The sequence below is a fragment of the Marinomonas aquiplantarum genome (assembly GCF_003314975.1).
Classification (GTDB): Bacteria; Pseudomonadota; Gammaproteobacteria; order Pseudomonadales; family Marinomonadaceae; genus Marinomonas; species Marinomonas aquiplantarum.
On sequence record NZ_QNRF01000002.1, the window covers coordinates 461372 to 518188 of the forward strand.

General features: G+C 44.8%; 61 protein-coding genes (2 of these 61 only partly in view). 42 read left to right on the forward strand and 19 right to left on the reverse strand.

Annotation, left to right across the window (positions count from 1 at the left end; all coding sequences use genetic code 11):
- The 4 genes in view from adk to DFP76_RS05495 are tightly spaced (at most 36 nt apart) and all read left to right on the forward strand, a layout consistent with a single transcriptional unit that may run on beyond the window.
- Positions 1-145: the end of an adenylate kinase gene (gene adk, locus DFP76_RS05480; protein WP_113873642.1), read on the forward strand. 512 nt of this gene lie to the left of the window's left edge; 145 of the gene's 657 nt are visible here — the last part of the coding sequence; its start codon lies beyond the left edge, outside the window; the stop codon is at positions 143-145.
- A 7-nt stretch (positions 146-152) separates the two neighbouring features.
- A complete protein-coding gene (gene tsaB, locus DFP76_RS05485; RefSeq protein ID WP_113873643.1) occupies positions 153-860 on the forward strand; it encodes a tRNA (adenosine(37)-N6)-threonylcarbamoyltransferase complex dimerization subunit type 1 TsaB in 708 nt (235 codons plus the stop codon).
- Position 861: 1 nt separating this feature from the next.
- A complete protein-coding gene (locus DFP76_RS05490) occupies positions 862-1662 on the forward strand; it encodes an undecaprenyl-diphosphate phosphatase (protein WP_113873644.1) in 801 nt (266 codons plus the stop codon).
- A 36-nt stretch (positions 1663-1698) separates the two neighbouring features.
- Complete coding sequence (locus DFP76_RS05495; protein WP_113873645.1) at positions 1699-2487, forward strand: class I SAM-dependent methyltransferase; 789 nt, start codon at positions 1699-1701, stop codon at positions 2485-2487.
- Positions 2488-2503: 16 nt separating this feature from the next.
- Here DFP76_RS05495 and DFP76_RS05500 read toward each other — a convergent pair whose 3' ends face one another.
- Positions 2504-2716 carry a SlyX family protein gene (locus DFP76_RS05500; RefSeq protein WP_113873646.1) on the reverse strand — a complete coding sequence of 71 codons (213 nt, stop codon included), beginning with the start codon at positions 2714-2716 and terminating at the stop codon, positions 2504-2506.
- Between the two features lie 287 nt (positions 2717-3003).
- Between DFP76_RS05500 and DFP76_RS18330 the strand changes: the two genes are divergently transcribed.
- Complete coding sequence (locus DFP76_RS18330) at positions 3004-3462, forward strand: cold-shock protein (protein ID WP_113873647.1); 459 nt, start codon at positions 3004-3006, stop codon at positions 3460-3462.
- Positions 3463-3491: 29 nt separating this feature from the next.
- Positions 3492-3986, forward strand: a complete 495-nt coding sequence (gene tpx, locus DFP76_RS05510) for a thiol peroxidase (RefSeq protein WP_113873648.1) — start codon at positions 3492-3494, stop codon at positions 3984-3986.
- A gap of 79 nt (positions 3987-4065) precedes the next feature.
- Here tpx and panD read toward each other — a convergent pair whose 3' ends face one another.
- From panD to dapE, 4 genes are read right to left on the reverse strand one after another with little or no spacing between them, the layout of a single operon-like run.
- Complete coding sequence (gene panD, locus DFP76_RS05515) at positions 4066-4446, reverse strand: aspartate 1-decarboxylase (protein WP_063333895.1); 381 nt, start codon at positions 4444-4446, stop codon at positions 4066-4068.
- A gap of 58 nt (positions 4447-4504) precedes the next feature.
- Positions 4505-4879 (reverse strand): hypothetical protein, encoded by a 375-nt coding sequence (locus DFP76_RS05520; RefSeq protein ID WP_113873649.1) that lies wholly within the window; start codon positions 4877-4879, stop codon positions 4505-4507.
- Entirely contained in the window at positions 4869-5150 is a 282-nt protein-coding gene (locus DFP76_RS05525) for a hypothetical protein (protein WP_113873650.1), read from the reverse strand. The genes DFP76_RS05520 and DFP76_RS05525 overlap by 11 nt, the downstream gene beginning before the upstream one ends.
- Positions 5151-5160: 10 nt before the next feature.
- On the reverse strand, positions 5161-6306 hold the full coding sequence (gene dapE, locus DFP76_RS05530; RefSeq protein ID WP_113873651.1) for a succinyl-diaminopimelate desuccinylase: 1146 nt from the start codon (positions 6304-6306) through the stop codon (positions 5161-5163).
- A gap of 79 nt (positions 6307-6385) precedes the next feature.
- Between dapE and DFP76_RS05535 the strand changes: the two genes are divergently transcribed.
- Positions 6386-6583, forward strand: coding sequence for a hypothetical protein (locus DFP76_RS05535; protein WP_113873652.1), 198 nt, complete (start codon positions 6386-6388; stop codon positions 6581-6583).
- On the opposite strand, the gene DFP76_RS05540 is transcribed toward DFP76_RS05535, so the two are convergent.
- From DFP76_RS05540 to map, 5 genes are all read right to left on the reverse strand, one after another.
- Positions 6580-6924 carry an ArsC family reductase gene (locus DFP76_RS05540; protein WP_113873653.1) on the reverse strand — a complete coding sequence of 115 codons (345 nt, stop codon included), beginning with the start codon at positions 6922-6924 and terminating at the stop codon, positions 6580-6582. The two genes, DFP76_RS05535 and DFP76_RS05540, sit on opposite strands and share 4 nt — an antisense overlap.
- An 80-nt stretch (positions 6925-7004) precedes the next feature.
- A complete protein-coding gene (dapD, locus tag DFP76_RS05545) occupies positions 7005-8042 on the reverse strand; it encodes a 2,3,4,5-tetrahydropyridine-2,6-dicarboxylate N-succinyltransferase (protein ID WP_113873654.1) in 1038 nt (345 codons plus the stop codon).
- 35 nt (positions 8043-8077) lie between these two features.
- Complete coding sequence (gene dapC, locus DFP76_RS05550; RefSeq protein WP_113873655.1) at positions 8078-9265, reverse strand: succinyldiaminopimelate transaminase; 1188 nt, start codon at positions 9263-9265, stop codon at positions 8078-8080.
- A 7-nt stretch (positions 9266-9272) separates the two neighbouring features.
- The gene (gene glnD / locus DFP76_RS05555) at positions 9273-11966 is read right to left on the reverse strand and encodes a [protein-PII] uridylyltransferase (RefSeq protein ID WP_113873656.1); all 2694 of its coding nucleotides are present in this window, start codon (positions 11964-11966) and stop codon (positions 9273-9275) included.
- A gap of 61 nt (positions 11967-12027) precedes the next feature.
- Complete coding sequence (gene map / locus DFP76_RS05560; RefSeq protein WP_181799793.1) at positions 12028-12885, reverse strand: type I methionyl aminopeptidase; 858 nt, start codon at positions 12883-12885, stop codon at positions 12028-12030.
- Positions 12886-13203: 318 nt separating this feature from the next.
- On the opposite strand from map, the gene rpsB reads away from it, so the two are divergent.
- From rpsB to tilS, 18 genes are all read left to right on the forward strand, one after another.
- Positions 13204-13938, forward strand: coding sequence for a 30S ribosomal protein S2 (gene rpsB / locus DFP76_RS05565; RefSeq protein WP_063333904.1), 735 nt, complete (start codon positions 13204-13206; stop codon positions 13936-13938).
- Between the two features lie 89 nt (positions 13939-14027).
- The gene (tsf, locus tag DFP76_RS05570) at positions 14028-14888 is read left to right on the forward strand and encodes a translation elongation factor Ts (RefSeq protein WP_113873657.1); all 861 of its coding nucleotides are present in this window, start codon (positions 14028-14030) and stop codon (positions 14886-14888) included.
- Between the two features lie 128 nt (positions 14889-15016).
- A complete protein-coding gene (pyrH, locus tag DFP76_RS05575) occupies positions 15017-15739 on the forward strand; it encodes a UMP kinase (protein ID WP_013797131.1) in 723 nt (240 codons plus the stop codon).
- A 7-nt stretch (positions 15740-15746) separates the two neighbouring features.
- Complete coding sequence (frr, locus tag DFP76_RS05580; protein ID WP_113873731.1) at positions 15747-16304, forward strand: ribosome recycling factor; 558 nt, start codon at positions 15747-15749, stop codon at positions 16302-16304.
- 48 nt (positions 16305-16352) lie between these two features.
- Positions 16353-17084, forward strand: coding sequence for a polyprenyl diphosphate synthase (gene uppS / locus DFP76_RS05585; protein ID WP_113873658.1), 732 nt, complete (start codon positions 16353-16355; stop codon positions 17082-17084).
- A 2-nt stretch (positions 17085-17086) separates the two neighbouring features.
- Entirely contained in the window at positions 17087-17890 is an 804-nt protein-coding gene (locus DFP76_RS05590) for a phosphatidate cytidylyltransferase (RefSeq protein WP_113873659.1), read from the forward strand.
- Positions 17891-19063: a 1-deoxy-D-xylulose-5-phosphate reductoisomerase gene (gene ispC, locus DFP76_RS05595; protein WP_113873660.1), complete on the forward strand. Its 1173-nt coding sequence runs from the start codon at positions 17891-17893 to the stop codon at positions 19061-19063. It begins immediately after the preceding gene.
- A complete protein-coding gene (gene rseP, locus DFP76_RS05600; RefSeq protein WP_113873661.1) occupies positions 19063-20412 on the forward strand; it encodes an RIP metalloprotease RseP in 1350 nt (449 codons plus the stop codon). Before ispC ends, rseP begins: the two co-directional genes overlap by 1 nt.
- A gap of 10 nt (positions 20413-20422) precedes the next feature.
- Positions 20423-22735 carry an outer membrane protein assembly factor BamA gene (bamA, locus tag DFP76_RS05605; RefSeq protein ID WP_245931877.1) on the forward strand — a complete coding sequence of 771 codons (2313 nt, stop codon included), beginning with the start codon at positions 20423-20425 and terminating at the stop codon, positions 22733-22735.
- Between the two features lie 33 nt (positions 22736-22768).
- Positions 22769-23263: an OmpH/Skp family outer membrane protein gene (locus tag DFP76_RS05610; protein WP_113873663.1), complete on the forward strand. Its 495-nt coding sequence runs from the start codon at positions 22769-22771 to the stop codon at positions 23261-23263.
- Between the two features lie 3 nt (positions 23264-23266).
- Positions 23267-24304, forward strand: a complete 1038-nt coding sequence (gene lpxD, locus DFP76_RS05615) for a UDP-3-O-(3-hydroxymyristoyl)glucosamine N-acyltransferase (protein WP_113873664.1) — start codon at positions 23267-23269, stop codon at positions 24302-24304.
- Positions 24304-24741 carry a 3-hydroxyacyl-ACP dehydratase FabZ gene (gene fabZ / locus DFP76_RS05620; RefSeq protein WP_013797122.1) on the forward strand — a complete coding sequence of 146 codons (438 nt, stop codon included), beginning with the start codon at positions 24304-24306 and terminating at the stop codon, positions 24739-24741. Before lpxD ends, fabZ begins: the two co-directional genes overlap by 1 nt.
- Positions 24741-25517, forward strand: a complete 777-nt coding sequence (lpxA, locus tag DFP76_RS05625) for an acyl-ACP--UDP-N-acetylglucosamine O-acyltransferase (RefSeq protein WP_113873665.1) — start codon at positions 24741-24743, stop codon at positions 25515-25517. Before fabZ ends, lpxA begins: the two co-directional genes overlap by 1 nt.
- Positions 25518-25582: 65 nt before the next feature.
- Positions 25583-26740 carry a lipid-A-disaccharide synthase gene (gene lpxB, locus DFP76_RS05630; RefSeq protein ID WP_113873666.1) on the forward strand — a complete coding sequence of 386 codons (1158 nt, stop codon included), beginning with the start codon at positions 25583-25585 and terminating at the stop codon, positions 26738-26740.
- Positions 26740-27339, forward strand: a complete 600-nt coding sequence (gene rnhB / locus DFP76_RS05635) for a ribonuclease HII (protein ID WP_113873667.1) — start codon at positions 26740-26742, stop codon at positions 27337-27339. The genes lpxB and rnhB overlap by 1 nt, the downstream gene beginning before the upstream one ends.
- 3 nt (positions 27340-27342) lie before the next feature.
- The gene (dnaE, locus tag DFP76_RS05640; protein ID WP_113873668.1) at positions 27343-30822 is read left to right on the forward strand and encodes a DNA polymerase III subunit alpha; all 3480 of its coding nucleotides are present in this window, start codon (positions 27343-27345) and stop codon (positions 30820-30822) included.
- A 121-nt stretch (positions 30823-30943) separates the two neighbouring features.
- The gene (gene accA, locus DFP76_RS05645) at positions 30944-31891 is read left to right on the forward strand and encodes an acetyl-CoA carboxylase carboxyl transferase subunit alpha (protein ID WP_113873669.1); all 948 of its coding nucleotides are present in this window, start codon (positions 30944-30946) and stop codon (positions 31889-31891) included.
- 80 nt (positions 31892-31971) lie between these two features.
- A complete protein-coding gene (tilS, locus tag DFP76_RS05650) occupies positions 31972-33282 on the forward strand; it encodes a tRNA lysidine(34) synthetase TilS (protein WP_113873670.1) in 1311 nt (436 codons plus the stop codon).
- Here tilS and DFP76_RS05655 read toward each other — a convergent pair.
- Positions 33279-33956 (reverse strand): AAA family ATPase, encoded by a 678-nt coding sequence (locus DFP76_RS05655; protein ID WP_113873671.1) that lies wholly within the window; start codon positions 33954-33956, stop codon positions 33279-33281. The two genes, tilS and DFP76_RS05655, sit on opposite strands and share 4 nt — an antisense overlap.
- A gap of 148 nt (positions 33957-34104) precedes the next feature.
- On the opposite strand from DFP76_RS05655, the gene DFP76_RS05660 reads away from it, so the two are divergent.
- On the forward strand, positions 34105-34404 hold the full coding sequence (locus DFP76_RS05660; RefSeq protein ID WP_113873672.1) for a DUF6482 family protein: 300 nt from the start codon (positions 34105-34107) through the stop codon (positions 34402-34404).
- 11 nt (positions 34405-34415) lie between these two features.
- Here DFP76_RS05660 and DFP76_RS05665 read toward each other — a convergent pair whose 3' ends face one another.
- Positions 34416-35123 carry a GntR family transcriptional regulator gene (locus DFP76_RS05665; RefSeq protein WP_113873673.1) on the reverse strand — a complete coding sequence of 236 codons (708 nt, stop codon included), beginning with the start codon at positions 35121-35123 and terminating at the stop codon, positions 34416-34418.
- Positions 35124-35340: 217 nt separating this feature from the next.
- Between DFP76_RS05665 and DFP76_RS05670 the strand changes: the two genes are divergently transcribed.
- The 13 genes from DFP76_RS05670 (at position 35341) to rpoS (ending at position 47513) form a co-directional block, all read left to right on the forward strand.
- Positions 35341-36435: an aromatic ring-hydroxylating dioxygenase subunit alpha gene (locus DFP76_RS05670; protein ID WP_113873674.1), complete on the forward strand. Its 1095-nt coding sequence runs from the start codon at positions 35341-35343 to the stop codon at positions 36433-36435.
- Between the two features lie 25 nt (positions 36436-36460).
- A complete protein-coding gene (locus DFP76_RS05675; protein WP_113873675.1) occupies positions 36461-37417 on the forward strand; it encodes a PDR/VanB family oxidoreductase in 957 nt (318 codons plus the stop codon).
- Between the two features lie 169 nt (positions 37418-37586).
- Positions 37587-39221 carry a CTP synthase gene (locus DFP76_RS05680; RefSeq protein WP_113873676.1) on the forward strand — a complete coding sequence of 545 codons (1635 nt, stop codon included), beginning with the start codon at positions 37587-37589 and terminating at the stop codon, positions 39219-39221.
- A gap of 93 nt (positions 39222-39314) precedes the next feature.
- Positions 39315-40610 carry a phosphopyruvate hydratase gene (gene eno / locus DFP76_RS05685; protein WP_113873677.1) on the forward strand — a complete coding sequence of 432 codons (1296 nt, stop codon included), beginning with the start codon at positions 39315-39317 and terminating at the stop codon, positions 40608-40610.
- 108 nt (positions 40611-40718) lie between these two features.
- Positions 40719-40997: an FtsB family cell division protein gene (locus DFP76_RS05690; RefSeq protein ID WP_013797108.1), complete on the forward strand. Its 279-nt coding sequence runs from the start codon at positions 40719-40721 to the stop codon at positions 40995-40997.
- Positions 40994-41719, forward strand: coding sequence for a 2-C-methyl-D-erythritol 4-phosphate cytidylyltransferase (gene ispD, locus DFP76_RS05695; RefSeq protein ID WP_113873678.1), 726 nt, complete (start codon positions 40994-40996; stop codon positions 41717-41719). The genes DFP76_RS05690 and ispD overlap by 4 nt, the downstream gene beginning before the upstream one ends.
- Before the next feature lie 15 nt (positions 41720-41734).
- A complete protein-coding gene (gene ispF / locus DFP76_RS05700) occupies positions 41735-42226 on the forward strand; it encodes a 2-C-methyl-D-erythritol 2,4-cyclodiphosphate synthase (RefSeq protein WP_113873679.1) in 492 nt (163 codons plus the stop codon).
- The gene (truD, locus tag DFP76_RS05705) at positions 42223-43317 is read left to right on the forward strand and encodes a tRNA pseudouridine(13) synthase TruD (RefSeq protein ID WP_113873680.1); all 1095 of its coding nucleotides are present in this window, start codon (positions 42223-42225) and stop codon (positions 43315-43317) included. Before ispF ends, truD begins: the two co-directional genes overlap by 4 nt.
- Positions 43295-44041: a 5'/3'-nucleotidase SurE gene (gene surE / locus DFP76_RS05710; RefSeq protein ID WP_113873681.1), complete on the forward strand. Its 747-nt coding sequence runs from the start codon at positions 43295-43297 to the stop codon at positions 44039-44041. Before truD ends, surE begins: the two co-directional genes overlap by 23 nt.
- Complete coding sequence (locus DFP76_RS05715; protein WP_113873682.1) at positions 44038-44703, forward strand: protein-L-isoaspartate(D-aspartate) O-methyltransferase; 666 nt, start codon at positions 44038-44040, stop codon at positions 44701-44703. Before surE ends, DFP76_RS05715 begins: the two co-directional genes overlap by 4 nt.
- Positions 44696-45619, forward strand: coding sequence for a DUF368 domain-containing protein (locus tag DFP76_RS05720; protein WP_113873683.1), 924 nt, complete (start codon positions 44696-44698; stop codon positions 45617-45619). Before DFP76_RS05715 ends, DFP76_RS05720 begins: the two co-directional genes overlap by 8 nt.
- Positions 45620-45705: 86 nt before the next feature.
- The gene (locus DFP76_RS05725; protein ID WP_113873732.1) at positions 45706-46488 is read left to right on the forward strand and encodes a peptidoglycan DD-metalloendopeptidase family protein; all 783 of its coding nucleotides are present in this window, start codon (positions 45706-45708) and stop codon (positions 46486-46488) included.
- A 29-nt stretch (positions 46489-46517) separates the two neighbouring features.
- Positions 46518-47513, forward strand: a complete 996-nt coding sequence (gene rpoS, locus DFP76_RS05730) for an RNA polymerase sigma factor RpoS (RefSeq protein ID WP_113873684.1) — start codon at positions 46518-46520, stop codon at positions 47511-47513.
- A 104-nt stretch (positions 47514-47617) separates the two neighbouring features.
- Here rpoS and DFP76_RS05735 read toward each other — a convergent pair whose 3' ends face one another.
- Positions 47618-49069 (reverse strand): YtjB family periplasmic protein, encoded by a 1452-nt coding sequence (locus DFP76_RS05735; protein ID WP_113873685.1) that lies wholly within the window; start codon positions 49067-49069, stop codon positions 47618-47620.
- 230 nt (positions 49070-49299) lie between these two features.
- Between DFP76_RS05735 and serB the strand changes: the two genes are divergently transcribed.
- Positions 49300-50211 (forward strand): phosphoserine phosphatase SerB, encoded by a 912-nt coding sequence (gene serB / locus DFP76_RS05740; RefSeq protein WP_113873686.1) that lies wholly within the window; start codon positions 49300-49302, stop codon positions 50209-50211.
- A 123-nt stretch (positions 50212-50334) separates the two neighbouring features.
- A complete protein-coding gene (locus DFP76_RS05745) occupies positions 50335-51261 on the forward strand; it encodes a LysR family transcriptional regulator (RefSeq protein WP_113873687.1) in 927 nt (308 codons plus the stop codon).
- Between the two features lie 16 nt (positions 51262-51277).
- Here the strand turns inward: DFP76_RS05745 and DFP76_RS05750 are convergent, their stop codons facing one another.
- From DFP76_RS05750 to moaA, 4 genes are all read right to left on the reverse strand, one after another.
- Entirely contained in the window at positions 51278-51706 is a 429-nt protein-coding gene (locus tag DFP76_RS05750) for a HepT-like ribonuclease domain-containing protein (RefSeq protein ID WP_113873688.1), read from the reverse strand.
- A 92-nt stretch (positions 51707-51798) separates the two neighbouring features.
- Positions 51799-52989, reverse strand: a complete 1191-nt coding sequence (locus tag DFP76_RS05755; protein WP_113873689.1) for a molybdopterin molybdotransferase MoeA — start codon at positions 52987-52989, stop codon at positions 51799-51801.
- Positions 52989-53537 carry a molybdenum cofactor biosynthesis protein B gene (gene moaB, locus DFP76_RS05760; RefSeq protein ID WP_113873690.1) on the reverse strand — a complete coding sequence of 183 codons (549 nt, stop codon included), beginning with the start codon at positions 53535-53537 and terminating at the stop codon, positions 52989-52991. The genes DFP76_RS05755 and moaB overlap by 1 nt, the downstream gene beginning before the upstream one ends.
- Before the next feature lie 11 nt (positions 53538-53548).
- Positions 53549-54544, reverse strand: a complete 996-nt coding sequence (gene moaA, locus DFP76_RS05765; protein WP_113873691.1) for a GTP 3',8-cyclase MoaA — start codon at positions 54542-54544, stop codon at positions 53549-53551.
- Positions 54545-54722: 178 nt separating this feature from the next.
- Here moaA and DFP76_RS05770 point away from each other — a divergent pair, with 178 nt between their 5' ends.
- Positions 54723-55586 carry an acyl-CoA thioesterase gene (locus DFP76_RS05770; RefSeq protein WP_113873692.1) on the forward strand — a complete coding sequence of 288 codons (864 nt, stop codon included), beginning with the start codon at positions 54723-54725 and terminating at the stop codon, positions 55584-55586.
- A gap of 30 nt (positions 55587-55616) precedes the next feature.
- Here DFP76_RS05770 and queG read toward each other — a convergent pair whose 3' ends face one another.
- Entirely contained in the window at positions 55617-56693 is a 1077-nt protein-coding gene (queG, locus tag DFP76_RS05775; protein WP_113873693.1) for a tRNA epoxyqueuosine(34) reductase QueG, read from the reverse strand.
- A 60-nt stretch (positions 56694-56753) separates the two neighbouring features.
- Positions 56754-56817 carry the 3' end of a hypothetical protein gene (locus tag DFP76_RS05780; RefSeq protein ID WP_113873694.1) on the reverse strand. It continues 197 nt past the right edge of the window, so the window shows 64 of its 261 coding nt (coding positions 198-261); its start codon lies beyond the right edge, outside the window — the gene reads right to left on this strand; it ends in the stop codon at positions 56754-56756.

Genomic DNA, 56817 nt, shown 5'->3' on the forward strand with positions numbered 1-56817 from the left:
CCATGAGCAGACAGCTCCACTGATTGGTTACTACCAAGATTGGCTAAAAGCCGATGGTGTAAACGCGCCTAAATTCGTTAAAGTGAACGGTGTTGGTGATCTGAATGAGATTAAACAAAACCTATTAACTGCGTTACAGGCTTAATGTTTCAATGACCGCCATTTTAGCATTGGATACGTCAACGCCAGCATGTTCTGTGGCGTTGAATATTGATGGTGTTGTGTTAGAAGACTTTCGCATGGCACCGCGTCTGCATAACGATTTGATCTTACCTATGGTGGATCAACTTCTTCAACAAGCTGAACTTACCTTGTCTGATTTAGACGCTATTGCGTTTGGGCGTGGTCCTGGATCCTTTACTGGGCTCCGTATTAGTGCGGGTGTGGTTCAAGGGCTTGCTTTTGGTGCGGACTTACCGGTTGTTCCTGTGTCGACATTGGAGGCTTTGGCGTTAGAAGGCTTTCAAAAAACTAGCCAAGCACATTGGTTAGCGGCACTGGATGCTCGCATGGGAGAAGTGTACATAGCGGGTTATCGAGTCGATAAAAATGCTCAAGGTTATCAAGTTGAATGTTTGTTTCCAGAAAGCGTATCAAAACCGGATCAACTGCCGGAATTTGAGCATGCTTTTAACGGGGTTGGTTCAGGTTGGTGCTATCAAGAGACATTAGCGTCTTTATTGCCTGACATGCCATCGCATGTGCTTGATGATCTTGCACCAAGAGCGGCTTGTATTGCTGAATTGGCTGCCATCAAGTTAGCAAAAGGGGAAGTGGTTTCTGCGTACGATGCGATTCCAACTTATTTAAGGGATGAAATCACCTGGGAAAAACAGGCGCCTCGTATAGGAAAGCGTTAACATGTTGTGGTACCACATTGTATTTCTGGCCTTAATTCAAGGTCTGACGGAATTTTTGCCCATTTCCAGCTCGGCTCACCTCATTCTTCCTGCTCAACTGCTGAATTGGCCTGATCAAGGCTTAGCCTTTGATGTAGCGGTGCATGTTGGCACTCTAGCGGCCATAGTTTGGTATTTCCGAGCCGATTTATGGAAGATTATTTGTGCTTGGGTGGGCTCAGTTTCTGGCAAAGGTGGTAGTAACGATAGCAAGTTGGCTTGGTGGATTGTCTTGGCGACGATTCCTGCTTGTGTTGCGGGCATGGTGTTTGATGATTTTATCAGCACTCACTTGCGATCTATCGAGGTGATAGCCTATACCACCATTGGTTTTGGTGTATTGCTTTGGCTTGCTGACCGGTTTGGACGTTCCTATAAAACACAGCAAGATCTTGCCTTCAAAAATGTGCTGGCGATAGGGCTGGCTCAGGCTTTGGCTTTGATTCCAGGAACGTCTCGATCAGGTATTACCATGACCGCCGCTCGTAGTCTGGGCTTTACTCGTGAAACCTCCGCACGTTTTTCATTTCTACTTTCCATCCCTCTTATTACTGCTGCTGGCAGTTTAAAGTTGATTGAGCTGATGTCTTCGGCAATTGTGGTGGATTGGTCTAGTCTTATCATGGGTGTGATTTTATCCGCCATCAGTGCCTATTTATGTATTTACCTGTTTTTAAAATGGTTAAATACCATAGGTTTTTTCCCATTCTTTATTTATCGCCTCGTTTTGGGTGTGATTCTCTTATTTATGGTTTACGCCTAATTGTATTAGGTTTTTTTGTTTCATTAGGGTGGGGTTATGCCAAGTTCTATTGCCGTTTCGACAAATGAATCCTCATTCGCTAATGAGGTAAAAGCCTTATCACAACAGCTGCAATTACCGTATTTTTTTCTGAAGAAAGAGCTTAAATTCGCGACTGAGTATGATTATCTGTTATTGAAAAATACTCAGGGCGTGGCGATTGCTAAAACAGGCAAAGGCGCGCCTAAGCCGGTTTTTGTTGATTTTACTTCTGGTGCGGCCGATCACAGGCGGCGTTTTGGTGGCGGGAAAGGTCAAGATATCGCTAAGGCGGTAGGGCTAAATAAACGTAATCAGTTATCCGTTTTAGACGCAACGGCTGGCTTGGGGCGCGACGCCTTTGTATTGGCTTGTTTAGGTTGTGACGTTAGCTTGTGCGAACGTGTCGGCTTTGTGCGTCAGATGCTGGAAGATGGGTTGTATCGCGCATCGATGCACGCAGAGGTGGCTGAGATTGCCGCCAAGATGACGTTACAAATGGGAGATCTCGCTGAGATGGATGAAGAGGCCACATTCGATGTGGTTTACCTTGATCCCATGTATCCACATACTGAAAAATCATCAGCGGCGGCTAAGAAAGAGATGGCTTTTTTTCGTGATTTAATTGGTAAAGACGAAGATGCCGATCGCTTATTAGCCGAGGCGAAACAGCGAGCTGAATATCGAGTAGTTGTAAAACGACCAAAAGGCGCACCTTACCTTAATGGTGAGGAACCAACTTATCAATTAGATGGTAAATCTGGCCGCTTCGATGTATATGTTCTGAAATCACTCGATCTTTCCTAACACGAAAAAACGGTCATTAATAATGTGGCGGTGTTTCATTGTCATTAATGGATTGCTGCTGTCGATAGCTTTCCAATTGTTTTGCAAACAAGCCTAACTGTTCTTGCAGTATTAGCATGTCTTTTTGTTGTCGAATCAGTGCCTGATTTAAACTGTCAATGGTGTCTTCTTGAAACTGTACTTTCATCTCTAATTCATCGATACGTAGATTGAGTTGTGAGGTATTCATAGAGGCCTTCTGTGTGTTAATCTTATTAAGCTAAGCTCATATTTTTACAGTCATTCTCTAAAAAATTACATGACTTATGTTGCGGTCATTTATAAAGTAAGAATGGCGTGAAAATTGCCTATTGATAGGATGCAGGTATTTTACTCTCATCTTTATTGGCTTCACATGGCATTTAAGAAAGAGTTTGGTAAAAATATCTATATATTCACTTTTACTAACACGAAGCTGGCTTTATTTGGCCAATTTCGCATCACAATACTATTTAATAAGATAAGAGATATATTGTTATGAATGATCATCAAGATAATTTTTCGAGTCAAGGTACGCCGAGTGCCGGTTTTTTTTCATTGCGCGCTTTTATTGTTAGCTTAGTTATCGCACTTATTGTGCCATTGCTAATTGCAGGGGTTTTAAAAGAAGAGATTGCCACAAACTACCTAGTGTACTTTGGTTTTGTTCTAGTATCGGTTTACCTTGGTACTATGGTAAGTCAAATTCGTGTGTCTGGATCAGCTGGTCATGAAGATGACGATGATGACCGCGAGCAAGGCACTGTGAAGTGGTTTAACTCTTCAAAGGGCTTTGGTTTTCTAACCATGGAAAACGGTGACGATGTGTTTGTTCATTACCGTGCGATTCGTGGCCGTGGTCGTCGATTCCTAGTTGAGGGTCAACTTGTTCGCTTTTATGTCACTGAAGGTGAAAAAGGTAAGCAAGCTGAAAACGTATCCATTGTTCGCGGCTAATTATCGCGATTGAATTTAAAGAGGCAAATATGGCTCAGGTAACATTGAAAGGAAATCCTTTTGAGACAGTCGGTACTTTACCTGCTGTTGGGACTCAAGCTCCTGATTTTGAATTGGTTAAAACAGACTTGTCTGTAACAACGCTAGCCGATTACCAGGGTGCTAAATTAGTATTGAATATTTTTCCATCTATCGACACGCCAACTTGTGCTACATCCGTTCGCAAGTTCAACGAATCAGCAGCGGCCTTAAAAGGGGTTAATGTGATTTGTGTGTCTGCGGATCTGCCTTTCGCGGCAGCTCGTTTCTGCGGTGCTGAAGGCATTGATAATGTGGATACAGGCTCTAGCTTCCGTTCTACTTTTGGAGCGGACTATGGCTTGTCTTTTGCTAATGGTCCGTTGGCTGGTTTGTTGTCTCGTTCTGTTATTGTACTGGATGAGTCTGGCAAGGTGCTTTATTCTGAGCAAGTGGCAGAGACAGCAGATGAGCCTAACTATGAAGCCGCATTAGCGTCTTTGTAATTTTGATGTTCATAAAAAAAATCCCAGCCTTTGGCTGGGATTTTTTTATCTACAGATTCACTGCATTAACAATGCAGATTTAATCTTTTTGCATTGGAATGGTGTTAGTTGATCGCTCAACACTGTTATCTTTATTGAGATAAACCAGCTTAGGTTTAAATTGATCAGCTTCTGCTTCATCAAGCTGGCCATAAGCGGCGATGATGACACGATCTCCTACTTGTACACGACGAGCAGCTGCGCCATTCATAGAAATAGTGCCTGAACCAGCTTCAGCTAAAATGACGTAAGTATGAAAGCGTTCGCCATTATCGACATTGTAAATATCAATTTTTTCAAATTCACGAAAACCCGCTAATTCGACTAGGTCTTTGTCGATTGCGCATGAACCGTCGTACCAAAGCTCAGCTTGGGTAACGCTGGCCATATGAAGTTTGCCTTTCAAAAGTGTTACTTGCATTACAGTCTCTCTACTCTTATTTTCTTGGTGCGCTTATACCTTGTGGGTGTCAGCGATATTACGTCCAAATGAATGGTCCTTCGCCCTGTTGGTTGATTCGCCACCATTGGTCAGGGTCTTGTTCGCCAGCTTCTTCCCATCCTTGATAATTGCAGCGGACTTCACAATTTAGGGTGGAGAAGGCTTGTCTAGCGCAAGCCATATCGTCTTCCCAAGGGGTTTTGTCAGAGTCAAACCATACCGACGTAAAGCGCTTTCCTGCGGCTTGTTCTAAGATGGTGACCTTGATGTCTGCCTGTTGATATTCGAAGGTGAGTTTAGTGCAGACCGCTGTAGGCTGCGTTTTCTCAATGACGTTGAACTCGCCTTCTAGCCAATTGATGATTTTATCAGTTGGACAGGATAGTAGGTAAATTTCGATGTCAGTTTGCATCGTCTTCATCCCTTTTTTGTAGCATATGATAAATCCTTAAGACGCTCATTGATAGATAACCAGCCATTGTCCAGATCACACCGCAGCTTGCTAAGATCAAACCAAATAGGGCAATGATTTCTTGTGAGAGTGATTCATTTAATACTCGGTCAGATACCATCAGCACTAAAACACCAAAAACAAAAAGCAAGCCGCCTTGAATCATTTTGATCAAGGCGAGTTTTGGACTGTTGCCTAGCTTCATGGCTAATCGGTGGATTTTTTCTCTCATTGTTGAATCGTTATTTTGTCTTCACAAACAGGTTTTCTAAAATACCAGAATACACATTGGATAGCTGTTCTAGACTGTTGGCGTCTACACATTCGTTGATCTGGTGAATGGTGGCGTTTATTGGTCCAAGTTCGACAACTTGAGTGCCCATTTTAGCGATAAAGCGGCCATCGGAAGTGCCTCCAGAGGTGGATAGCTCTGGTGTGATGCCAACGTTCGCTTCTATTGCCTCAACCATAGCATCAACCAGTTCGCCCGGCTTAGTTAAGAAAGGAAGGCCGTTGTAAGTCCAGTCAATGTGGTATTCCAATTGATGTTGTTCAAGAATGCTTAACACGCGTTCTTTCAAGGCGTCAAAGTCCAGCTCAGACGAGAAACGGAAATTGAATTGAGCCTTTAGTGTGCCTGGAACAACATTGGTAGCACCTGTTCCTGCTTGGATATTAGAGACTTGAAAGCTGGTCGGCGGGAAGAAGTCATTGCCATTATCCCAATGTGTATCAGCCATTTCCGCGAGAGCGGGTGCGGCTAGGTGAATTGGGTTGACGGCCAGATGAGGGTAAGCAACATGACCTTGTTTACCATAGACAGTAAGATCACCGCTAAACGAACCGCGACGACCATTTTTGATAATGTCACCAAGTTGCTTCGTACTGGATGGTTCACCAACAATACACCAATCGACTTTTTCATTACGTTCCATCAAGGCGTCGACGACTCGTGTAGTGCCATCAACAAAAGGGCCTTCTTCGTCACTGGTAATGAGGAAGGAGATTTGTCCTGGATGATTTGGGTGGGCTTGTACAAAGTTTTCCACCGCTGTGACCATGGCGGCTAAGCTGCCTTTCATATCAGCGGCACCACGTCCGTAAAGCATGCCATCAATGATTTCTGGCTGGAAAGGTGGAACTTTCCATTCGCTTTCAGGACCAGTTGGTACGACGTCTGTATGACCAGCGAAACAAAGGTTTGGTCCCGAGTCTCCGCGTTTTGCATAGAAATTTTTCACTTCGCCAAAAGGCATTTTTTCGACCTTAAAACCAAGCTTTTCGAGGCGTTGGATCATCACTTCTTGGCAGCCAGCGTCTTCTGGTGTAACGGAAGGACGTGAAATAAGATCTATGGCAAGTTTTAGGGTAGGAGACAAGTCAGACATTCTTTACCTTTGTGTTGGTTTTAGCTACTTTATAAAAGATTCTGTTACTATAACAGGAGATTTGTATAAAGGTGGGATTATGAAGCTAGGTGTTGTCATTTTATTGAGTTCTGTTGTTGCTGGTTGCAGTTTTTTTGGACAACAACCCGTCATTCAGGAATCTTTTTTCGTTCCCGTCATTCGTTCGGATGTATCGACTTCAGGATACACGCCAACCGTTACGCCTATGACTCAAAGAAAGGAAACACCTCGTATTTATACCCCAGTTTTACGTTAAAGTAAGGCTTGGGTATATTGTTCGGCATTAAATCCTAAATACACATCATTGTTTTTCACAATAAGTGGGCGTTTAATCACTGAAGGCTGTTCAAGCATAAGTGCAACCGCATTGCTTTCATTCATATTCTCTTTCACGTCATCAGTCAGCTTACGCCAAGTTGTGCCACGTTTATTAATGACGGCTTCCCAACCCAGTTTCGCGACCCACGTGGCAGCTAGTTCTGCATTCACGCCTTCTTTTTTATAATCATGGAATTGATATTCCACTTGGTGCTCATCAAGCCAGCGAAAAGCTTTTTTCATCGTGTCGCAATTTTTAATGCCGTAAATATTCAGCATGACGGACTCCCATAAGGTTAATGATAAAAAGATGGCGCTTTAACGTTACATTAAAGCGCCACGATTTGGCTTATTAAAGACTAGTTATGTGCGTGCAATGCTTCGTTCAAAGCAATGGCAGTCTTATTGGTTTTGCATTCAATTGCGCCGGTTTCAGAATTACGACGGAACAATAGATCTGATTGACCAGACAAGTCGCGGGCTTTAACGGTAGAGACAACTTGGTTGTCTTCATCCAGTACGGTTACTTTAGAGCCTGCAGTGATGTACAAGCCAGATTCAACTGTACAGCGATCGCCTAGACCAATGCCAATACCTGCGTTCGCACCAATCAAACATTGCTCACCAACACCAATGACAATGTTGCCGCCACCAGATAGAGTTCCCATAGTTGAACAGCCGCCGCCCAAGTCAGAGCCATTACCAACAACAACGCCTGCTGAAATACGACCTTCAACCATGCTAGTGCCAAGTGTACCGGCATTGAAGTTAACAAAACCTTCGTGCATTACTGTGGTGCCTTCACCTAAATGAGCGCCAAGACGGATGCGTGCTGCATCGCCAACACGAATACCAGCTGGTACAACAAAGTTAAGCATTTTAGGGAATTTATCTACGCTAAAGACTTCAATGGTACGACCTTCCATACGAGCGCTTAGTTGGCGGTCAGCAAGTTCGCGAACATCAATAGGGCCTTCGCTGGTCCAAGCAGTGTTAATCAATAGACCGAACATACCATCCAGTACAGTGCTGTGTGGTTTAACTAGGCGATGCGAGATAAGTTGCAGTTTCAAGTAAACCTCAGCTGGATTGCTTGGGGCTTCATCTGTTGCCAAGACACATAGAATAACAGGCTGAGTAGAGGCTTTCAGGCGAGAAGCCAATTCAGCTTGTTCAATGTTACCGGCTTTTAGTAGGTTCATGTGAAGGCGGTTTAGATCGCTTTCATCTAGAACGAGTGTGCTGTTACCGCCTTCATAATTTGTGCTTTCTACTAACGCGTCAAGCGTGGTCTTTTCAGCGCCTAAGCAAGGTGCGGAATAAAAGACTTCAAGCCAGTCGCCTTCTTTGTTTTGAGTGCCGATACCAAGACCGAATGCAAAAATTGAGTTACTCATGTATTTATCTCCAACTGAGTTGTATAGCTAAGGGGTTATCTGCGACTGAGGAAGGCGTTTATTCTGTGTGCCGCCTCAGTGCATTCTGATTCTTCGGCAACCAATGCCATGCGAACATGTTGGCTGCCAGGATTGTGTCCGTCTACTTCACGACCAAGGTAACTGCCAGGCAATACCAAAACGGCTTCTTCTTGGTATAACGCAGTGCAGAATTCCTCGTCAGACATGGTCAGTTGTGGCCATAAATAGAAGCCCGCTTCGGGCTTGCTGACCTGCATGACGGGTTCGAGTATGTCTAACACAGCGTCAAATTTACGAGTATAAATTTGACGGTTTTCGATCACGTGCTGTTCATCATTCCAAGCGGCAATAGAGGCCATTTGATGATGGATTGGCATGGCGCAGCCTTGATAGGTGCGATACAGCAGGAAAGGCTTGAGTATGTCGGCATCTCCAGCGACAAATCCCGATCTTAGACCTGGTAGATTAGAGCGTTTGGAAAGTGATTGGAAAATCAGACAATGCTTATAGTCTAAGTGGCCTAGTTGCTGACAAGCTTCTAATAAGCCTAAAGGCGCTGCTTCGCCGAAGTAAATTTCTGAGTAGCATTCGTCTGCGACGATTGTGAAATTAAACTGTTTGGCCTTTTCAATAAGAAAGGCGTATTCCTCTAGGGTTGTAATGGTGCCGCTTGGGTTGTTTGGTGAGCAGACAAATAAAATCTCACAACGTTTCCAAACCTCATCGGTTACCGCTTGGTAATCGATTTTATATTGGTTGCTGGCATCGCATGGCAAGAAATGGCGATCAGCACCCGCCAGAATCGCGGCACCTTCATAAATTTGGTAAAAAGGGTTAGGACTAATCACGAGTGGAGAGGTTTTTTCTCCGACCAATGTTTGGGTAATGGCGAACAGGGCTTCACGTGTGCCAGTGACAGGCAACACTTGAGTATCGGGGTTTAGATCGTCCAATTGGAAGCGAGCTTTGGTCCAGTCGCTGATGGCTTGGCGTAATGCGGCCTCACCTTTGGTGCTCGGGTATTTGCTCACACCATTAAGGTTATTGGCCAGAGCTTCCATCGCCACTTGAGGCGCCTGATGTTGTGGCTCACCAATGGTTAGCTTGATCAGCGTCTTATCTGGGTTAGGCTGTATGTCTTCTAAGAGCTCAGCTAACTTCTGAAATGGGTAAGGATGTAAGGAATCAATAAATGGGTTCATGTTTTCTTTAATCCGTCGCTTGCGAAAAGCGGTCAATTTTTTCTTTTAATAGGTTACAAATGGAGTCCATACGCTGCGGATCACTGATCAGTTCACCTTGGTCATCGGTGATGTAAAATGTGTCTTCTACGCGTTCGCCCAGCGTCGCAATCTTAGCTTTGTGCAGCATGATGTTATGGTTCATAAAGAATTGGCCGATTAGGGCTAATAACCCAGGACGATCAGGGGCTGTCACCTCTAGAGCGGACCATACTTCTTCTGGTTGGCTGACAAAATGCGCGGTCGATGGGGAATTGAAAATCTTCAAGATCCTTGGTGTATGGCGTTGTACGACACTGCCATAGGAAGAAGGGTTTTCCAGTTGCTCCATCAAGGTGTCTTTTATCAAATCAATGCGTTGTTTATCAAGGTATAGGTTCTTGTCCGCTTCGTTGCTGTCCATAACCACAAAGCTGTCTAAGGTGTAATTGTCGCTGGTGTGGCTAATTTTTGCGTCCAGAATGGTGAGGCCCAATTGTTCAAAAATGGCTGCTGTGACCGCAAATAGATGTTCACTGATGGGGGTGTAAATAAAAATTTTGCTGGCCCCTGAGAAGTTTCTTCCTCCCAATGGCGTAATAGCAATCAGAGGTTTATCGCTCGGTCTGTGGCGTATAATGGCTTCGGTATTCCAAGCAATTTCATCCCCATTTGAGCGAATGAAGTATTCCTCTTCGATGGTGTCCCAAATGGCTTCCGCTTCCGCAATGTCGACATTACGTTCAATGATGAATTCAAGGGCTCTTTGTTTGTGTTCATCACTGATGGTTTCGGCATCAATTGGTGAGTCAAGACCGCGACGTAGGGCGCGCTTGGTCTCCAAATAGAGTTGGCGCATCAATGATGCACGCCAGCTGTTCCACATGGTTGGATTGGTGGCGTTAATATCGGCTACCGTCAAGATGAAGAGGTAGTCTAGGTGCTCTTGATCTTTGACATAGCTGGCAAATTCCCAAATAACTTCGGGATCAGATATGTCTTTACGTTGTGCGGTTACCGACATAAACAAGTGATTGCGAACCAACCAGATGACCAGTTCCGTATCGCGTTTCGATAAACCATGTCGTTCACAGAAAAGTTGCGCATCAACGCAGCCCAACTCAGAGTGATCGCCACCACGGCCTTTGGCAATGTCGTGGTACAAACCGGCAATGTAGAGCAGCTCTACTTTGGGAACGTGACGGATCGCCTGTGCAGAGATAGGGAACTTTTGTTTAAATTCAGCTAACCATAAACGGCGCAAGTTTTCGATCAGTTGTAGAGTGTGCGCATCGACCGTATATATGTGGAACAAGTCATGTTGCATCTGCCCAATGATGGCACCGAATTCTGGCAAGTAGCGGCCCAAAAGTCCTAGATGCTTCATTGAGCGTAGTATGCTGGTAAGTCGATAGCGGCTGGCAATAATGTCTAAAAACAGGTCGGTGTTGACTTTGTTGTTGCGAAAGTCGTCGTCTATTAAATCCAAACTGTCGCGTAATTGGCGCATGGTGTTGGCGCGAATGCCGCGGATATTTTCATGCTCGCCAAACAGTACATAGAGTTCCAGCATGCAGGATGGGTTGTCTTGGAATAAGCTGCTAGAACGAGCTTCTAACTGACCATTGGCAATTTGAAAGCGATCATTAATGACTTCAATGTTGTCTTTCTCATCACTGCTTAAAAAAGACTCTTCAAAATGCTGTAGTAAGAGGTCATTTAGCTGTTGAATTGCAGCGACACTTTGATAATAGCCCTGCATAAAACGTTCAACATTTCGCTTTAGATCGTCATCATCAAAACCGAAGAGTTTTGCTAGGGTGCGTTGATGATCGAATAATAGGCGGTCTTCTTTGCGCCCAGCGATCATGTGTAGTGCCCAACGAATACGCCATAAGTGACTGACTGCGCCTTTGATTTGAATGTATTCGTCTTCTGAAAGGAATTCTTTGTCAATTAATGCGCTGAGTCTGTGGGTATGAAGGTGACGTTTAGCAACCCAGTCAATGACTTGCATGTCACGTAAACCACCTGGGCATTCTTTCAAATTAGGTTCTAGGTTGTAGGCTGTATTTTGATATTTGCCGTGGCGCTGTTTCTGTTCTTGTAGCTTGGCTTCATAAAACGAGCGTCCATCCCACATTTTGTCGGTATCAATGTTTACCTGCAGTTTGCCTAATAAGCTTTCGGGCCCACTCAGGGTTCGCGATTCGATCAAGTTAGTAATGATGGTGATGTCTTGCTTGGCGATATCAGTACACTCGTCCAGACTGCGTACACTGTGACCTATGTCTAAATTGATGTCCCACAAAAAAGTGATGAAAGCCTCAAGCTTGTCTTTCGGTGCCGAGGTTTCGTTCTCAATCAGAATCAACAGATCAATGTCCGATTTCGGGTGCAGTTCACTGCGTCCATATCCACCAACGGCGACTAAGCTAACGTGCTTTTCAACATCTAGTCCTTTGGCTTTCCAAGCGGCTTGTAATACCTCATCAAAAAAAGCAGAAAGGCCTTTGACCAGTTTCTCTATTGGGTAAAGAGAATGAAACAGGTCGTTATAGGCGTTGGTTTTTTCTTCAATAATGGCTTTGTAGCGAGGAATCGAACAATCCGCTTGGGAAAGCTCGTGTTTTTCTTCATTTGAAAGAAGTGGCGGAGCGTCTGGAAAAGCAGGGAAGTCCATACAAAAGCCTCGAAGAATGGATAGGGTTGATCTGAGTGTTTAGTTAACTGAAACTGCGCTTCTATGCGAAGCGCGTTTCCTCTGGGCGGCGAGTTAGAACTTCTACTCCATCCGCTGTGACAAGCAGTGTGTGCTCATATTGAGCTGACAAACGGCCGTCTTTTGTTTTCGCAATCCAGTTGTCAGGACCGGAATGCTTAACCTGTTTCTTGCCAGCATTTATCATTGGCTCTATGGTCAAAGTCATGCCTTCTTCTAGCGCAACACCCGTGCCCGCTTTACCGTAGTGAGCCACTTGGGGTTCACCGTGGAAGGTGGTGCCGACGCCATGACCGCAATACTCTTCAACCACTGAGTAATGATTTTTGTGAGCATGGGCGGCAATGGCAGCGCCAATATCCCCCAGTTGTACGCCCGGTTTAACCATGTCGATGGCTAAATACAGACATTCTTGAGTTACCTTGGCAAGGCGTTCAGCGTGCGGTGCAACAGGGCCAACAAAGAACATTTTGCTGGTGTCACCGTAATAACCATCTTTGATGATGGTGATGTCGATGTTGACCACATCGCCTTTTTTCAAGGCTTTGTCGTTTGGAATGCCATGACAAATCACATCGTTTACCGATGTACAGCAAGATTTTGGGAAGCCGTGATAATTCAGCGGTGCTGGAATCGCGCCTTGTTGTTCAACAATGTAGTTGTGGGCGATGATATCAAGCTGTTCGGTGCTCACGCCTGGCACAACGAATTCTTCTAGCATAACTAGAACGTCTGCAGCCAGTTTACCAGCGGTTCGCATGCCTTCGATGTCACTGATGTCGGTGAAGCGAGTCGCAGCAGGGCGAGGTGTCGCTTTAGGGACGTCAAGGCGGCCATTTTGAGTGAGTTGTTCAACTTTTTGTAGAATTTCGTTGCTCATAGTCTATCGATCTTAAAAGAGTTTTCATTTAGTTGTGGGGTATTCTACATGAGTTGAGCGGTAGAATCGCCTCTCTAAATGAAAAAACATTGCTTGGTTTAATGGCTAAAATGCGCTTTTTGTCTTTTGATTTGCTCTTGTTTATGGTATAAAACGCCGGCTTAACGGGCTTATGTCCACAAGTTAAGTTATTACTTAAAACTAACGATCTTGCCGCAATAAATGAAAGTGTCTGGGGTGTCTTAGGTTGCCTTAAACCTTGTTTGACTGATGCTTTTAGCTGGTAAGCACAATTTAACCCAAATAAAGGATAGTAAAATGCCTACAGTTTCTATGCGCGACCTTCTACAGGTTGGTTCACACTTTGGTCACCAAACTCGTTACTGGAACCCAAAAATGAAGCCTTTCATTTTCGGTGCTCGTAACAAGATTCATATCATCAACCTTGAGCACACTGTTCCTGCTATTAACGAAGCTCTAGAGCTAGTTAAAAAAATGGCTGAGAACAAAAACAAGGTTTTGTTTGTTGGTACAAAGCGTGCAGCATCTAAAACAATCAAAGAGCAAGCAGCTCGTGCAAGCATGCCATACGTTAACCACCGTTGGTTAGGTGGTATGTTGACGAACTACAAAACCATCCGTGCTTCTATCAAGCGCCTTCGTGAGCTTGAGTCTCAGATGACTGATGGTACGTTCGAAAAATTGACTAAGAAAGAAGCTTTGATGCGTACTCGTGAGCTTGAGAAACTTGAGCTTTCAATGGGTGGTATTAAAGACATGGGTGGTCTACCAGACGTATTGTTTGTTATCGACGTTGATCACGAGCGTATCGCGATCAAAGAAGCAAACAAGCTAGGTATCCCTGTTATCGGTATCGTTGATACTAACAGCAACCCAGATGGCGTTGACTACATCATTCCAGCTAACGACGATGCGATTCGTGCGGTTCAGCTTTATGTTTCAGCGTTTGCTGATGCGGTACTTGAAGGCCGTTCTGCAACTGCTGGCAGTGCTGACGAATTCGTTGAAGTAAACGAAGCTACTGAAGCGTAAGCAAACTTTCGAGTTTGTTCTGGTTTCTAAAGGGAGGTCGAGTGACTCGCCTCCTTTTTTAAATTTGAATTGGTAAAAGAGGATTTAACATGGCCGCAGTATCTGCAGCATTGGTAAAAGAGCTACGTGAACGTACTGGCCTTGGCATGATGGAGTGTAAAAAAGCACTTGTCGCTGCTAACGGTGATATCGAAGTAGCTATCGAAGAGCTTCGCAAATCTAGTGGTATGAAAGCTGCTAAGAAAGCGGGCCGTACTGCAGCGGAAGGAACTATCGTTATGCGTGTTGCTGACGATGCTTCTTACGGTGTGTTGGTTGAAGTAAACTCTGAAACTGACTTCGCTTCACGTGATGAAGGTTTTGTTGCGTTTGCTAACAAAGTTGCTGACATCGTTTTCACCACGAAAGAAACCAACATGGAAACCTTGTTGGCTGGTGAACTTGGCCAGGCTCGTGAAGCTTTGGTTCAAAAAATCGGTGAAAACATCACACCTCGTCGTGCACTTATCGTTGAAGGTGGTCTAATCGGTGGTTACCTACACGGTAATGGTCAAATCGCTGTATTGACTCAACTAGAAAACGGTTCTGACGAGCTAGCAAAAGACGTTTCTATGCACGTTGCGGCGGTAGCGCCTCGCGTTGTTAAAGGCGAAGACATGCCTGCTGACGTTCTAGCTAAAGAAGAAGAAATCATTCGTGCGCAGCCAGACATGGCTGGTAAGCCTGCTGAAATCGTTGATAAGATGATTGTTGGTCGTATGAAGAAATTCTTGGCTGAAAACAGCCTTGTTGAACAGCCTTTCGTTAAGAACCCAGAAATTAAAGTGGGTCAACTTGTGAAAGACGCTGGCGCTTCTGTTACTTCTTTTGTTCGCCTTGAAGTAGGTGAAGGTATTGAAGTAGAAGAAGTTGACTTCGCTGCAGAGGTTGCTGCACAGCTTAAAGGTTAATTCCAAGTTGTGTAATGTGTTTTTAAAAGGGGCAGCTTGACTGCCCCTTTTTATGAAAGCTGGATGCAAAAGAGTCGTTTTATTTGATTCAATTGCTCTAAAGATGAAATCCCTTGCCGGAGGTGGGTATGCCAAAAGAAAAGAATCCAAATTACAAACGTATTTTGCTTAAGTTGAGTGGCGAAGCCTTGATGGGTGATGAGTCTTTCGGTATTGATCCTAAAGTATTGAACCGTATTGCGCTGGAAATTGGTCAATTACGCGGTATTGGGGTTGAAGTCGGAATTGTTATTGGTGGTGGCAACCTATTTCGTGGTCAAGCCTTGAGCCAGGCTGGCATGGACCGTGTGACAGGTGATCACATGGGGATGTTGGCAACGGTAATGAACGCCTTGGCAATGCGTGATGCGCTAGAAAGAGCGAACATTGCGACTCGTGTTATGTCGGCCATTACCATGACAGGTATTGTTGAGCCTTACGACAGACGTCGTGCGATGCGTTTAATGAAAGAAGGTGATGTATTGATCTTCTCTGCAGGCACGGGTAATCCTTTCTTTACAACAGACTCTGCTGCTTGTTTGCGCGGTATTGAGATTGACGCCGATGTTGTATTGAAAGCGACAAAAGTAGATGGCGTTTACTCGGCGGATCCGATGAAAGATCCTGATGCCGTTAAATATGATAAATTGGGTTACGATGAGGTACTAGAGAAGCAATTAGGCGTGATGGATTTAACCGCTATTTGTTTGACTCGTGACCATTCTATGCCATTAAGAGTATTTAATATGAACAAGCCAGGCGCCCTGATCAACATCATGGTTGGTGGCAATGAAGGCACACTGATTGAGTGAGGAAGTTATGATTAACGAAATTTTAAAAGACGCAGAAGAGCGTATGAGTAAAGCGGTATCTTCTGTTGAATCCGCGTTTAAAAAAATCCGTACAGGGCGTGCTCACCCAAGCTTGTTAGATTCGATCAAAGTGAACTACTACGGTTCTGATACGCCACTAAGTCAGGTGGCTAATATCACGGTCGAAGACGCTCGTACTTTAGGTGTTTCCCCATGGGAAAGTAACCTTGTTCCAGAGATTGAAAAAGCCATCATGAAATCAGACCTTGGCTTGAATCCGGCAACAAACGGAAGTTTGATTCGTATTCCAATGCCTGCTCTGACGGAAGAAACTCGTAAAAACTATTTCAAGCAAGCCAAATCAGAAGCAGAAAATGGCCGTATTGCCATCCGTAACATCCGTCGTGATGCAAACGCGAATCTGAAAGACTTGGTGAAAGAGAAAGAAATCTCTGAAGACGAAGACCGTCGCGGCCAAGATCAAGTGCAAAAACTAACGGATAAGTTTGTTGCTCAGGTAGAAGAGCGCCTTGCAGCGAAAGAAAAAGACTTGATGGAAATTTAATGAGAGAAGCGAGCTTAGCTCGCTTTTTTTATTGGCTAGGATATATGTATGTCTGAATTGGTTGACGGCAGCACTGAGTCTGCAGTCGGCCCAGCTCATATTGCCATTATCATGGATGGTAATAATCGCTGGGCGAAGAAAAAACATCTCCCGAGTATTGCTGGTCATACAGCGGGTGCGGCGGCGGTACGTCGTACTGTTGAGGCGGCCGCTCGATCCGGGGTAAAGGTGTTGACCTTGTTCGCATTTTCCAGTGAAAACTGGAAGCGCCCACAGGTGGAAGTGGATGGTTTGATGGGACTCTTTATGCGTTCCCTGAAAAAAGAACTAAAACGACTCCAAGCCCATAAAATTCGATTGCGTGTGATGGGCGATATATCAGGCTTTAGTGAAGGTTTGCAGGCGCAAATACGCGCTACTGAAGATGCCACAAAAGATCATGATCAAATGACGTTGGTGATTGCCGCGAACTATGGTGGTCGTTGGGACATCGCGCAAGCGGCTAAATCATTAGCCGAACAGGTGGCGTCAGGTCAGTTATCCCCTGAAGACATTACAGAGGAAAAGTTGGCTTCACGAATTCAGTTGGCAGATTTGCCTGAACCGGATTTGTTAATCCGAACTTCTGGCGAAGAGCGTATTAGTAACTTTATGTTGTGGCAATCAGCGTACTCAGAGTTTGTCTTTTTACCGGTTTTATGGCCGGACTTTGATCAATCTGATTTTGATGAAGCCATTGGTATTTATCAAAATCGTCAGCGTCGCTATGGTGGGCGATAATCATGCTACTTCCTCGTGTTCTCAGTGCCATCGTAATGGCCTTTTTGTTTATCTATGCGGTCTTTTTTTTAGATGCGTTCGCTTTCTCCGTTTCTATGGCGGGTGTTGTTGTGCTGGCGGCTTGGGAGTGGGCACGTTTATCTGGCGTTAAAGGGCAAGTGGGTCGTGTTGGTTTTGCAGCTCTGGTCGCTTTGCTTTGTTATGCGTCATCTGTCTATCAGTTACTTACCCTTAGTTTGTACATTAGCCCTATTTTATGGTGTCTTGCTTTGTATTGGGTGATTCGCTACCCAACGCCTTTAGTTTGGCAGCATACCTATGCTCGGCTGGTATTTGGGGTATTGGTGATGGTGTCGACTTGGGCGGCCTTGGTGGTTTTAAAACAATCCACTGATTTTGTGGTCTGGGTACTGTTGTTGATGGGGCTGATTTGGGGCGCTGACTCAGGTGCTTATTTTGCCGGTCGTGCATTTGGTAAGCGTAAATTGGCCAGATTCGTTAGCCCTGGTAAATCATGGGAAGGGGTAATTGGTGGCATTATCCTAACGCAACTGGGTGTTGCTCTGTTCTGCCAATGGCAAGGTTTTAGCGCACTTGAATGGCTTCTATTGGCCTTAGTTGCTTTGTTGACCACCGCAGTCTCGGTGCTGGGGGACTTGACGGAGAGTTTGTTCAAACGCCATGAGTCGTTAAAAGATTCCAGTCATTTGATTCCTGGTCACGGTGGTGTGATGGATCGTGTCGATAGTTTGACAGCCGCAGCACCAGTATATGTTTTGTTTTTATTGTTAAGTGGATGGCTTTAGATGCAAGGTATTTGTCTGTTAGGCGCAACGGGCTCGATTGGGCAAAGTACGCTGGACATTATCGCTCAGCATCCAGATAAGTTTTCTCTTGTTAGTGCTTCTGCCAATACTAGCGTGGCCAAAATGGCGGATATTTGTCGCCAGTTCCGGCCTCAGCGGGTTGTAATGGGTACTCAGGCTGCTCGAGATGAGTTAGCCGTGTTGTGTGCGGGTCTTGATATTTCCTTTGAATGGGGAGCGTCGTCTTTAGAAAGCATTGCTGCGGACAGCGCGGTTGATCAAGTAATGGCGGCGATTATGGGGTTTGCTGGCTTAAAGCCAACCTTATCTGGGATTCGCGCGGGCAAACGTATTCTATTGGCAAACAAAGAGTCCTTAGTGACAGCTGGCAAGTTGTTTATGGATGAGGTGGCTCATCATAATGTGTGTTTGTTGCCGATTGACAGTGAACACAATGCTATTTATCAAAGCTTGCCTCAGCATTCCTCTGGGGCGCATAAGCAAGATGTGGATAAAATTATTTTGACCGCATCTGGTGGTCCATTTCGCACTTGGTCATTAGATGAAATGGCTAACGTCACCCCTGCGCAAGCTTGTAAACATCCTAATTGGTCGATGGGACAAAAGATTTCCATTGATTCTGCGTCGCTAATGAACAAAGGGTTGGAACTCATCGAAGCCTGTTGGTTATTTGATGTCACACCTGACGATGTAGAAGTTGTGGTTCACCCTGAAAGTATTATTCATTCTATGGTGTCTTATCGAGATGGGTCGGTCATTTCGCAAATGGGGAATCCGGACATGAAAATCCCCATTGCTTATGGCATGACTTGGCCAAATCGAATTGAAACCAATGTACCGTCATTAAATCTGACTGAGATTGCTCGGTTGAATTTTGAATCACCAGACCGGCAGCGCTTTCCTAATCTACAGCTGGCAGCCGATGCTTGGTATTTGGGCGGAACGGCAATGGCAACACTGAACGCGGCGAATGAAATCGCGGTAGCGGCCTTTCTGCAGGGACGAATTGGTTTCCTAGACATAGCGGGTGTGAATCATAAAGTGTTGCATCAAGCTGAGGTGGTTCCTGTGAATGATCTGGAAGTGGTGTTTGCCGCAGACGCTCATGCTCGTCAGCTGGCCGAAGCCTGTATTGCTCAGGAGGCATTTTAATGCTGCAAAACATTTTTTCGATTGTTGTTGCTTTAGGTGTACTGATTACCTTTCATGAATTTGGCCATTATTATGTGGCTCGTCGCTGTGGTGTGAAAGTGCTGCGTTTTTCGGTGGGTTTTGGCAAACCTATTTACCGTTATGTAAGTAAGAAAACCGGCACTGAATTTACTTTAGCGATGATTCCTCTTGGTGGTTATGTGCGCATGCTGGATGAGCGTGAAGGCAATGTGCCAGAGGCGATCAAGCATCAAGCCTTTACCCAGAAAAATGTCTGGCAACGTATCGCGATAGTGGCAGCAGGGCCGTTGGCGAATTTCATTTTGGCCGTGGCTATTTATGGTCTAGTCGCTTTACTGGGCATTCAGAGTTTGGCACCAAAAGTTGGTCATATTGCTGAGGACAGTTTGGCTTCTCAAACCCAGATGCAAGAGGGCGATGAGCTGGTTGAGGTTGCTGGTGAGGCGGTTTCTTCTTGGGAAGAAGTGAATTTAGCGCTGGCGGGCTTGATTGGTCAAACAAGAACTATTATCGTTCGATATCGTGTTGAAGGGTTGAGCAGTATTCAGCAGGACACTGTTAGCTTGAATCGATGGCTGGTGGGTGAGGAGCCGAACAACCTTATTCAATCTTTTGGCTTGTTACCATGGCAGCCGACAGTGGCGCCTGTTATTGCTCAAGTTGTTGATGGCGGTGCGGCACAGGTTGGTGGCTTTGTAGCGGGCGATACCATTGAGTCGATCGATGGTGAAGCTATGTCTAGCTGGCAGCAGGTTGTAAAGAAAGTGCAAACCAGCCCAAGTAAACGTCTGACAGTAGTAGTATTAAGGCAAGGACAAAGTAAAACCCTATCCTTAACACCAGCGGCTGCGGAGCGTAATGGTAAGGTGATGGGTTATGCTGGTTTGGCTGTTGTGCCACCCAAATGGGATGAGAGTTTAATTCGAGAACGTCATTACGGTGTGTTTGAAGCCATAGGGTATGGCTTTCAACAAACAGCAAAGATGGTTTCTCTGACGGTCTCCTCTATTGGGAAAATGCTGCAAGGGTTAATTTCACTGGATAATTTGTCTGGGCCGATCACCATTGCAAAGGTGGCCAGCGCTTCTGCTGATTCCGGTTTGCAGTCGTTTTTGAAATTTATGGCTTACTTAAGTGTGAGTCTTGGTGTGTTGAATTTGTTACCCATCCCTATGTTGGATGGTGGGCATTTGTTGTTTTTTAGTATTGAGGCCATTCGCCGTAAACCCGTTTCTGAGAAGGTTCAGGGGGTAGCGTATCGAGTTGGGGCTTCTTTGTTGTTTGCTCTAATGGCCGTTGCCATTTTTAATGATATTGCCCGCTTGTAGAGAGGTATATGTGAGAGTCGTTCTAGCTGTATTGTTGACTTTAATCAGTGTGCAAAGTATTGCAAAAGCGGTTGAGGATGTCCGAATTGATGGTTTAGTTCAAATGCCATCAGCCAGAGCATTTGATTTAATCGGTTTTAATGAAAATCAGTCTTATGACTCAGGGAAGGTTTATCAGGCCATTAGTGCGTTATTTGATACCGGATTCTTTAGTGACATTGATGTCTACGAAGAAAACGACGTGCTGGTATTTAAGCTCGTTGAGCGTCCTTCCATTGGCAATCTTACAATCGAAGGCAATGAACTGGTTAAAACAGAAGACTTAGAACGAGGTCTTAAATTATCAGGATTAGAGATTGGTGAGATATACAAGCCAGAAACTCTGAATCAAATTGCACAGGAATTACAACGTCAATATTATGCTCTGGGTCGCTACAGTGCCAAGGTTGATATTTCTGTTGAGGATATGCCCCGTAATCGTACTGCTATTAAGATAAATATCGATGAAGGTGATACAGCGAAAATTGTTCACATCAATATTGTTGGTAATAACAATTTTGACGAAGAGACGTTAACGAAAGACTTTGAGTCTCGTGAAACAGGTTATTGGAACCCCTTCAGCTCCGCCGATGAATACGCTAAAGCTAAAATTCAAGGCGACATTAATACTTTAAAAAGCTTCTATCTCGATAATGGTTACCTAGACTTCCAAGTCGTATCCAGTCAAGTCAGTTTGTCGTCTGATAAGCGTGATGTTTACATCGTGATCAATGTCGATGAAGGTCAGCCATATTACCTGAATGACGTGACATTGAGTGGTAGCCTGCCAATTTCAGAAGATCGAGTGTGGAAACAGGTAACGCAGAAAAAAGGCGATCTTTTTTCTCGTAGCCAAGTGACGAAAATTATCGAAGGCATTTCGACTGAGTTAGGTGATGACGGCTACTTATTTACCAATGTGAATGTGATTCCTGAAAAATTGGATGATCACACGGTTAATCTGAGCTATCAAATTACCCCAGGGCCGCAAGTCTATGTTCGCCGTATTACCTTTAGTGGTAACAGCGAAACCCAAGACGAAGTATTGCGCCGCGAGATGACGCAATTCGAAGGTGCGCTGGCGACACACTCTAAAATTCAGTCATCCAAACGTCGTATTGAGCGTCTAGGTTTCTTTGGCAGCGTAGACTTGCGTACTCGTCCTGTGGCGGGCACCACGGACCAAGTTGATATCGATGTGGTTGTGGAAGAACAAGCTTCAGGCAGTATTCAGGCTAGTATTGGGTATTCGCAAGAAGACGGTACGGTATTGGGTTTTGGTATTTCCAAACGTAACTTCTTAGGCACAGGTAACAAGTTATCCTTCAGTGCATCTCGTACTGATTCCACTCAGGATTACTCGATCAATTATGATAATCCTTACTTCACTGTGGATGGGGTCAGTCGTGGTTTCCAGATTTTCTATCAAACTAGCGATCACGCTGACGATGATGTAGAAGATTACGATCTAGACGAGATCGGTGTTGGGGTCAGCTACGGCTACCCAATTTCCGATACGCAACGTTTAACCTTTGGTATGACGGTAAAAGAAAGTACGGTTCAGTTAGGTTATGACCCATCTAATGAAACCGAAAACTATGTTGATACCCATGGTGATAATTATGACGATGTGATTGCCAGTTTGACTTGGTCTGATAGTGATTTGGTTGGTGGGGTATTGCCAACCAATGGTTATTCGACCAAAGCTACCCTTGAGGTCGCTTTACCTGTGGGTGATCAGCAATATGCGAAAGTGGGGCTGACATCACAGAAATATTGGAATTTAAGCGGTTCGGATTTGTGGTTGTTCCGTCTGAAAGGTCGTCTTGGTTACGGAGCAGGTTATGGAGACAGTGATTCCTTGCCTTTCTTTGAAAACTATTATGCAGGTGGCGCTTATTCTGTGCGTGGCTACGGTGCGTCTTCATTGGGGCCACAAAACTCATATGATGATGAAGACACCAGTACGTCAGCATTAGGTGGTAATATTCTAATGACCGGAACCGCGGAACTGATTTTCCCACTTCCTATGGTGGAAGATCATAAATCTGTTCGTACGTCGATTTTCTTAGATGCTGGTAACGTCTTTACGGATAATTGTTTGTCCACCAATACCGATTGTAATGAAGGGGTGGATTTGGACGAAATTCGTTTCAGTCTAGGTTTCAGTTGGACATGGATTACACCGATTGCGCCATTGTCGTTTAACTTTGCAAGACCATTAAATGCGCAAGACGGTGACAGTACCGACGTTTTCCAATTCCAGTTGGGAACCACTTTTTAAGTTAATCTGAGTAAAAGCATAAGAGGATTTGTAATGAAAAGAATGATATTGGCACTTTGCACATTGATGTTGATGAGCAATGTACAAGCTACAGAAATGGCTGTGGTCGACTTTAGAGCAGCGCTTTTGCAAAGTAATATTGGTCAAGAAGCGGCCAAAGAGCCAAAGCAAAAAGTAGCGCAAATGGAAGCCCGTTTACAACAAGAGCAGACCGCGTTAAAAGAAGCGGACGAACAGCTTAAAAGAGAAGAGCTAACTTTGGCGCCGGAAGAGTTCAATAAGCGCCGCAGTGATTTAGTGAAAAGACAGAATGGCATCCGTCAAATGGCAGCGCAAATGCAGCAACAAGCTAAACTGTTAGAACAAAAATTGATTGAAGACCTTACTCCAAAAGGCGAAGCTGCTCTAAAATCCATTATTGATGAACGTAAACTAGACTTAGTATTAAATAGACAGCTAAGCTTATATGCTAATAGTGAATCTGATATCACCAATGAATTGGTGGAACGCATTAATAAGGACAATTAATTTATGAGTTACACGCTAGGGCAATTGGCTGAAAAAGTCGGGGGCGTCGTCAAAGGCGACAGCAACCTCGTTATTGATAGGTTAGGGACGTTGGAAAAAGGCACGAAAAACGAATTAAGTTTTTTGGCGAACCCTAAATATCAAAGCCAGCTTGCAGAGACGAATGCGGGCGCTGTCCTAGTAAAAAACGAAGAACTCGCGATTGACCTTGATCATGCCATTATCGTAGCTAATCCTTATCTTGCCTTTGCACAATTGTCGCACTTATTTGTTCCACTGAAAGAATCTTGGCTTAGTGTACATCCTTCTGCGGTTGTGGCGGACGATGTTCAACTGGGGAACAATGTCGTGATTGGTCCTAATGCGGTGATCGACAGTGGGGTGATCATTGGTGATGATTGTGTGATTGGGGCCAATACTGTGGTGAGTCGTGGTTGCTCATTAGGGCGTGCGACACGTTTATACCCCAATGTGACTTTTTATCACGATGTGTCTGTCGGGGCGGATTGTATCTTCCACAGTGGTTGTATAGTGGGGGCTGATGGTTTTGGCTTTGCGCCGAATAATGGTGAATGGGAAAAAATTGATCAGCTTGGTAGTGTGGTGATTGGTGACCGAGTAGAGATAGGTTCTAGTACGACGATTGATCGTGGTGCGATAGAAAATACGCAAATTGGGCATGGTGTTAAAATAGATAATCAAGTTCAAATTGCTCATAACGTCGTAATTGGCGATAATACCGCCATTGCTGCAGGAGCGGCGATAGCAGGGAGTGCAAGGATAGGTGCTTCCTGTACAATTTCTGGTTGCGTAGGGATTGCGGGTCATATCACAATCACAGATCATGTTCATATCACAGCAATGAGTATGGTCAGTAAATCAATTCCAGAAGCGGGCTCTTATTCCTCCGGAATGGGAATGGAACCAACGCCTAAGTGGCGTCGTTCTGTCGCGCGCTTTAGACGAATTGATAATATGGCGAAGCAAATTACAACACTGGAACAGAAGATTAATAAGCTTTCAGAAAAGGTTGATGTTTAATGATGGACGTAAATGAAATTCGTCAGTATTTACCTCATAGGTACCCGTTTTTACTAGTTGATCGTGTTGTTGAGTTAAATCTGAACGATTCCATCGTAGCGTATAAAAATGTAACAGTGAATGAACCATTTTTTAATGGTCATTTTCCAGATCACCCAGTAATGCCTGGTGTTTTGATTATTGAAGCGATGGCGCAAGCGGCCGGTGTTCTTGGTTTCAAAACAATGGATAAGACACCAGAAGACGGTTCGATTTATTATTTTGTCGGGTCTGATAATGCTCGATTTAAACGTCCTGTTGTACCTGGTGATCGTCTACAGTTAGAAGCAAAGATCATTGCGGAAAAACGCGGTATCTGGAAATTTGAGTGTAAAGCAACGGTTGATGGCCAGCTTGCTTGTTCTGCAACCATCATGTGTGCTGATAGGAAGTTATAGTGGCGATACATCCAACTGCTTTAGTCGATCCGAGTGCTGAACTTGACCCAAGTGTTGAAGTTGGGCCGTTTTCTGTGATCGGACCGAATGTTAAAATTGGAGCTGGTAGTGTTATTAAATCTCATGTGGTGATTAATGGTTATACTGAGATTGGTGAGAATAATGAAATCTATCAGTTTGCTTCCGTTGGAGAAGCAAACCAAGACAAAAAGTACAAGGGTGAGCCAACGCGTTTGGTGATTGGTGACAGTAATGTTATCCGTGAAAATGCCACTATTCACCGCGGTACCGTACAAGATCAAAGTATTACTATTATCGGCAGTGGCAACTTGTTTATGGCCAGTACCCATATCGGTCACGATTGTGTTGTTGGTGACAATAATATTATGGCAAATTATGCGGCTTTAGCTGGGCATGTGAAGTTAGGCGATAATGTCATTTTGGGTGGCTATACTGGGATTCATCAGTTTTGTCAGGTGAATTCTTATAGTATGTGCGGCATGGGATCCATGGTCTCAAAAGACGTACCAAGATTTATCATGGTATCTGGAAATCCAGCCAAAGCACATGGTATGAACTTTGAAGGAATGCGCCGTCGAGGCACTCCGAAAGAAGTCATACGGGCACTGAAAAATGCGTATAAGCGTGTTTACTTGAAAGGGTCAACACTGGAGTCTGTACTGAGTGAGTTGGAGCAAAGCCCAGATTACGCCATTCCTGAGGTGGCAAAGTTTGTCATGTCGATTCGAGCGTCTGAGCGCGGGATAATTCGATAACTCCCCCATAGAAAACGAAAACCCCGGAACGCTTCGGGGTTTTTTTGTTATTAGAGGTTGTGTTAATGAAAGTGACGTCGACAGCACGTTACGTGTTGGTTGCCGGAGAAGCATCTGGTGATATTTTAGGGGCGAATTTAATCAAGCATTTAAAAGCGTTACAGCCCGACGCCGTGTTTGAAGGCATTGGTGGGCCGCTGATGGAAGCAGAAGGTTTAACCAGTATCGTACCCATGGATAGACTGTCAGTGATGGGGCTGGTGGAAGTCTTAGGTCGTTTAAAAGAATTATTGGGCATTCGTAAACGTCTTTACCAATCCTGTTTGGCCAATCCTCCTACCGCCTTTATTGGTATAGATTCCCCAGATTTTAATTTGCCATTGGCAAGAAAGCTAAAACAAGCTGGCATCCCAACGGTGCATTATGTGAGTCCATCAGTCTGGGCTTGGCGTCAAAAGCGCATTTTTAAAATTAAAAAGTCTGTTGATTTGATGTTGGCCTTATTTCCTTTTGAGTTGCCTATTTATCATCAACACAATATACCTGTGGTTTGTGTCGGTCATACGTTAGCGGATGATATTCCCTTGGAAAGTGACCCGCAGCAAGCCCGTGAAGCGTTAAAGTTGGGGCCAGTCTCAGGGCCAGTATTCGCGGTTTTACCTGGCTCACGAGAAGGGGAGGTGGCTCGACTTGCTCCCTTATTCGCTGAGACCATTAAGTTGATTAAACAACAGGAACCTCAGGCGACCTTTCTGATGCCCGCGGCGAATCAGGCTAGACGCGAACAAATTGAAACGATTCTACAAGAAGTGAATGCGCAAGCCGTGATTACAGATGGCCAATCACGAACTGTGATGGCGGCCGCTGATGCTATCTTATTGGCGTCTGGTACTGCGGCGTTGGAAGCGATGTTGGTCAAACGACCTATGGTCGTAGCGTATAAAGTGAATCGTTTAACCTTTGCGATCATGAAACGTATGATTAAAGTGCCTTATGTGTCTTTGCCAAACTTGCTGGCGAATGAAACTTTGGTGCCTGAGTTATTACAAGACGAGGCAGTGCCGGAGAGTTTGGCCACACGTTTGGTGCAAACTTGGCAGTCTTTTAGACAAGATAAGAAAATACAGCAAAAGTATTTGGATTTGCATCAGATGCTTCGAAAAAATGCCGGAGAGCAAGGCGCAAAAGCGATTATCAATATGTTGGCAGATAAGGAAGTCTAATGGAACCCTTCGTAAGCGAGTTGTATACAGGCGCTTTGTTGGCAGGTGTGGATGAAGCAGGCCGAGGGCCGTTGGCAGGTGAAGTCGTCGCGGCCGCAGTGATTCTAGATCCACAGCAACCCATCGCAGGTCTTGCTGACTCCAAAAAGTTGTCTGAAAAAAAACGTGAAGCATTGTTTGATGAAATTCAAGCAAAAGCCCTGTGCTATGCCATTGCCAGTGCTAGTATTGAAGAAATTGACCAATTAAATATATTGCACGCTAGCATGTTGGCCATGTCCAGAGCTGTGGCAATGTTATCGCCAATGGCGGAACATTGTTTAATTGATGGTAATCGTCTGCCGCCTAATTTGCCTTGTCCTGCTGAAGCCGTCGTGAAAGGGGATGCTCGACATGCGGCCATTTCCGCGGCGTCTATTTTGGCGAAAGTGACTCGTGACAGAGACATAGTGAAAGCGGCTGATTTGTATCCAGACTATGGTTTAGAAAAGCACAAAGGTTACCCGACAGCGCAGCATTTAGAAGCCATTCGACAATTCGGTGTGACCCCTTTGCACAGACGCAGTTTCGCACCCGTTAAAAAGATTCTAGAGGGATAAATTTTGTCCGCATCGTTCATACATTTAAAAGTGCATACTGAGTTTTCTTTGGTGGATGGCTTGGTCAAAGTCAAAGGCCTGTTAGGGACAACGGAATTGATGTCCATGCCGGCAGTGGCCATCACTGATGAAAATAACTTATGTGGTTTTGTGCGTTTTTATAAAGGTGCTATGGATAAGGGCATTAAGCCCATATGTGGTGCTGACGTCGTTATCGAGGATGATACAGGTGAGCTGGAATCTCGTTATCGTATGACTTTGTTGGCGATGTCCAATAAAGGTTACAAAAACATCATAGAAATTATTTCTAAAGGTTATCAATTAGGGCAAGTAGAAGGTCGACCTGTTATCCAGAGAGAGTGGATTGAGGCGTCTAGCGAAGACGTGATCGCTTTATCGGGTGCTGGTTATGGTGACGTTGGTTTGTTGTTGCAAAAAGGCCGTGCAGAGTTGGCGAAGCAGCACTTGTCTTATTGGATGTCTGTGTTCCCTAATCGTTTTTATGTGGAGTTGCAGCGGACCAGTCGAGCGGGAGAAGAAGACTACATTCATGCTGTTGTCCCTCTGGCTGCTGAGCTTGGTTGTCCAGTGGTGGCGACTAATGACGTGCGCTTTCTAAAACGAGAAAACTTTGAAGCCCATGAGGCACGAGTGTGTATTCATGATGGTGTCACCCTTGATGATCCGCGAAGAGTACGTCGTTATTCGGAAGAACAGTACTTTAAAACCCCTGAAGAAATGGCAGAACTGTTCCAAGACATTCCAGAAGCCTTGGAAAATACCGTTGAAATAGCTAAACGCTGCAGTGTGGATGTCTTGCTGGGTAAATATTTTTTACCGGATTATCCTGTGCCAGATGGCATGACCATGGAAGAGTTTTTTAATAAGTTGTCTTTCGATGGTCTAAAAGAGCGTTTTGATATTTTGACGTTGAAATACGGTGAACGTGTTGAAAAGCGCCGCCAGGAATATTGGGGTCGTCTGGATTTCGAATTAAACATTATTAACCAGATGGGATTTCCTGGTTACTTCTTGATCGTAATGGACTTTATACAATGGGCCAAGGATAACGATATTCCGGTAGGCCCTGGTCGTGGTTCGGGTGCCGGTTCATTGGTGGCTTATGCGTTAAAAATCACCGACCTTGATCCGCTTGAATACGATTTGCTATTCGAACGATTCTTGAATCCAGAGCGGGTATCCATGCCTGACTTTGATATCGACTTTTGCATGGATAACCGAGATAAGGTAATCGATTACGTGTCGCGTACCTATGGTCGTGATGCGGTTTCTCAGATTATTACCTTTGGTGCCATGGCAGCCAAAGCCGTTGTTCGCGATGTCGCGCGGGTACAAGGTAAGCCTTATAGCTTAGGGGATAAGCTGTCCAAGTTGATCCCCTTTGAAATTGGAATGACACTCAGTAAAGCCCTTGAAGAAGAGCCCGCTCTACCAGAATTCTTGGCGGCCGATGAAGAAGCGGCGGATGTCATGGAAATGGCCATGTCCCTTGAAGGGGTGGTCAGAAACTTTGGTAAGCACGCTGGTGGTGTGGTCATCGCACCCACTAAGCTGGTTGATTTCGCACCACTGTATTGTGAAGAAGACGGCTCAGGCTTGGTAACTCAATATGACAAAAACGACGTAGAAGAAGCCGGTCTGGTGAAGTTTGACTTCTTGGGCTTGAAAACCTTGACCGTCGTCGATTGGGCCGTGAAAAACATTAATGATATTCATGCCTTAGAAGGCAAGCCGCCATTGGATATCGCGCTGATTGATCTGGAAGATAAATCCACATACGACTTACTGCAAAGAGCCGAAACCACGGCGGTATTCCAGCTGGAATCCCGTGGTATGAAAGAATTGATTAAAAAGCTATTACCATCTCGTTTCGAAGATATTATCGCCTTGGTGGCCTTGTATCGTCCTGGCCCACTTGGGTCGGGCATGGTAGACGACTTTATAAACCGTAAGCACGGTCGTTCTGAATTGGCTTTCCCGCACCCAGATTACCAGCATGAAGATTTGATCCCAGTATTGGAACCCACCTACGGCATCATTTTGTATCAAGAACAGGTAATGCAAATCGCTCAGGTATTGGCGAAATTTAGTCTGGGTGGTGCCGATCTACTGCGTCGAGCAATGGGTAAAAAGAAAGCTGAGGTGATGGCGGAACAGCGTTTGATCTTTATGGAAGGGGCGTTGAAAAACAATGTCGATAAGGATTTGTCCGGCAACATCTTTGATTTAATGGAGAAGTTTGCGGGCTATGGTTTCAACAAGTCTCACTCGGCTGCGTACGCCTTAGTATCCTATCAAACCGCTTGGTTGAAAAATCATTATCCGGCGCCTTTCATGGCCGCGGTATTGTCTGCCGATATGCAGAATACCGACAAGATCGTTATCTTCATTGAAGAGTGTCGTTCGATGAATTTAGCGTTGGAATTGCCCAACGTTAATGAGTCAGTCTACAAATTTACGGTCAACCCAGCTGGCGCCATAGTGTATGGTTTAGGTGCCATTAAAGGGGTGGGTGAAGGCCCAATTGAAGCCATTGTTGAAGCTCGCAAAGAGGGGCCATTTGAGCACATTTTTGATTTCTGTCAGCGTGTGGGTAAGAAGGTTAACAAGCGCGTGATGGAGGCATTGGTTCGTTCTGGGGCATTTGACACCATAGGGCCAAACCGTGCGACCTTGTATGCTTGCATTGATGAAGCGTTGAAGCGAGCAGTGCAGGATGCCAAAAACCAAGATGCAGGTATGATGGACCTGTTTGGGGTGGCGGTAGAAGAGAGCACGGAAGATGCCTATAAGGAAATAGGTATCCAGCATGAGTGGCCTGGTAGGCAGCGTCTAGACGGTGAAAAAGACACCCTAGGCTTGTATGTAACAGGTCACCCAATTGATGAGTATGAAAAGGAGGTCAGACGATTTGCACGCTCGAAAATAGTCGATCTGCAACCTAAGCGTGGCGATACCCAAGTCATGGCTGGATTGATTGTGGATTTGCGTGTAACAAAAAGTAAAAAAGGTGGTAACATTGCCTTCGTCACACTGGATGATCGCTCAGCTCGTATTGAGGTGACGGTGTTCCCTGACAACTATGAAAACTTCAAAGACGTCATCGTCAAAGACGAAGTGGTTGTGGTAGAAGGGGAGATTTCAGTAGACGAGTTTCGTGGTGGACAGAAAGTCATTGCCCGGAATGTACTTGATATTGCTCAAGCTCGTATTCGTTATGTCGAAGCATTGCGAATTACTTGGAGTTCAGAGTCAGTAACACCAGCTGATATTCAGTCATTAGCTGATCAAATGTCAGAATTCCGCGGAGACGGTTGTGATGTGGTCATTGGGTTTGATACCCCTGAAGCTTTTGGCGATATCCGTTTAGGTTCGAGTTGGCGAGTTCGTCCAGATGACGATTTAATTCACCAACTACAGAAACAATACGGTAAACAAAATGTTCAGTTAGTGTATACTTAGGCTCATTTTATAATTTGTGCAAAGGAATGTGGCGTAGTAATACGTTTTATCGCTTTAGAGCAATTGGCATGATGCCATTTGCCTTATATTTGATGGCAACCAGACAGCAGTGTAGTTAACGATGAATTTAAATTATTTACCATTCGAGCAGCCGATTGCTGAGCTTGAACAAAAAATTGAAGAATTACGTCTAGTAGGCAATGATAACGAACTGAACATCAGTGATGAAATCAGCCGACTAGAAGACAAAAAAGTCGCCTTAACAAAAAGTTTATTCAGTAATTTAGGCGCTTGGGAAGTATCACAACTTTCCCGTCATCCAAAGCGTCCTTATACGCTGGATTATATTGAACACGTCTTTACTGATTTCGAAGAAATGCATGGTGATCGTCACTATGCAGATGACCGTGCCATTGTCGGTGGTATTGCGCGTCTAGATGGCCGTCCTGTGATGATCATTGGTCATCAGAAAGGCCGTGAAGTAAAAGAAAAAGTATTGCGTAATTTTGGCATGCCACGTCCAGAAGGTTACCGTAAAGCCTTGCGCTTGATGGAAACCGCTGAGCGTTTCAATATGCCAATCGTTACCTTAATTGATACACCTGGGGCTTACCCAGGTATCGGTGCAGAAGAGCGTGGTCAGAGTGAAGCCATTGCATACAACCTTGCTGTTATGTCGCGCCTAAAAACACCAATCATCTCAACCGTTATCGGTGAAGGTGGTTCTGGTGGTGCGTTGGCAATCGGTGTGTGTGATGAATTGATGATGTTGCAATACGGCACTTACTCAGTTATTTCACCAGAAGGTTGTGCTTCTATCCTATGGAAGAGTGCAGAACGTGCATCTGATGCGGCGAAAGCCATGGGCATCACTGCGCCTCGTCTGAAAGAGCTTGGTTTGGTTGATACCATTATTCCAGAGCCAATGGGTGGAGCGCACAATGCTCATGAGCAAATGGCTCACAGCCTGAAAGAAAACATCTTAGCGGCACTGGATCGTATGGAAGCGCTAACAACAGAAGAGTTGTTGGCACGTCGTTACAACCGCTTAATGTCATACGGCTTATAATCGATTGATTTGCTAAAAAGCCTCCTGATTGGAGGCTTTTTTGTTTCTGCTTCTGACGCTTAAAAAATGGTTCACTTTATATGAGTTATCAGCCGCATCCGCCTTTCACCCTTACGACTGAATTAGAGTTTAATCCAATTTGGTTGGCGTCTTTGTTTACGCAAGCAAACAGGGTTTGGGTGGCTTACAGTGGTGGCGTTGATTCCCATGTACTATTGCACGCTTTGGTGAGTCAAATTACCCCTGAGCAAAGAGCAAAGGTTGCCGTGATCCATGTACATCATGGTTTAAGCCCAAATGCAGATGCATGGTTAGACCATTGTGAACAAGTATGCCAAGCGCTTAATGTAACTTTTTATGCCCACAAAGTGGATTTGAAAGTACAAGCGTCAGTGGAAGATGCGGCTCGCCAAGCAAGATATCAAGTTTTTGAAGATCGCTTGGTGGCTGACGATGTTTTGCTTTTAGCTCATCATCAAGGGGATCAAGCGGAAACTGTGATGTTTCGACTGGCAAGAGGAACTGGAACGAAAGGGTTAGCAGGAATGCCAGCAGTTCGACCTTTGGGGGATCAGGGGGCTTGCTTGGTACGGCCACTCTTGTCGATCACTAAGACTCAAATCGAAGATTATGCTCAGCAATATGGTTTGCATTGGGTTGAGGACGAATCCAATCAAGACGAACGCTTTTCGCGTAACTTTTTACGTCAAAACGTCATTCCCTTAATGAAGACACACTTTCCAAATATGGAGCAGAGTGTTTCCAACATGGCGCAACGAGTTGCTGACGACTACGAAATGTTGGCTAGCTTGTCGGCGCAACATTTATCGACGGTATCAAATACGCATGGTGGTTTGGATTTGAATTGGCTGTATCAACAACCAATGCCACAAAGGCGTTTTTGGTTACGACAATTCGTAGAGCAAAAAGGCCGCAGCTTAACGCAAGCGCAATGTGACAGCGTCCTTAATATGTTTGCTGGTGTTGAAGATAAACAACCTGAGTTTGTGTTTGCTGATGGTCGCTTGATGCGTCATCAGAATACCTTGTATGTGTTGCCAAATGAGCTTCCAGTTGAGTACGGGGCGTTAGTCATTGGGCAAGTAAAAACGCGAGGTTTTGACCAGTTGCAGCTGATCCAAGGAGATGGGGTTGAGCTAAGAGCGCGGCCTTTGGGAGCCAAGCTATTGATGCAAAATGGGCAGACTCGGTCGTTGAAAAAATGGCTAAATGATCAGCAAATTCCAGTTTGGTGGCGCGAACATTTACCCTATTTGTTTATCCAAGATGAGTTAGTTGCCATTGCCAATTTATGGCGTCACCCTGATTATGGTCAGCTTCAGTTCGAGTGGCGACCAAGCAAAGTTTTACCCTTTCCCAATCATCACTAAACCTGAATGAGCCAATCTGCATATTTTTTTGTTTGAGCAACTTGCTCAGCATTAAGTGCATCGTTTTGCTGAATTCTATTCATGGCTTGTTGATAAGATAGATTCCATGCAGCTTGATGCCTTAATGCTAATCGTTCGATAACAGTGGGGAGTGGTACATCTAGGAACCAGCGTTCATCATAATAATCCGCGGCTTTCTGCCAATCTGTTTCAGGTAAGAGTAAGTAAAGTCCTTCAATCAAGATGACTTTGGTATGTTGTGAAATGGATATATGGTCGTCAATTGGGTCGCCTAACGCATGGTCAAAACTGGGCCATTGGCAGTCTACGGTTTGGTAGGCGTTGGCAATGTCAGTGACATACTGAGCGAATTTATGGTGATCAAATGTCCAAGCGGCTCCACGGCGGGCAAAGGCTTCATTGGCGTTTGGTAGGTCGCTCAAGGCCTGTTTGGTGAGGTGGAATCCGTCCATAGACAGGCAAGCAACCTGCGAAGAGTGTTGTGTATTAACGTGTTCGGCTAAGTAATTAGCCAGCGTGCTTTTTCCAGAACCTGGGCCACCCGCAAGCGCGATCAAACAGCGTCTATCCTGTTGTAAATGCTGTTGGATTTTATCAATTGCTTGTTTCACATCGGCTGTATTTCGGTACAAATCGTCAGGTGTAGTGTTCATTGGGTCAGCTGCTTATGAGTGATAATTATTGTTGTTTTGTGAGCCTCTGGTTCTGAAAAATTTAGGGGGTCTAAGATATTCTCTGAACCTATACGGCTTTCTTTGCGTACTAATAATACCTTCTAAAGAACCTTTGAGGCCATTCAACATGGAATTAAAAGAATTAAAACGTACTCAACATTTTGAAAAAGTGAAGTTGCATTCCTTGGAGTCAAATCTCTATCAGTTGTCGGTGGTGATAGATGGTAAAGAGGATTATGTTATGGATGGTAAGGGGCGCTTTATGACCAGCCACAACAAACTCGAGCTGCAATCTTTGTTCAAAGAGAAGCAGGTGGATGCCATGGTGTTATGCCATCAAAGCGCCTACGATGAGATGGTGGGTCAACCACCAAGCATGGCGGGAAATACCCTAGAAGTGCCATTGGGTAATACGGATTTAGCTTAGTTGTTAATCCGTTACTGGAGCACTTGCATCTTGTCATTAGTGTCTTCCTTTTGCGAGAAGACTTTAGCATATCCCAGCGTGGCGTTAGCGTGCTCCCGCATGATGGATTCTGCGCGGCTACTTTGGCCTTGGCTAATGGCGTCAAACACCGCGTGATGTTGCATGTGAGCGAAATTAAAACGGCGAAATTCTAGTCGCAAATTATTAGCATCAAAAGCCAATGCGCTTACCGAGGCAAAAGGTAAGTGTTCGTTGCGACTAAGCGCTTCAGCGATAGCTGGGTTATTGCTGGCATCAATAATAATTTGATGAAAGCGCTGGTTGATGTCGTGATACTGTGCCAAGTCCTGTTCATCAAGCCGACCATTTTCAAACAGCTGATCGCCCGACTGAAGCAATTGCTTTAACTCTATTCTTTGGCTTTCTGATAGCCCGCTTTCTGCGGCTTGTCTGGCGGCTAAGCCTTCAAGTACGCCTCTAACTTCAATGGCGCCAGTGATGTCAGATAAAGTGACCTGTCTTACTTCATAGCCACGAGCAGGTCGTTTGGTCAGTAAACCTTCCTGTTCCAAGGTTCGAAATGCGATGCGTATTGGGGTGCGCGAGACGCCGAGTCGTTCTGCTGTCGGAATTTCGGCGATTCGTTCTCCTGCGGCCAGTTCCCCTGACAGCACCATTTGTCTTAATCGACTGATTACTTCCTGACCCGATTTACTCATGCCTTATCTCAGTTCTAGATTAAAGAAAGAGAGAATAATAGCGCATCTAGTGCAAATGTGAAAATTGGATCCAATTTGATGTTTTTTAACAGTTTAGAATTGGATAAGGCATTCAAAAAAAGTTTAATGGATCCAATTTTGTGGTTTTGGGCTTGTTATTATATGTTTTTGTTTTATATTGGATCCAATAAATACAATAAAAAGCAGGAGTATCCTAATGAAACAACAAACCTATCCCAAAAATGCTTGGTATGTGGCCGCCATGTCTGAAGAGGTGGCGGGCAGCAAACCTCTTGGTCGTAAAATTTGTGGTGAAAGCATCGCTTTCTATCGCTCTCATGATAACCAGATCGCCGCCGTTCTCGATTTTTGTCCACACCGTGGTGCGGCTTTATCATTGGGGTACGTGGAAGATGGGCTTTTGGTATGTGGGTACCATGGCTTAAAAATGGGCGCGGATGGTAAAACTAAGTCGATGCCGCTGCAGCGAGTTCAAGGTTTTCCATGCATGAAATCCTATGCTGTCGAAGAGCGTTATGGGTTTATCTGGGTTTGGCCTGGTGAACAAAGCAAAGCGGATGTCTCTTTGATACCTCAATTAGAGTGGGCCGATAACCCAGAATGGGCCTACGGTGGTGGCCTTTACCACATTAATTGTGACTATCGTTTGATGATTGATAACCTGATGGATCTGACTCATGAAACTTATGTTCATGCGAGCAGTATTGGTCAGAAAGAAATTGACGAATCGCCTGTGGATACGAAAGTCGATGGCGATAAAGTCATTACCAGTCGTTTCATGGAAAACATCATGCCGCCGCCATTCTGGCAAGCAGCGTTACGTGGCAATAATTTAGCTGACGATGTTCCTGTTGATCGTTGGCAGATTTGCCGTTTCAGTCCACCTTCTCATGTGATGATTGATGTGGGTGTGGCGCATGCTGGACAGGGTGGTTTTGAGGCCAGTAACGATCATAAAGCCAGTAGTACCGTAGTGGATTTTATTACGCCTGAAAGTGACACTTCTATCTGGTATTTTTGGGGGATGGCGCGAAACTTTAATCCTCAAGACGAAGCGCTAACGGATCGCATTCGAGAAGGGCAAGGGGCGATTTTCGCGGAAGATTTAGAGGTCTTGGAGCGGCAGCAGGAAAACTTATTAGCATTTCCCGACTATGATTTATTGAAACTGGACATTGATGCTGGTGGCGTGCAGTCTCGAAAAATCATTGAGCGTATTATTGCACAAGAGCAGCAAGAAAATGTCAAAGCAGCGCCATCTGATGGTCCGCTGCAAGTGATTTCTTTTTAGTTGGTTTGGGAATGAGGTTGTTGAAATGATTCCAGTGGTTGTGAAAAACGTCATTGAGGAAGCGCAAAATATTGTGCGACTCGTCTTGGGGAGCCGTGATGGGACGGATTTGCCTACTTTTGAAGCTGGCGCGCATATTGATGTGCATTTGCCCAGTGGTCTGATTCGCCAATATTCTTTATGTCGGTTGCAGGTTGAACCACAGTATTACGAAGTGGCGGTGCTAAAAGACCCGCAATCACGTGGTGGCTCGAAAGAGGTGCATCGTCTGACCATTGGAGACGAGCTGGCGATTAGTGCGCCTCGTAACCATTTTGGTTTGGTCGATAGTCCTCGTCACTGTATGTTGATTGCTGGTGGTATTGGTGTGACACCTTTGTTGCCTATGGCGCAGCAATTACAGCAGCAGGGCCGATCTTTTGAGTTTCATTACTGCGCTAAAACACCTGAAAAAGCCGCATTTTCAGGGACATTAAAAACGGCTTCTTTTGCTGACAAAATGTTTTTTCACTTTAGTCAGCTGGCTGATTCTGGCCGCATGGACATGGTGAATGTTTTATCTCGTCACGCCTTTGATGGGGAGCTTTATGTCTGTGGTCCGGCTGATTTTATTAATGAGGTTTTAAGCCAAGCCCGAATGCAGGGTTGGTCAGAAGAAAGGTTGCATCGTGAGTTTTTTGCCGCCCCTGAACCGTTAGAACAAGAATCCGATAATGCGGCGTTTCAAGTGAAAGTCCACAGTACAGGGGAATTGATCAATGTGTCTGAAGACCAAACCATGTTTGAAGCGCTGGATCAGCATGGGGTATTTGTGGCTGTCTCTTGTGAATCTGGTGTCTGCGGTACGTGTCAAACTGGTGTGGTGAGCGGCACTCCAGATCATAGAGATGTGTTTTTGACGGAAGCGGAGCGACAACAGGGAAACTGGGTGATGCCATGTTGCTCTCGTGCCAAGTCGAAGATTCTAGAATTGGACTTGTAAGGCACGCTTTTTATGTGCGCCATTTTTTGCCTCGAATGAATGCAAAACAAGGATGTTTTACATTGAGAGATGAGGCCAGCGATGCTATCATTTCCTCCCGTCCTGAAGGTGCATTTTTCGGCACCATCAAATTTCATATTTATCTATTTTTAAGGCGGGTTAAACACTCATGGCGACACGATATATTTTCGTAACAGGTGGTGTAGTATCATCTCTTGGTAAAGGATTGGCATCTGCTTCTCTAGCGGCCATTCTTGAATCTCGTGGGCTAAAAGTCACCATGTTAAAGCTGGACCCGTACATCAACGTGGATCCTGGCACCATGAGTCCCTTCCAGCACGGTGAAGTGTATGTCACTGAAGACGGTGCTGAAACCGATCTTGACCTTGGTCACTACGAACGTTTCATTTCCACTAAAATGGGTAAGCGTAATAACTTTACCAGTGGCCGTGTTTATCAGCATGTATTGAAAAAAGAACGTCGTGGTGAGTACCTTGGTGGTACTGTTCAAGTTATTCCTCACATCACAGATGAAATCAAACGACGTGTTATCTCGGGTGCCGAAGGCGCTGATGTTGCTCTAGTCGAAATCGGTGGCACAGTGGGTGACATTGAGTCTCAACCTTTCCTTGAAGCGGTTCGTCAATTAAGAGTGGAATTGGGCTCTCGCCGTGCCTTGTTCATGCATTTAACCTTGGTTCCTTACATCCGTACAGCGGGTGAAACGAAGACCAAACCTACTCAGCACTCTGTGAAAGAATTGCGCTCTATTGGTATCCAACCAGACATCTTAATCTGCCGCTCTGAAGTGACAATTGAAGCCCCTGAGCGTAAGAAAATCGCGTTGTTTACCAGTGTTGAAGAACGTGCTGTTATCTCATTGCCAGATGCCGACACGATTTACCGTATTCCTCAAATGTTAAATGACCAAGGTCTAGACAGCTTGATCGTGGAATACTTCAACCTAGACTGCAATATGCCTGATTTAGCAATCTGGAACAAAGTAACGCAAGCCAAATTGAATCCTGAGAAGCAAATCAACATTGCCATGGTAGGTAAATACATGGAACTGTTGGATGCTTATAAGTCTTTGATTGAAGCCATGGATCATGCTGGTATTCATGCGCGCACGAAAGTGAAATTGCACTACATCGATTCTGAAAGCATTGAAGAAAATGGTACCGAAGCGTTAAAAGGTATGGACGCGATTCTAGTACCAGGTGGTTTCGGCGAACGTGGTGTTGAAGGTAAGATATTGACAGCTCAGTATGCTCGAGAAAACAAAGTGCCTTATTTGGGGATTTGTTTAGGCATGCAGGTAGCGGTTATTGAGTTTGCTCGTAATGTGGCAAAATTAGACGGTGCGCACAGCACTGAGTTTAATCTAAAAGCAGAGAATCCAGTTGTTGGTCTGATTACAGAATGGACCAATGCAGAGGGTTCCAAAGAAATCCGGTCAGAGGAATCCGACCTAGGTGGAACGATGCGTCTTGGCGCGCAGAACTGTAATCTTACTGAAGGCACAAAAGCCTTTGAAGCTTACGGCGAAGCTGTGATAACCGAACGCCATCGTCATCGTTACGAAGTGAATAACTTCTACGTATCTGATTTAGAAAAGGCAGGTCTGACGATTTCAGGTCGTTCAGAAGACAACTCTTTGGTTGAAATGATCGAAATTGCTGATCACCCTTGGTATGTTGCTTGTCAGTTCCATCCAGAATTTACGTCAACACCTAGATATGGTCACGGCTTATTCAGTGCCTTTGTTCACGCGGCATTGAAATACGCAGGAAAAGAAAAATAAGTACGGAAAGAGAATAAGTAAGAAAGCGTTATTTATTACTTTCTAAAGCAAACAGGCTGTTTGTGATTTTTTATCTATTTAAAGAGGTTTGTTATGAGTCAAATCGTTGATATTAAAGCCAGAGAAGTATTGGATTCTCGTGGTAACCCTACTGTTGAAGCCGATGTGATTTTGGCGGATGGTTCTGTAGGTTCAGCGTGTGCACCGTCTGGTGCCTCTACCGGTTCTCGTGAAGCTTTAGAACTACGTGATGGCGATAAAAGTCGTTACCTAGGAAAAGGTGTTTTAAAAGCAGTTGCCGCTGTGAATGGCCCTATCCGTGATGCGTTGATTGGGAAAGATGCACTGGCACAAGCTGAGCTAGACAAGGTAATGATTGACCTTGATGGCACAGAAAATAAATCGACTTTTGGTGCGAATGCGATCTTGGCCGTTTCTTTAGCGGCAGCGAAAGCAGCTGCAACGTCTAAGAAAGTCCCTCTGTACGCTCACATTGCAGACTTGAACGGCACTTCTGGTCAATACTCTATGCCAGTACCTATGATGAACATTATCAATGGTGGCGAGCACGCTGACAACAATGTTGATATTCAAGAATTTATGGTTCAGCCAGTTGGTGCGCCAAACTTCCGTGAAGCCCTACGTTACGGCGCGGAAATTTTCCACGCGTTGAAAAAAGTATTGAGTGCCCGTGGTTTGAGTACGGCAGTGGGTGACGAAGGTGGTTTTGCACCAAACCTTGCATCTAATGCAGAAGCACTTGCAGTAATCAAAGAAGCGGTTGCTGCAGCCGGTTACGAGCTTGGTAAAGACATTACTCTTGCGATGGATTGTGCCGCGTCTGAGTTCTACGAAGACGGTAAATACAACTTGAAAGGTGAAGGCAAAGTCTTCTCTTCTGAAGGTTTCTCTGATTACCTTGCAGAGTTGTGTGAGTCTTATCCAATTGTTTCCATTGAAGATGGCTTAAACGAATCAGACTGGGAAGGTTTTGCTTACCAGACGAAGATTTTGGGCGACAAGATCCAATTGGTTGGTGACGATCTTTTCGTAACCAATACTAAAATCTTGAAGCGCGGCATCGATGAGGGTATCGCTAACTCTATCTTGATCAAGTTTAACCAGATTGGTTCTTTGACTGAGACGCTTGAAGCGATCAAAATGGCAAAAGATGCAGGTTACACGGCGGTGATTTCTCACCGTTCAGGTGAAACCGAAGATGCAACGATTGCTGATTTGGCGGTGGGTACAGCTGCAGGTCAAATTAAGACAGGTTCTTTGTGTCGTTCTGACCGTGTTGCTAAGTACAACCAATTGCTACGTATTGAAGAGCAATTAGGTGGTAAAGCACCTTACAAAGGTCTTTCTGAGATCAAGGGTCAAGCTTAATTCTGCCTTGACCTAAAAAAAGGGAGAACTTAGTTCTCCCTTTTTTTGTTTTTTTCATGCGATTCCTTTGATAATAAGGGACAGGTTTTTTTAATCGTAGAGGATATTATGGCGCGTTTATTATTGGCTTTTTTTGTCTGTGCCATTGGATACCAGTGCTATCACCTATATTTTGGTGAGCAAGGGGTAAAACGTCAGGAAGAGCTGGCTAAGCAAATTGCTTATCAAGAACGCATTAATCAAAGATTAAAACATCGTAATGATGCCTTACGTGCTCAGGTTGAAGATCTACGCTTAGGCGAAGAAGCGGTAGAAGAGCATGTTCGTACTGAGCTTCAGTATATTAAAGATGGTGAAGTATTTTATCGTATGGTGGAAAAAAGATGAGCCAGGCATTGTGGGTGATCATTCCTGCGGCTGGCATTGGGCAACGTATGTTGTCAGATTGCCCTAAGCAGTATTTATCATTGGCAGGGGAAACCATTTTAGACCGCACGATCGAAGTGTTTTTAACTCACCCATGCATTGCGGGTGTGGTCGTTGGCTTGGGGGCGAACGATGCCTATTGGCCAGATTCAAAATGGTGTGATAACCCCGGGGTAAGAACCTATGTCGGTGGTGCTGAGCGTTGTGACACGGTACAAAAAGGATTGCAGTTATTGCAAAAAATGTCGGTAGAGATTGATCGTCAAGTGTTAGTGCACGATGCAGCACGGCCTTTGTTATCTCATACGGCGTTATCGCGCATCATTAAACATGAGTCGGCACAGGGAGCGTTGTTGGCGATGCCGTCAAAAGACACGGTGAAGCAACAAAAGGATGTCAGCTCAGTGGAATCCAGCCCAAAAGTAAAAAACACCTTAGATCGACGTCATATTTGGCTGGCACAAACACCACAAAAATTCCCGCTTGGGGCGTTATTAGATGCCTTAGTTCAGGCTGACATGGATGGTAAACAGGTTACGGATGAATGTTCCGCTATGGAGTTGCAGGGCTGGCAGCCAGACTTAGTAATGGGTGAAAACAGTAATATTAAAGTGACATTGCCCGAGGACTTGATTATTGCCGAGGCGCTTTTTTCACATTTATCAAATTCAAAAGCGCATTAAGTTGGAGTTATTTTTATGATGCCATTTCGTATAGGTCATGGGTTTGATGTTCATAAATTTGGCGAGGGTGATCATGTTATTTTGGGGGGCGTGTCGATTCCTTACTCACAGGGCTTGATCGCTCATTCTGATGGTGATGTTGTGTTGCATGCGTTGACTGATGCTTTGCTGGGGGCGGCTGCTCTGGGTGACATTGGTAAACATTTTCCTGATACCGATGCGGCATTTTCAGGGGCGGACAGTCGAATTTTATTAAAGCGTGCTTTCTCTGAAGTGAAAGCATTGGGGCTATTAGTAGGTAATGTAGACGTGACCATTTTAGCGCAAGCGCCCAAAATGCGACCACATATTGACGCCATGCGAGCCAATATTGCCGAAGATCTTGAGGTCGATATGTCACAGGTGAACGTAAAAGCCACGACGACAGAGAAATTGGGTTTTACAGGTCGTAAAGAAGGCATTGCAGTGGAAGCGGTGGCATTACTGTATAAGCAGGGAGCCTTATGAATACGGATTGGCAATACGCTTGGTCAGAGCCTACTAATACGGGCGACCTAAAAACACATGCCCAAGATTTTTATGTGGAAGAGCAGCTCGGGTTTGAGCCAGATGGCAAAGGCGAGTTCTGTTATGTGTTTATTGAAAAGCTTGGGGTTAATACTGACTTCTTAGCCAAGCGCCTCGCTCAATTGGCTGGCGTTGCGGCCAATAAGGTAACCTACAGTGGTGTAAAAGATCGCCATGCTTGCACACGTCAATGGTTTTGTTTGCATACCCTGAACGAGGAGCCGGATTTATCGAATCTCCATCAGGCTTTTCGTGAGCCTGAGAGTGTCCGAGTAGTCGCTCAATTACGCCATTCTAAAAAGCTAAAAACCGGAACGCACTTTGCTAATCGTTTTATCATTCGCTTGCGTAATGTGGCGGGTGACCTAGAAGAGTTAGAAGCGCGCTTACAGTTGATTCAGCAAGGCGGTGTGCCGAACTATTATGGCCCTCAGCGTTTTGGTATTAACGGTAATAATTTGCACAACGGCAAAGAGTTTGTCCTAAAAGGGCGGCAAAGTCGTCGCAAATTATCCAAAACAGAGTCTTTTTGGTTATCAGCTATTCGTTCTTGGTGCTTCAATCAGGCCTTGAGTGATCAGGTTGAAAACGGTATGTGGGATCGTTTGTGTGATGCTGATATTGCACAATTCCAGCATAAAGAAGAGCAGTTCCGAGTGCAGCAACGATCAGCTTTGATGCATTTGAGTGTAGCGCGAGGCCAGATAAGCCCGGTATTACCCTTGCTAAGCCCGGGCTGGGAAGCGGGGACGGGGCCACAGAGAGAAGCCGCCATAAAAGCGTCATTGGCAGACCATGGTGAACTGGTGGAAGCCTTGATGGATTTTGGTTTATCGCGAGACAGTCGTTTAGCCAGATTAGTGCCAATGAATATGGCCTGGGAATTGCTAAAGGAAGAGACGGGCAAAGCCCAGTTAATACTTGAATTCTCGTTACCGAAAGGTTGTTTCGCGACCAGTATCCTGCGAGAGATGATGGATTTTACGGACAAATCAGCTGAGAAATATCATGAGAATTCTGATCGCGAATGATGATGGCATCGATGCGTTGGGTATTCAGACCTTATCAAAGCATCTGCAAACGCAATATGACACCTTGATGGTCGCGCCTGATCGTAATCGCAGTGGTGCCAGTAACTCGCTTACTCTGACTCGTCCTTTGCAACCAAGTAAAGTGGCGGAACGTGCGTATAAAGTAGATGGTACGCCGAGTGATTGTGTCAATCTGGCTTTATCTGGCGTAATTGATGGACAAGTTGACCTGGTGGTGTCCGGTATTAATCATGGTCCTAATTTAGGGGATGACGTGATTTATTCTGGTACAGTCGCGGCTGCCATGGAAGCAAGGCATTTAGGTCGTCCAGCGTTAGCTGTGTCATTGGTCGGCAATCAACACTTTGCGACCGCAGCGCAAGTCGTATTGGCTTTGTTAAAAGACACTCACACATTGAATATGCCTACTGGTGTTTTGCTCAATGTGAATGTGCCGGATTTGCCTTATGAAGAGATCAAAGGCATTCGTGTTACTAAGTTGGGTTATCGCCACAAAGCACAAGCCCCTGTCTCAGCTCAGCATCCCCGAGGGATGCCGAGTTATTGGATAGGCGCCTTGTCGGATCCGTATGATGCATCATCAGGTACTGATTTTGATGCGGTGGCAAATGGCTATGTTTCCGTGACGCCGATTCACACCGACATGACCTGCTACGAAGCAAAATCTTCTTTGGAAAAATGGATTGATATCGTCACACTATGAGCCAGCATGACCTTAATTGGTTAATTACGCATACGGAGCCAAGAGCCTCCGGGATGATTCATCAGCTTGAAGAGCAGGGTATTACTCATTCTGAGCTATTGGCTTTAATGGGCAATATTCCGCGACATGAGTTCGTTGAACCCGCGTTTTCGCATTTGGCTTATTCTGCTACTCCCTTACCCATAGGTCGTAACCAAACCATTAGTCAGCCATTAACGGTGGCCAGAATGACGGAATGGTTGTTGCAATATGCCAGGCTTGGTCGAGTGTTAGAAATTGGTACCGGCTCTGGCTATCAGACCCGTATTTTGGCGCATTTTTTTAATAAGGTGCACACCATAGAGCGACAGCACTCTTTGTATCAACAAGCTAAGCAAAGGTTGTCTTCGATGGGTGTTAATAACGTCGAGCATCTGTTTGCGGATGGACAAGCAGGTTGGCCTCATCGTATTGAAATGGATGCCGTAATTATTACTGCCATGGCCAGTAAAATCCCGTTAGCCCTGACAAACTGTTTAAAAGAGAATGGCATTCTGATTATGCCGATTGATCACCCTACGCCGCAAATAGGGTGCTGGCGCAAAGAAGGGGAGCGTTGGAAATGTTTGGGCAATGAGTCCGCATACTTTGTCCCTTTATTAGAAGGATTGGAACATGCCTAAGTGGCTGAAAATATATTTAAGTGGTGTCCTAATGGGGGCGGCGGATGTGGTGCCAGGGGTTTCTGGTGGTACGGTTGCCTTTATTGTTGGAGTGTACGATCGTTTGATCGCAGCCCTAAGTGGCGTTAATAAAGACAGTATCCAAATGTTATTCAAAGGTGACGTGAAAGCCTTGTGGCGTCATTTTGATGGGAGTTTTTTATTGGCGTTAGGGGCCGGTGTGGTTACTAGTATTTTTTTAATCGCGGGCCTGATTACTCACTTATTGGCGGTGTATCCTACTTATTTGTGGAGCTTTTTCTTCGGTTTGATTTTGGCATCTGCGGTGTTCTTATTAAAGCAGATCAAGTCTTTCTCTGTCCGTCACGGTGTGCTTCTAATTGTCGGTATTTTGGCGGGTGCAAGCCTATCATTGTTAGTGCCTACTAGGATGGAAACGTCTAATATTATGGTGTTTTTCGCAGGGATGATTGCGATCTGCGCTATGATTCTGCCTGGCATCTCTGGGAGTTTTCTCTTACTGATAATGGGCATGTACGGTTTTGTGTTGAATGCGATAAAAAGCTTCGATCTTACCGTCATTATCATTTTTGCTGCGGGGGCACTGGTTGGTCTACTGAGCTTCTCTAAGTTGCTCAATTATTTGCTACACAAAGCCCACGCTATGACCTTATCGTTCCTAACAGGCATTATGCTTGGTGCTTTAGTGAAAGTCTGGCCTTGGAAAGTGACTTTAAGTTGGGAGCAAGTTGGTGACAAAAAAATACCAGTGGAAACGGATTTAATATTACCTTGGCACATATCTGACTATCAATTGATGAACGATTTGGTGGTGCCAATGGCTTTTATTTTAGTTGGTGTTTTGATGATTTTTTGTGCGTCTTACATTTATTTACGAAATGAAGACAAAAGTTAATAAACGCTACAATTCTATTGTTTGAGGAAAATACTATCTTTAGTTGTCATGACAAAAAGCCTGTTAAACAAACCTTGGTCAGTCGTATGGCTCAATTGGTTTTGCTGTGCTTTTTGCTGACAGGATGCTCTTATCAGGTTCTGCATTTTCCAGATAAAAATACATCTTCTTATTCATCAAATCATGCGCGTGTTTCTTCTGTACCAGCATCGGGATACTACCGCGTTCGTAGCGGCGATACCCTGTTTTCCATTGCCTTTCGCTATGGCTTGGATTATCGCGCCTTGGCTAATGCCAATAATATTGATGCTCCTTATGTAATCTATCCTAATCAAAAAATACGTTTGAGAGAGGCAAAAAAGGCGTCATCTTCAGCGTCTAAATCCTCGTCTCAGGCTTCTTCTCAAACGGCTAAAGTCACACCGAAATCGAACACTTCTGTAAGTCGTAACGAACCTAAGAAAGTCGCAACAAAAACCACGACTCTTGTTACAAAAGACATTAAATGGGCTTGGCCTGTCGATGGAGAAGTGAAGAGGGGGTTTTCAAACGCAGGGGTAAGTAGTAAAGGTATAGACATCAAAGCACAGAAAGGTGATTTGGTGAAGGCAGCGGCAGATGGCGTTGTTGTGTATGCAGGCAGCGGTCTCATTGGTTATGGAAATCTAGTGATCGTGAAACACGATGATGTTTACTTAAGTGCCTATGCGTACAACGAAAGAATCATAGTAAAAGAAAAGCAAAGTGTTCGAGCTGGTGACTCCCTTGCTGTAATCGGTGGTAAGGGGACAGATAGACCCTTGCTTCACTTTGAAGTTCGCCGAGATGGACAGCCGATTAATCCGTTAGATGTATTACCCAAAAATTGAGTAAAAACTAGCGTTTTTAAGGAGGGGGTATGAAGTTAGCAAGCATGGATAAAAACACAGCTAAGGTTTCGAACGTCAGAGACTTTGACCTTGATACACTTGATGGCTTTCAAGAAGAGGCAGCGGATGAAGAATTTGAATCTGCTGTTAGTGCTCGATATGCGGAAGCAGACTCTTCTAAAAGTTTGGATGTTACTCAGCTGTATTTGAGTGAGATCGGTTTTTCTCCTCTTTTATCCGCAGAAGAAGAGGTTTATTTTGCGCGTCTAGCACTGAAAGGTGATGAGAAGGCGCGTAAGCGAATGATTGAAAGTAATCTGCGTTTAGTTGTCAAAATTTCCCGCCGTTATCTCAATCGTGGTCTTTCATTGCTTGACCTGATTGAAGAGGGCAACTTAGGTCTCATTAGAGCCGTCGAAAAGTTTGACCCAGAGCGAGGCTTTCGTTTTTCAACTTACGCAACATGGTGGATACGTCAAACCATTGAGCGTGCCATCATGAACCAAACCCGCACGATTCGTTTACCAATTCACGTTGTCAAAGAACTGAATGTTTACCTTCGAGCTGCTCGTGAATTGACTCAAACCTTGGATCACGAACCGAGTCCTGAGGAAATTGCTGAGAAGCTTGATTGTCCTGTTGAAGACGTGCAAAAGATGCTCGGCTTGAATGAAAAAATCAGCTCTATTGATGCGTCTTTCGGTGGCGAAAACAACGATAAAAGCTTAGTTGAAGTGTTGGCGGATGACTTACACCAAGGGCCAGAAGCTGACCGTCAAGATGGCGATGTGTTGCAAGGCATTGAACAGTGGCTGGATGAACTGAGTGAGAAGCAGTGTGAGGTGATTACGCGCCGTTTTGGGTTACGTGGACATGAGGCCAGTACCCTTGAACATGTCGGTGCAGAAATCGGTTTAACACGGGAGCGTGTGCGTCAAATTCAGGTAGAAGCGTTACGTAAATTACGTCTGATCCTAGACAAAGAAGGTTTGTCACTGGACGATGTGATTAGCATGAATGAATAAATGTCGATCTCTACAAGCAGTATAACGAAAAAGGCCCAAATAACATTTGGGCCTTTTAGTTTGTAAGTCTTATTTTGTGCGTCGTGTTGACTGGCAAGCTATTTCTATTGTTCTGGTAGGGCTTCAGAGTCAGTCATATCGAGGATGTATTGTTGTATTTGCTTGCTGTATTTATCCGATAATCCTTTGACTTCGTACGCTAAGATTTCTTCATCATCTTCTTCAATGATGTCGGGAAGGCTGGTAAACACGCGGTTTTGGATTTGCGATAAGGTAAAAATGTCGTCTGTGATAACCAGCTTGTTTATATGTTCGGTTTTTTTCAATTGAGCGACTTTCTCAAGTAACCCCGCAATTCTTTCTGGTTCCAGCTTATCTTCTTTAATCATATGCGATACTTGCGCATTACCTTGGTGAAGACCTAGATGGAAGTCGAGTTTAGGGGCATCCTCGTAGAGCTCATTTTCATAAAGTTTCTCGACTAACCCAATGAACAGCTCAGCGGTACAAATCGCATTCAGGTATAAATTATCTTCACAATGCTCGGCACTAAAGAGGATGATAGCGGCATCATTCTGATATTGGTGAACTTGACCTAGGTATGTTTCACTCGCTTGAAACATGGCACGGTAGATAGGGGTTAATAAATTCGCAACCTGAAGGGGAGATAAGTCTTCATGCCACTTTTCCAGATTGAGAATATCGAAGTAAAGTAAGCAGCTACGTTGTTTAGATTCCTCAAAAATGGCATCAAAGTTAATTTCAAATTGGGCCTTTTCGACTTGGCTGATTTCTTCATCCGATAAAACTTCCGCTGTGTTGGTGTCAGCATCGGAGTTGGCTTTAACGGCTTTTTTCTTGGGACGAGTTTCAGTAACCGCTTGATAGAGTAAGCGCGCTTCTTTGTAGATAGGCTCAACAAGGGTCGATTTTCTTTGTTTCTTATCCAGATTAATTAAGGCATCACGGATGTCATTAATGGGATTAAATAACCAGCGGGTGATAATAACAATGAAGAGTAATGCGATGGTGGAAATGAATATGGCCACACCAATGAGTAAGTTATTAAGGTGTTGCAAAGTGGCTTGCGCCGGGGTCTTGTCCAGAGTGATTAGAACATGTCCGACGATCTCATCACGGAATTTAATACTAGAGCTGTATACTCGACGTTTCTCACTGGGTCTAAGCTCTTGTTCAGAGCTGATGCCTGCGCCGCTACTGTCAGCTTCTGCCAAGAGTTCATCTTTCTTGTTGTAGACTCGAGCACTAAGAATGTTTTCATCGACCACGAGACGGTTTAACAGAACGTTTAAGCTTAGTAGATCGTTGGTCAAGATGGATTGAGTGGCATTGAAGGCGGCTTGTGTTGCTAAACTGCTGCCTAATACTTCCGTTTGCTGGGAAAGGTAATTACTCAACGCATGAGTCATGGTGTACCAAAAAATACACACAGTGAGAATCATCAATGAAAGGAACGTGGCGACCGTGATCGTAGAGGCGCTGAGTCGCTTACGTATGAACGCTGAGAAAACCTTCTTTTTTGATTGGGTGTCCATTCATTTCCTTTAGGCTTATACACAGAACAATGACTTAAGTATACACATGATAACGGCCGTTTTCTGAAATCTTTAAGTGACATCAAAGCCTGTGGAATAAGTTTTTGTTTTTCTAAACAATCAGTAAGGCTTTTATTCTTACTCATGTTATCGGTCTTGCGAGATAAATCCTGCTTAGAGAATAGAAAACGATTTGTTATAGTAGGCAGCACATTATTTGAGGAGCCCTTATGTCAGCTTGTATCACGCTTATTGGATCGTTCGGAACCGACTACTTAAAACAGTTCCATGCTTGGTTAAATCGTAAAGATCTTTCTACTGAGACGCGTTTGTTATCGGACGATCATGATGCGGTAAGAGTGGCTCAAGTGACGCTAATAGAGGGACATTTCGAGGCTGAAGCGTTTCGAGCTGAGTTACTCACCTTAGCGGATGAAACTGGCATAGATCATATCCTACAAACCACGGCCCTAGACATCAAAGCGGGCGGGGTGGCCGTCTTTGATATGGATTCGACGTTAATTAAAGCAGAAGTTATGGATGAATTAGCGGTTGAAGCGGGCATTGGTGAACAAATTGCGGCGGTAACGGCTAGCGCAATGCGAGGCGAAATCGATTTTGTGGAAAGTTTCGTGCAACGATTAGCGTTTTTAAAGGGCTTAAGCAGTGACGTGATGGACGGTGTTTATCAGCGCATCCAACCGATGGATGGTATCGCCAGATTGATGTCTGTACTGAATCATTTTGGTTGGCATACAGCGATACTGTCTGGCGGATTTACCTACTTTGCGGATCGAGTGCAAGCGGAATATCAGATGAGTGAAGTGCATGCCAATGTCTTGGAAATAGAAGATGGCGCGCTAACGGGCAAACACCTTGGTGAGATTGTCGATGGTGAGCGTAAAAAGTTCTTGCTGTCTAAAATAGTGGAAGAGCAGCAAGTGGATTGGTCGCAAACTATTGCTTGTGGCGATGGTGCCAACGATTTGTTGATGCTCAATCAGGCCGCTCTTGGTGTAGCTTTGCATGCCAAACCACTTGTCCGTCAACAAGCGCCTTGCCCAATGAACCAGCTTGGTTTAGATGGGATATTATATCTTTTAGGTATGACTTCAGCAGAAATAAAACGCCTTGAAGCCTAATGATCTCTACTCTTTGCGGGTCAAATTGATGAAATTGGGCTGATTTAACGGGAAAACTATGGTCTTCTAGAAAAGCTTGTTATGATCATCAGTTATAATAATAAGTCTAAATGAGGTGTGGTTGTGTCAGAAATAAAGTTGTCGGACATCGATCTAAATTTGCTTTATGTGCTTCAAGTGTTAATTGAAGAACTTAACGTGACTAAAGCCGCATCTCGTTTAAATGTTTCTCAGCCTGCCGTAAGTCGTTCTTTGTCTCGTTTAAGAGATGTCTTTGATGATCCGTTGTTTATCCGAACGTCTCATGGCTTGTCGGCAACAGCAAAAACCCAGAGCTTAGCGCCGTATTTGGCTGATACTCTGAAAAACCTTGAAAACTTAATACAGCCTGTTGAGTTTAACCCCGCTCAAAGCCAGCGGCGTTTTTCGTTATCGACGACAGACTTTGGCACGCTAACCGTGTTACCTAAGATACTCGATCAGTTTCGACAAGAAGCGCCCAGCGCAGTATTGGATGTAAAATCCTGGAATGAAGACATGGTGACCGAACTTGATCAACGTAATATTGATCTGGCTGTGTCGGTGTTATCGAAGGAGCCACCACCAGGTATACGAGCAATGCGTCTGCAGAGTGACTGTATGGTGTGTTTGGCGCGTAAGGAACATCCTCTTCTTAATCAAGGATTAACGCTCGATGCTTATTTACAGGCAGACCATGTTCAAGTGGTATTAGGACGGCGTGAATTCTTTGCGGTGGACAGAGAGCTTGATAAACTTGGGCACAAACGACATGTGTCTGTGCATTTGCCAAACTTTGTGCCAGCGGCAAGAACCGTTATGAACAGTGATCTGCTATTAACAGTGCCAAAGCTCTTCGCCGAAGACATGGTTCAGACGGCATCCGACATAGAGTTGTTCGAGTTACCATTTCAAACGCGTAGCTTTGATTATTCTATGATCTGGCATGAAAGTTATCAGCACGATTCAGCGCACATTTGGTTTCGTGGTTTATTAAGACAAGCTTTTATCAAAGCAACACAAACCACTTAAACACCCTGAGCTCTTGTTATTTCTCCAAGTTGGCTAAACGGCTGACCCATTCTTTTGTTAGTACCTCTACTAAACTGTAGCGTTTTAACGTCATGGCTTCTGCTAAATCGTCGAAATTTTCTTCCAGATAATCGTGCAGTATGGTGTCTCTTAATTGGATCAAATATTTGATCTGTTCAGCCTGTTCGAACGTGACATCCTGATGACTTATCAGTGCGTCTAGTACATCTTTACGGGCGTGTACTTCCGCTTGGTAGTGATGTTTTAAAACGTATTTTGCCAGGTCCAGCATAGAGGCAACGAGAAGTTGAAATGAATGCTCTATCACCATGATTTCATCACGGCTGTATTCTCCGTTTTTGGTTTGCTTACGGAATGAGTCGAGTCTTTTGATCATGCTGTGTTGATGATCATAAAGAGCATTTTCCCAATTTAAGTCTCTCATTTGCACACCTCTTTAATCGATGAAAGCGCACTACTTTAAGTGCACTATCATCAGTTTAGGTGAGCATTGGCCATTTTGAAAAGGTTGAAGACTTAGAAGCTGTTAAAAGGGTAAAAATCGTATTCTTGGTTTTCTTCTACGGATTCTCGCGCTTTGATGTGCAAATAGCCTTGGCTTTCACAGGCCGCTAGCAAAGCGCCCGAACTTTGTTGGGCATGGGGGTATGCTTTACCCTGTTGGATTGTTACTCGTAAGAATTCGTCTCGTTGAATGGCCTTGGAACGACGAAAACCAGCTTTAACTGTGTAAGCTTTTGGTCTAGTCGCTTGAGCGCCAGCGCAGACGGAGAGTAATAAACGAGCGAACCAATGAAACGTCACTAGGGTTGAACTGGGGTTACCAGGCAATCCTAAAAAGGGAACCCCATCTAAGCTAGCATGCACCAATGGCTTGCCCGGTTTGATGGCGATTTTCCATAGATGCAATGTGCCAAGCTTTTCTAGCACATGTTTGACGTGATCCTCTTCGCCAACCGAAACACCGCCTGATGATAAAATGACGTCACATTCTGTGGTTAATTGTTGTAAGGCTTGTTCTGTTGCTGCTGGCGTATCCGCTGCGTGTAACGAGCAGGTAACCATATGCCCAGCTTCAGCCACTAGGGCTTCTAGCATGGGGCCATTGGAGTTGTAAATTTGACCAGTTTGCAGTGATGATCCTGCCGGGATTAATTCATCGCCAGTCGTTAGAATTCCCACTCGCAATGGTTGAAAAACACTAACTTGAGTGATTCCTAAGCTGGCAAGCAGACCAATTTTCATGGCGCTCAGTTGTTGACCAGACAAAGCAACGGTTTGTCCCTGTTGCATGTCTTGGCCGCTTGGTCTGACATTATCGCCTTGTTGTGGTGTTGATAGAAAACGAACCTGCTCAGCTTCAACTTGAGCGTTTTCCTGCATGATAATGGTATCTGCCCCAGCCGGTAAAATAGCCCCCGTGAAGATTCGTGCACAGGTGCCAGCTTGTAAGGGCTGTGGTGCTTGTCCTGCGGCAATGCGTTGGCTAACCACAAAGGCTTTGTCATCTTGCCAGTCTTGATAGGCAATGGCATAACCATCCATTGCGCTATTGGCCTGTGGGGGGACGTTAATCGGTGCCACGATATTTTCCGCCAAGATACGACCTAACGCCTTAGATAAAGGTAAGGTTTCGCTTGCTACACGCACCGTAGCGGCCTTTTCAATTGCCGTCAAAGCCTCTTCAAAAGGGAGCAAATTAGACATTAAGAGGCGACTCCATCCGTGTTTTCTGAAGCCAATGGACCAAGTAACATACCAACAAAGTTACATGGTCTATGGGTGGCATCTAATTGCTCTTTCAAAATGCCATTCCAAGCGGTTCGGCAGGCACCTGTTGAGCCTGGTAAGCAAAATACTAAAGTACGGTTAGCTAAGCCGGCAATGGCACGAGATTGAATGGTTGATGTGCCAATCTCATCATAAGAAATTTGGCGAAACAGCTCACCAAAACCTTCAATGGTTTTGTCGAATAAAGGCGTCATAGCCTCTGGTGTACTGTCACGAGCATAAAAACCCGTGCCGCCAGTAATGAGAACGGCATGAGTGTCTTCATCAGCAATCCATTGCGAAACTACGGCGCGCATTTGATAGACATCGTCTTTGACGATTTGGCGCTGCTTAAGGTGATGACCTGCTGCGTTTAGCATTTCAATCAATGCTTCCCCAGAAGTATCTTCTGCTAATGTACGGGTATCAGAAACGGTTAAAACACTGATGTTTAGTGGTCGAAATGGGGTTGCTGTTTTTGCCATTGTATTCCTTCTCAGCCGCCAGTTGCACTCATAAAGCGAAGTATCTGCGGCGCTTCTTCTAGATTGAAGTGATGTTGCTGTGGCTTGAGTGCCAAAGCATCAATAATGCGTTCTTCGAGTAAAGGGGTATTGTTTGGATGGACTCGTAAAAGACTTTTTAAGTCTTTCGAGTGTTCATTGCCTAGACAAAGTAACAGGCGACCTTCTGCGGTTAAGCGTACGCGATTACAGGTGTCGCAAAAATTATGACTGTGTGGGGATATGGTGCCGATACGGTTTTCATATCCTGCGACTTGATAATATCGGGTCGGGCCACCTGTGATCATGGTACTAGGGCTTAATTGGTAATGCTCCGAGATGACGTCGATCACCTCGTCGCTGGACATATAAGTGGCCGCTCTGTCGTGGTCATGGATCACGCCCAAAGGCATTTCTTCAATATAGCTGATGTCCAAACCATGGTTTAAGGCAAATTCAGCCAAGGCTGGTACTTCATCATGGTTACGGCCTTTTAAGATAACGCTATTAAGTTTTAAACGTTTAAAAGGCAATTGAGCAGCACGTTCGATACCATCCATCACTTGTTGAAATTTGTCTCGTCGTGTTAGCTGGTAAAAACGTTCTGCTTTTAATGTGTCTAGGCTGATGTTGATACGCGATACGCCTGCGTTCAGTAAAGCGGGTGCCATTTTCGCCAATTGTGAGCCATTGGTGGTAATGGTGAGTTCTTCTAGCCCTGGTGTATTGGCGATTTTATCTATGGCCCAAAGAATGTTTTTACGAACTAGAGGTTCGCCGCCTGTAATGCGAATACGTTTGGTGCCCATGCCAATAAAGGTTTGCGCCACAAAGACAATCTCTTCCAAAGAGAGGATGTGTTCGCGAGCTAAAAAAGAAACGTCTTCATCCATGCAGTAGGTACAACGAAAATCACATCGATCGGTAACCGAGATGCGTAAATAATCAATTTTGCGACCAAAAGGATCGATTAATTCAGATGTAGCCAAGACATTTCTCCACTTGCAGAGTGTCATAAAAGCAAAAAAGACCTGTATTAGTAAAGTGGCAAGGTCGTTTTACCGACATTTATTGGAGGAATTCATATTTTATCTGAATTTGCGGATCGTGAGACAGTGGAAAAAACGTCATAATACAAGGTAATTATTTTTGTCGAGGAGTGGCATCTTGAACCCTGTTGTAAATAATCTTATTGAATTATTGAAACTAGAACGCGTATCCGAAACTGAATTTATTGGCCGTAGCCAGGACATAGGTTTTCCAAAGCTGTTTGGCGGTCATGTCATTGGTCAAGGCTTAAGTGCGGCTACGCAAACAGTAGAGGGGCGTTTCCCTCACTCATTGCATTGCTACTTTTTACGACCAGGAGATTCCGCCGAGCCGATTCATTATGACGTAGAAATTGTTCGCGATGGTGGCAGTTTCAGTCTACGTCGAGTGGTAGCCTCTCAATTTGGTAAGAGTATTTTGGTGATGACGGTGTCTTTCCACCTGCAAGAGCCTGGGTTAGATCATCAGGATGCCATGCCAAATGTGCCAGGACCTGAGTCTTTCAAATCGGAGCTGTCTTTATTCCGAGCTCATGCAGAAGAAATCCCAGAAAAAGTGCGTGAAATTTTCACTGCGGATCGTCCTATTGAATACCGTATTGTGGAAAACCAAAATCCGTTCCGTCCTCGCCCTGGTATTGCTAAGCGTCATATGTGGATTCGCAGTGTTGCTCCGTTACCGGATGATGAGTTGATTCATCAATCCATGCTGGCGTACACCACGGATTATGGTTTTATTGAAACCGCTTTAATGCCCCATGGCTTATCCATTGGTAATCCGTACTTGAACATAGCTAGCTTAGATCATGCGATTTGGTTCCATCGTCCATTCCGTTTAGATGAGTGGTTGTTGTATGTTGCAGATTCACCGTCAGCTTGTGCAGCGAGAGGGTTTGCAAGAGGCCAAATCTTTAACCAAAAAGGGGAGCTGGTGGCATCGACGGCGCAAGAGGGTTTGATTCGCTACTCGAAAGACAAGTAACTTAAGACAATAAACAGATTTATTCTGGCTTTATTGACTTTGATGCTGTGTCAGCGCCCATTGGATGTGCTCTTGGACCAAAGGGGTGCTGTGTTCAAGAGCCTGTTGTAACGCCTTTATAGTTTTTTCTGTGGTGGGGGCGTTCCCTAGGGCAACGGCGATGTTGCGTTGCCAGTTTTCATAGCCAGTACGACGAATAGGGGAGCCTTCGGTATTTTTTAAGAAGGTTTCTTCATCCCATAGAAATAGGTCGATCAAATCGGCGCTATCTAGGTTGTGTCTGGGCTGAAAATCTTCTTCCTCTGTGTGTTTGGCAAATTTAGTCCAAGGACACACTAATTGGCAATCGTCACAGCCAAAAATGCGATTGCCCATTTTGCTTCTTAATGCTTCTGGGATCGGACCTTTATGCTCAATCGTGAGATAGGATATGCATTTGCCCGCATCCAATACCCAAGGCTCAACAAAAGCATCGGTAGGGCATTGTGTTAAGCAGGCATCGCAGCTACCACAGTGTCGACTGGCAGTGGGCTTATCGACTGGCAAAGGCAAGTTAGTAAAAATTTCACCAAGTAAAAACCAGCTGCCTGCTTTTGGGGTTAACAATAAAGTATTTTTACCTATCCACCCCATGCCCGCTTGTTCGGCAATTTGTCTTTCTAATACTGGGGCGCTGTCGACAAAAGCGCGATAGCCATGGTCGCCAACGTGTTCCTGTATTTTCTTTGCCAGTTGCGTGAGACGTTTACGGATCAGCTTGTGGTAATCACGGCCTAATGCGTAACGAGCAATGTAAGCTTTGTCTTTGGTTTGCAGACGTTTTACTGTTTCCACTGATTGCGGCAGATAGTGCATGCGTAAGGAAATAACTCGACGTGTGCCTGGGTGGAGTTGTTCTGGATAGAAGCGCATGTCGCCATGATTGGCGAGATAGTCCATGCCAGCATGATAGCCTTTGTCTAACCAGTTGTTGAATTCGTCTTTGTGTTGACCCAGGTCGGGATCCACAATACGTGCATCAGCAAAGCCAAATTCGGTTGCCCATGTTTTTATGTCAGAGACCAATTTGGCAAGGTCATCTGGTGTGGAAAGTGAGGAAGGCAGCAAGGAAAATCCGGTTTATCTTGACGCTAGGCAAATGCTGCCTAGCGAAAGTCAGTGTGATTATTAGTAAAGCAAGGCATCGCCTTTCACGACGTCCATTAACAGTTTGATAAACATACGATCCGCT

Coding starts and splice junctions, on each gene's coding strand:
- tsaB (WP_113873643.1), top strand. CDS start 153: ATGACCGCCATTTTAGCATTGGATACGTCAACGCCAGCATGTTCTGTG.
- DFP76_RS05490 (WP_113873644.1), top strand. CDS start 862: ATGTTGTGGTACCACATTGTATTTCTGGCCTTAATTCAAGGTCTGACG.
- DFP76_RS05495 (WP_113873645.1), top strand. CDS start 1,699: ATGCCAAGTTCTATTGCCGTTTCGACAAATGAATCCTCATTCGCTAAT.
- DFP76_RS05500 (WP_113873646.1), bottom strand. CDS start 2,716: ATGAATACCTCACAACTCAATCTACGTATCGATGAATTAGAGATGAAA.
- DFP76_RS18330 (WP_113873647.1), top strand. CDS start 3,004: ATGAATGATCATCAAGATAATTTTTCGAGTCAAGGTACGCCGAGTGCC.
- tpx (WP_113873648.1), top strand. CDS start 3,492: ATGGCTCAGGTAACATTGAAAGGAAATCCTTTTGAGACAGTCGGTACT.
- panD (WP_063333895.1), bottom strand. CDS start 4,446: ATGCAAGTAACACTTTTGAAAGGCAAACTTCATATGGCCAGCGTTACC.
- DFP76_RS05520 (WP_113873649.1), bottom strand. CDS start 4,879: ATGCAAACTGACATCGAAATTTACCTACTATCCTGTCCAACTGATAAA.
- DFP76_RS05525 (WP_113873650.1), bottom strand. CDS start 5,150: ATGAGAGAAAAAATCCACCGATTAGCCATGAAGCTAGGCAACAGTCCA.
- dapE (WP_113873651.1), bottom strand. CDS start 6,306: ATGTCTGACTTGTCTCCTACCCTAAAACTTGCCATAGATCTTATTTCA.
- DFP76_RS05535 (WP_113873652.1), top strand. CDS start 6,386: ATGAAGCTAGGTGTTGTCATTTTATTGAGTTCTGTTGTTGCTGGTTGC.
- DFP76_RS05540 (WP_113873653.1), bottom strand. CDS start 6,924: ATGCTGAATATTTACGGCATTAAAAATTGCGACACGATGAAAAAAGCT.
- dapD (WP_113873654.1), bottom strand. CDS start 8,042: ATGAGTAACTCAATTTTTGCATTCGGTCTTGGTATCGGCACTCAAAAC.
- dapC (WP_113873655.1), bottom strand. CDS start 9,265: ATGAACCCATTTATTGATTCCTTACATCCTTACCCATTTCAGAAGTTA.
- glnD (WP_113873656.1), bottom strand. CDS start 11,966: ATGGACTTCCCTGCTTTTCCAGACGCTCCGCCACTTCTTTCAAATGAA.
- map (WP_181799793.1), bottom strand. CDS start 12,885: ATGAGCAACGAAATTCTACAAAAAGTTGAACAACTCACTCAAAATGGC.
- rpsB (WP_063333904.1), top strand. CDS start 13,204: ATGCCTACAGTTTCTATGCGCGACCTTCTACAGGTTGGTTCACACTTT.
- tsf (WP_113873657.1), top strand. CDS start 14,028: ATGGCCGCAGTATCTGCAGCATTGGTAAAAGAGCTACGTGAACGTACT.
- pyrH (WP_013797131.1), top strand. CDS start 15,017: ATGCCAAAAGAAAAGAATCCAAATTACAAACGTATTTTGCTTAAGTTG.
- frr (WP_113873731.1), top strand. CDS start 15,747: ATGATTAACGAAATTTTAAAAGACGCAGAAGAGCGTATGAGTAAAGCG.
- uppS (WP_113873658.1), top strand. CDS start 16,353: ATGTCTGAATTGGTTGACGGCAGCACTGAGTCTGCAGTCGGCCCAGCT.
- DFP76_RS05590 (WP_113873659.1), top strand. CDS start 17,087: ATGCTACTTCCTCGTGTTCTCAGTGCCATCGTAATGGCCTTTTTGTTT.
- ispC (WP_113873660.1), top strand. CDS start 17,891: ATGCAAGGTATTTGTCTGTTAGGCGCAACGGGCTCGATTGGGCAAAGT.
- rseP (WP_113873661.1), top strand. CDS start 19,063: ATGCTGCAAAACATTTTTTCGATTGTTGTTGCTTTAGGTGTACTGATT.
- DFP76_RS05610 (WP_113873663.1), top strand. CDS start 22,769: ATGAAAAGAATGATATTGGCACTTTGCACATTGATGTTGATGAGCAAT.
- lpxD (WP_113873664.1), top strand. CDS start 23,267: ATGAGTTACACGCTAGGGCAATTGGCTGAAAAAGTCGGGGGCGTCGTC.
- fabZ (WP_013797122.1), top strand. CDS start 24,304: ATGATGGACGTAAATGAAATTCGTCAGTATTTACCTCATAGGTACCCG.
- lpxB (WP_113873666.1), top strand. CDS start 25,583: ATGAAAGTGACGTCGACAGCACGTTACGTGTTGGTTGCCGGAGAAGCA.
- rnhB (WP_113873667.1), top strand. CDS start 26,740: ATGGAACCCTTCGTAAGCGAGTTGTATACAGGCGCTTTGTTGGCAGGT.
- accA (WP_113873669.1), top strand. CDS start 30,944: ATGAATTTAAATTATTTACCATTCGAGCAGCCGATTGCTGAGCTTGAA.
- tilS (WP_113873670.1), top strand. CDS start 31,972: ATGAGTTATCAGCCGCATCCGCCTTTCACCCTTACGACTGAATTAGAG.
- DFP76_RS05655 (WP_113873671.1), bottom strand. CDS start 33,956: ATGAACACTACACCTGACGATTTGTACCGAAATACAGCCGATGTGAAA.
- DFP76_RS05660 (WP_113873672.1), top strand. CDS start 34,105: ATGGAATTAAAAGAATTAAAACGTACTCAACATTTTGAAAAAGTGAAG.
- DFP76_RS05665 (WP_113873673.1), bottom strand. CDS start 35,123: ATGAGTAAATCGGGTCAGGAAGTAATCAGTCGATTAAGACAAATGGTG.
- DFP76_RS05670 (WP_113873674.1), top strand. CDS start 35,341: ATGAAACAACAAACCTATCCCAAAAATGCTTGGTATGTGGCCGCCATG.
- DFP76_RS05675 (WP_113873675.1), top strand. CDS start 36,461: ATGATTCCAGTGGTTGTGAAAAACGTCATTGAGGAAGCGCAAAATATT.
- DFP76_RS05680 (WP_113873676.1), top strand. CDS start 37,587: ATGGCGACACGATATATTTTCGTAACAGGTGGTGTAGTATCATCTCTT.
- eno (WP_113873677.1), top strand. CDS start 39,315: ATGAGTCAAATCGTTGATATTAAAGCCAGAGAAGTATTGGATTCTCGT.
- DFP76_RS05690 (WP_013797108.1), top strand. CDS start 40,719: ATGGCGCGTTTATTATTGGCTTTTTTTGTCTGTGCCATTGGATACCAG.
- ispD (WP_113873678.1), top strand. CDS start 40,994: ATGAGCCAGGCATTGTGGGTGATCATTCCTGCGGCTGGCATTGGGCAA.
- ispF (WP_113873679.1), top strand. CDS start 41,735: ATGATGCCATTTCGTATAGGTCATGGGTTTGATGTTCATAAATTTGGC.
- truD (WP_113873680.1), top strand. CDS start 42,223: ATGAATACGGATTGGCAATACGCTTGGTCAGAGCCTACTAATACGGGC.
- surE (WP_113873681.1), top strand. CDS start 43,295: ATGAGAATTCTGATCGCGAATGATGATGGCATCGATGCGTTGGGTATT.
- DFP76_RS05715 (WP_113873682.1), top strand. CDS start 44,038: ATGAGCCAGCATGACCTTAATTGGTTAATTACGCATACGGAGCCAAGA.
- DFP76_RS05720 (WP_113873683.1), top strand. CDS start 44,696: ATGCCTAAGTGGCTGAAAATATATTTAAGTGGTGTCCTAATGGGGGCG.
- DFP76_RS05725 (WP_113873732.1), top strand. CDS start 45,706: ATGGCTCAATTGGTTTTGCTGTGCTTTTTGCTGACAGGATGCTCTTAT.
- rpoS (WP_113873684.1), top strand. CDS start 46,518: ATGAAGTTAGCAAGCATGGATAAAAACACAGCTAAGGTTTCGAACGTC.
- DFP76_RS05735 (WP_113873685.1), bottom strand. CDS start 49,069: ATGGACACCCAATCAAAAAAGAAGGTTTTCTCAGCGTTCATACGTAAG.
- serB (WP_113873686.1), top strand. CDS start 49,300: ATGTCAGCTTGTATCACGCTTATTGGATCGTTCGGAACCGACTACTTA.
- DFP76_RS05750 (WP_113873688.1), bottom strand. CDS start 51,706: ATGAGAGACTTAAATTGGGAAAATGCTCTTTATGATCATCAACACAGC.
- DFP76_RS05755 (WP_113873689.1), bottom strand. CDS start 52,989: ATGTCTAATTTGCTCCCTTTTGAAGAGGCTTTGACGGCAATTGAAAAG.
- moaB (WP_113873690.1), bottom strand. CDS start 53,537: ATGGCAAAAACAGCAACCCCATTTCGACCACTAAACATCAGTGTTTTA.